Below are 55,708 nucleotides of genomic sequence, written 5' to 3'. Positions count from 1 at the left end.
ACTATCCATAGCTTTAACAACTTCAGGTCTTCCTAAATCTTCGATTGCAGTAATATTCATTTTTTTCGCAAATTGTTGTGAAACACAATAACCTTGATTTCCTTCATAAGGTTTGCTGCTTAATTTTAAAGTTCCTTTTGGAACTAAATCATTTGTATAAGCTTGTTGATTTGGCAACCAGATATCTGGATGAACTTCAATTTCACCTTTGCTTCTATCTATTGCACCATAAATTGCAGTGTTGTTACCAGGAACAAGTTCTGCTTCTCCACCCATTTTATCTGTGACAACTGCTGCTAATAAGTTTGCAATAGCTGTAGCACCTGTCCAACCTGGATCTCCAATTTTAACTTTCTCAGCAAAAGACGAGAAAGTAGCAAAAATTGAAATTAATCCAGCTACAAGTGTAGTTTTAATTATTTTCATTATTACCCCTTTGTTTATTTAGGTTTAATTAAACTAAATTAGCGAGGATGAGTCAAAGAAAATGAGTATTAATTTTCTGTGTTAACTAATGTTATTAGTATTAATCTGATGAGATTTAATTTTTATTTTAAGCCAAAAGTTCTATCTTCTTTTTTATTAGAAGATTGTTTTTTTTTTAATAATTTTTCATTTAATATTCTTGCAAAACTATGGTTCACATCTCTATGTCCAGCCTCATCATCTCTTACTACTCTAACAACATCTTTTAATGTTGAGTGAAGTGGTAAATTCCAATAATCGATTGCAATTTTAGGCGCAGGCTGATCATCTATTCTTCCAGATTCTAATTCTTTTAAATATTCTGTATAACTAAAAACTGCTTCTTCTTCAAAATAACCTACTATTCTGTGCGCTGTTCTTTGCGATACTAAATAAATTATTGAATACATAATTATAAATAAAAATTGTGCTATTATAATTATAAATCTCTCTAAAGATGTCGGTTTAGCAACTTGAATAAATGTCATTAGATGCATTCTTTCATTCTCAGCTTCTTCTAAAAGAATTTTTATCCAACCTCTGTCATCTTCCATTTTTCTTAAAGATCTTAAGTGTGTAAGCATACCAGCTACCATGCCAGGAACAGCTGCTACAGTTTCTAATACTACTGCTCTATGACCATACTTTTTTTTAAAAAAAGTGTCAGCTATATAGCGCAAAAATTTTGTAAAAGCTAAAGCTATACGATCAGATTTATTCTGAGGTTTATAGTGTTTTTCTAAATCAGACATAATTCTATAATTGGATACTAATTTTAAATAATCTATGTGATATTATGACCTCAAATAAACTAAGTTTTATGTAATTTTTTAACTACAAAAATGAATAATTCTCATCAAAAATATTATTTTAAATCTGAATTACAAAAATAATAAGAAATCTTAGATACTTTTAATAAATTTAATTAAATTTTTTGCAACTTCTTTTGGAGCTTCAATGAGAAATGAATGTTTGTATTTGGGAAGAATGACTAATTTTGAATTCAAAATCTCATTTGCCATTCTTTTGTTATGATCAGGGCTGCAACCTAAATCATTTTCACCAGTCATTAACAAACATGGTTTAGATATATTCTTTAACCAAGTAATCATTTCTGTATTTGCATAGATTTTAAAAACATTTAAAAAAACCTCAGGATCTGTATCAATAACTTGTTTTAATCTTATTTTGACTAAATCTGGATTTTCTTCGATAAACTCATCTGTAAACCAACGAGTAGTAAGTTTTTGCAATGTTTGTTCAACACTTGTTGTTTCCATTTCGCTAATTATTTTTAATACGTTGTTTTTATCAACATCAGATCGACCTGCTACAGTTGAAAGTAATCCAACTGACAAAACTCTATTTGGAAATTTTATTGAGTATGCGGGAGCTATCATTCCTCCTAATGAATGACCGGCAAAATGGGCTTTATCAATTTTTGTTTTTTCTCTTATCTTCTCTAAATCTAAAACTAAATCATCTAAAGTAAAATTTTTATTTGTAACTGGAGATTTTCCATGGCCTCTAAGATCATAAGTAACTACTGTAAAATGTTTTGACAATTCTGGTAAAAGAAAACGCCAGGCATTCTTTGCTGCTCCTATCCCGTGAGACAAAAATAAAGCTGGTCCAGAGCCTTGAATTGAATAATCACAATCTACTACTTCTGACATTAGATTTTAGGCAACTTGATTTTTTGAATTTTTAAAATATGGAATTATCTCTTCGCTAATTTTATGCATTGACTCTATAGTTTCATTTTGTTCTTGTCCAAAACTTGAGCTTATTATAAATTCGTCTACTCCAGCCTCTGCATAGATACTTAATTTATCAATCAATTCATTTATAGGACAAATAAGCAAATTATCTTTCATTTCTTCAAAACTTTGTTTTCTAGGTAATGGAATTATGTTTCCATTTTTAACTTTTCCGGGTCCTGTAAACATATTATCAAAACGTTTATAGTATTCATAAGCAAGCTTATTTTTTATCTCTGCATCTTTTTCATCTTTTGCAACAAACATCATTCTTTGCATAGAAAGTTTTAGTAATTTTCCTTTTTCACCTAATTCTTCACATCCATCTCTAAATGCATTAACCCTTTCCATCAAAAGTTCTCTTGTTCCAGAAAGCACCGTTGATTGAACATGAAACCCTCTCAATGCTGCATTTTTAATACTTTTAGGATCCATTGCGGCTATCATAATTGGGATAGGTTGTGTAATTGGTCTCGGCATAATTGTTAAAGCTTCAAAATTATAATATTTGCCACTAAAAGAAACTTCTTCCTCGCTAAGTAGCTTTTGAAGAACTTCTAAAGATTCGGTAAACTTTTCTTTTGAATGCTCAATGGGTGTACCTAATCTTTTCATTTCCCATGGAAATGCTCCTCTTGCAACACCTAAGATTAATCTTCCGTCAGTTAAAATATCTGCTGTTGCAACTTCACCAGCATATGTTCTCATATCATGCAAAGGTAAAACTGCTACACTAGTTGAAATTGAAATATTTTTTGTTAATGAAGCTATTTTTACTGCCATTTGTAATGGTGATGGCATCATTAGTAAGTTTATTAAATGATGTTCTGGTATAGATACTTTTTTATAACCAAGCTTTTCTGCCAAAATAGATTGTTCAATCATATTTTGAAAATGTACTTTTGATCCAACATTGGGATTTGGCATATAACTTGTTAAAAAATGGTTAAAGTCCATTAAGAAATTATATACTTATGAGTGACTAATCCAAATAGTTTTTGTTTGAAGAAAAGAATTAAGTGCTTCAGTTCCTTGATCTCTAGATAATGATCCAGATTGTTTATATCCTCCAAATGGAGTTTTAATGTCTCCTTCAGAAAACGTGTTAACTGATACTGTTCCACAAGGTAGACTTTTTGCTAGATGAAAAGCCCTATCTATATCTTGAGTAAATACGCTAGCATGTAGTCCATATTTCGAATTACTTGCAACCTTTAAGGCTTCTTCATCATTTTTAACTGTTAGAACGCCAAGAACAGGGCCAAAAATTTCTTCCTGCGCAATAGTCATATTTTCTTTTAACCCATCAAATAAAGTTGGTTTTGCATAAAATCCTTTTTGCTTATTATCTGAAACTCCACCAAATAAAAGTTTTGCACCCTCATCAATTCCTTTTTGAATATATCCATCAACAGTTTGTAAGTGTCCTTTTGAAATCATAGAGCCCATATTTGATTTTAAATTTAATGGATCGCCTACTTTTAATTTTTTTACTTTTTTAGAAACTTTATCTAAAAATTCATCTTTAACCTTTTTATGAACAATCTGTCTCATATTTGCAGAACAGTTTTGACCGCCATTCCAAAAAGCTGAATTTATTGCATTATCAATTAAGTCATCATTAATCTTAGCATCTTCTAAAACTATAAATGGACTTTTTCCTCCCATCTCAAGTGCAACTGGCTTTAAATTACTTTCACTTGAATATTTTAGAAAATAACCACCAACTTCAGTTGAGCCTGTAAAAGAAACCGCATCAACATCTTTATGTCGACCAAGAGCTTCGCCAACATCCCCATAACCAGGCAATATATTTAAAACTCCATCTGGTATACCAGCTTCTTGGGCAATTTTAGCAACTCTTATAGCCGTAAGTGGAGTATCTTCAGCTGGCTTAATAATTACTGAACAACCAGCTGCTAAGGCTGGAGCCATTTTCCAAACTGCCATCATTAAAGGAAAATTCCAAGGAACAATTCCAGCTACAACTCCAATAGGTTCTTTAACTATTAAACTTGTAATTGATGGCTCTGTTGGGCCAACTTTTCCAAATACTTTATCAATTAATTCTCCATACCACTGAAAATGCATTGGTGCATCGTTTGCTACTTCATTAATGCAGTCTGCTATTAATTTTCCTGTATCAACACATTCTAAAACAGAATTTTCATCTCCATGTTTTCTAAGCAACTCAGCAAATTTTAATAAAACTTCTTTTCTATGTTCAGGTGAACTTCTTGACCAAACTCCGCTATTAAAAGCTTTTCTTGAAACTTTTACTGCTAAATTGACATCTTTATGATTACATTTTGCAACAGCACAAAGTTTTTCTCCTGTAGCGGGATTTATAGTTTCAAATTTTTTTCCATCAATTGCATTTACATATTTTCCATTAATAAATGCTCTTCCTTCAAATTTTAGTTTTTTTGCAATGGCTTTATAATTTACTGGCATGATTTTTGTAGACTAATATTTATAATAAAAACTAGCAATATATAATTATTTAATCAATATAAATAAATATGTCTTTAAAAGAAAAATGAAAGCTAATCTTTAAATTCTAAAAGTTGATTAAGAGTATTGTGTTTTTTTAATGCTTTAAGAAATAGAGAGAGTTCATTTAATTCTTTAATTGCAAATGGTTTTATTGCTTCTTCAACTTTATCTGTAGGAAGTAAACCATCTTTTCTTGAATAATTAATGAGTTTTTTTTTTCTTAAAATTCCAATTTTTCTCCTTACTGTTTCCTTAGGTAATTGCATTATATTTGCTAATGCAAAAATAGTAAGTTTTTTTTCTGTATAAAGTTTATCAATTTTTTTTGATCTTGTTTGTTCCCACAAACTATCCCAATTACTTCCTTCTTTCGTGTTATGTTTTATATAATGAGACCCGACACAAGACATGATCATAAATGTTTCATAATCAATGCCAATCATTGATTGAGAGTCTATGAATTGTCTGTTACGAAAATGCATTAAGTGAAACAAAGTTTCACCATAAGCATCAATTTTTTTTTTCATTAAAATAATGAAAAGTTAGTCAGGATTATTCGTTAAAGTTTTAATTTCTAAGACATTTTCATTTGGATCTTTTACAAAAAATGTTTCCTGCTCATATTTTGTACCTTTAAATCTTAAATATGGCTCATCATAATATTTTGTGCCATTGTCTTTAAGTCTGTTTTTTAAAGTATCAAAATCTTTTCTCGATAAATGTACACCAAAGTGAGGTACTGAAACATTTCCCATATCAACGTCATGTCTTTCATTATCAAGTTTATGTTCACTTGCGTGAAGAGTTAATTCATTTCCCCAAAAATCTACATCAGCCCATTCTTGAGCAGAATTGTCCAATCTACATCCTAAGGTTTCACTATAAAATTTCTTTGCCGTTTCCAAATCACCACATGGGATTGCTAAATGAAAACAGTTTGTGTTTCTGTACATAATTACTCCTTTAATAAATAGATTTAGTTACTATATAACCCATTAATTAAATATCAAGATAGCAAATAAATATGAGTGAATTTTTACAATCTATAATTAATAGAGATCCTGCAGCAAAATCAAAAATAAGTTTAATTTTAACTTACCCGGGTGTAAAAGCAGTTTTTTTTCATAGAATTGCTAATTTTTTTTCTGTTGCAAAATTTGACTTAATTGCCAGAATAATTTCACAATTTTCAAGGTTTTTAACTGGAATTGAAATTCATCCAAAAGCAAATATTGGAAAAAACTTATTCATTGATCATGGTATGGGAGTTGTAATTGGTGAAACATCTAAAATTGCTGACAATGTAACTATTTATCATAATGTAACCTTAGGTGGAATTGCACCTAGTATTAATTCTGATTACCAAAGAGATATGAAAAGACATCCAACATTAGAAGACAACGTTGTTGTTGGTTCAGGAGCTCAAATATTAGGACCGATTACGATAGGTAAAAATTCTTTAATTGGATCTAATTCAGTAGTCACAAAAAACGTACCTGAAAAATCTGTAATGGCTGGAATTCCAGCAAAAAGAGTTGGGGATGCCTCAAAAGGATTTAAACCTTATGCTGTGACGGATGAAGAAAAAGATTAATGAAAAATATAAAAAATAATTTTATTGAATCAATTGGTAACACTCCTCTAATAAAACTTAAAGCAGCTTCTGAAATTACTGGATGTAATATTTATGGTAAAGCTGAATTTTTAAATCCTGGAGGATCAGTAAAAGATAGAGCAGCGCTTGCTTTAATAAAAGATGCTCAAGAAAAAAAATTAATTTCAAAAGGTGGTATTGTTGTTGAAGGTACTGCGGGAAATACAGGAATTGGATTGGGGCTATTAGGAAATTCACTGGGTTATAAAACAATTATTGTGATGAATGATAATCAAACTCAAGAGAAAAAAGATTTACTTAGAAATCTGGGTGCAGAGTTAAGATTAGTTCCAGCAAAACCTTATAAAGATGACAATAATTATATTAAAGTTGCATCAAGACTAGCAGATGAACTTAAATCATCAAATAATAACGGGGTAATATGGGCTAACCAATTTGATAATACTGCTAATGCTAAAGGTCATTATGAAGGTACAGGTCAAGAGATTTGGGAACAAACTGAAGGGAAGGTTGATGCGTTTGTGTGTTCTTCTGGAACTGGTGGCACTATTTCAGGTGTAAGCAATGCTCTTAAAGAAAAAAATAAAGATATCAAAATCTATCTATCAGACCCAAGTGGATCTTCACTTTATAATTATATTAAAAACGGTGAATTAAAATCTGAAGGTGGATCGATCACAGAGGGCATTGGTTCTAGTAGAATAACAAAAAATTTTGGAGAAGCTAAAATTGATGATGCATATTCTATAGATGATCACGAGTCTTTACCTATTCTTTATGATCTAATTCAAAATGAAGGTTTAAGTTTAGGTACAAGTTGTGGAGTAAACATTGCAGGGGCAATAAGACTTGGTAAAGAATTAGGTCCTGGAAAAACTATAGTTACGATCTTATGTGATCGAAGTGATAAATACTCAACAAAAATGTTTAATAAAGAGTTTCTTGAAGAAAAAGGTTTACCCTACCCTAGTTGGCTTTAGATATAAATTTTATCCGATAATCCGTAGATAAGGACTGCACTTAATATTGTAAAAACTAATGGTGCTATAACTCCTTCATTAGAGTCGTTCATAACACCAGTTTTATCAATCTTAATTGAATAAGTATTAACTATTAGAATACAAAGATTTTGCACGAAAACTAAATTAAAAAATGCCCAAGTTCCTTCAACTCCATTTGGTCTTACAAACAAAATATAAATTGCCATCAAAAATGAGCCAAGAAATAAAGCTCCAGCCATTCTCATAATCGTAGCTGCTGACGCATCTATTTCAAATTTTTCTCTAAATTTTTTGTTTCCTATTATCATTTGATAAGCATAAGCACCTACACCAATAAAATGTAGTAAAAAAATAATTAAATAAAAAATTCCATTAAAATTTTCAATCATAAATAATTCTTATCACAAATTTTTTTTAATGCGAATATTTAGAACAAAATAAACTATTTTAAGTTTTAAATCCCATTTGAGGTATTTTTCAATTTATAATTGAATGAATTTTTTGCATACATGTTATTCAAATATGACGCACGACCTTTTAACAAATATGTAACAAGATGCTAATAAGGATAACATCTAATATTAGCAGAGGAGGTCAATGAAAGTAATTTACACTAGAACAATGAGAGTAAAAGATGATAGCTTAGGAAAAGCTATGGAGATTGGAAGAGGTTTAGCGACAGTTAGAAAAAAACATTACCCTAACCATGAAGTTTATTTTTCATTTCAAATGGGTGGAGATCCAAGAACAATAAGAGAAACTTTAATTGGAACTATGTTCGAAGGTGATAATGAAGCTGATGCGAATATGTCAGCTGACCCTGAATATCAAAAACTTCAAGAACAATTAAAAGATGTTGCAATAGAAGGAACTATTGAAGATGAGATAAGACCTATCTTTAGTGAATAGATAAATTAAGGAGATAACATGGTAAAAATAGTTGGAAGCTTTGAGGTAAATGATTGGGTACATTGGAAAAAAACCTTCGATGCTCATTCAGAGGCTAGAGAAAAAGCTAATATCAAGTCAATTTATGTGGGTAACGAATTAGAAAATAATAATAAAGTTCACATTGTAATGGAAACACCTGAAGTGGATACAATGCAAAAATTTATGCAGGAACCACTAAATCAGGAATTAATCAAACAATCAGGTCACAAACAAGAGACAACCATAATGGTTGCTTGCTCAGACTAATAAAAGAAAGGAATAAAAATGAAAACAATAATATCTACAATAATTTTAAGTTTAATATCAACTCTATCTTTTGCTGATGGACATACATCAGGAAAATTTAATGCAAGTGGTATGGGTGCATGGAAAGTAAATGTAATGAATGCTGGTAAAGGTGATATGTCAGTTACATACGATGGTATTGCAGGTTTATCAGATGATACTGCTGATAGTATTTTTAATAAATCAACAATGCATTGTATTGGTGGATTAACTTTACAGGCTGGTAAATTTACAGATGAAACTGGTATGTGTAGGTTTGATTTATTTGATGGTGAAAGCGTTTACATGAAATATGAAGGTGAAGGAACTGGTGGAGTTGGTGGAACTGGTACTTTCGAAATTATAAAAGGAACTGGAAAATATGAAAATATTACTGGTTCTGGTTTTTCAAGTAGACAAAACTTAAAATCTAAAGCTCCAGGATTTTCTACTTCAATGAACCAAATGTCTGGTGAATACAAATATTAAGATTATGAAAAAAATATATTTAATTATAATTTCAGTAATACTTATCACAAACTCATATGCAGGTATGAATGACTCAGATAAAGAAAAAGCTTGGGACTGCAGCGGTATATACATGGCAAATTACTTTTTACCATCTGGTGAGACATTTGAATATAGTATGAAAGAAAAATCAATGGCTTCAGTTAAAGTTTTTAAAGCTTACGCTTTAGAAATTGGTATAGCTGAAACTAAATGGGATGAAGGAGTTAATAAAGCTGTTGATAAGCATTATGGCTCAAAATACGATAAACAAAAAACAGACGTTTGTCATACTTTTTTAGAAAACTTAATTCCTAATGGAAAAGAAAGAGTTAAAAAAGTTATACAAACGCTTTATTAATAAAGGAGAACAAATGGAAAAAGAAATGTTAGTAGTAGCTAAGTTTAAAGAAGGAGAAGGTAAATTCGAAAAGTTTATGGGATTTATGCAATCTCCTGAGGGTTTGGCTGAAAGAGCAAAAGTTGCGGTTGTAGAAAAAACAATTGGATCTGTAACTCCTGACAAAAGTGCAGTGATGTTTAAAATATTTTGTACTGACGAAGCAGCTTTGTATAAATTTATTGAAGGTACTGAAGTATCAAAACCTATTATGGATGATGTGCTTGGTAGCTACACAATCTATGATTTAACTAAAAAAAAGGAAGGATAAAAAATGAAAAACTACATGGTAACGCACACTTTTAAGTCTAAAGAAGCTAAAGCTAAAATGATAGAAGTTACTGGCTCAATGTCTATGGAAGATATGACCAAAGCAATGACAAGTGAAAATGCAAAATGTCAAATGAGCTGGAGCACACCGGGTGATAATTTAACTATGTATTGTTGGTGGAAAGGTACTGATCCAGATGCAATTAATAAACAATTAGAGTCTATGAATGATTTTTATGAACCTCATAAATTTGTTGAGTGTACAGATGATATTATAGATTTTAATGCTTAGTATAACTTTGGAGGAATAATGGCTGGTGTAGAAGTAAAAAATTTCGATAAGGCTGATGAAGTTAATAATAATTTTAAAAATGCCAAAATTGAAGCAGTAAAAGTTGGAAATCAAAGAGTAATGAAACTTACATTACAACCTGGTTGGCAGTGGTCTAAAGACATTAAACCAACAGTTGGTGGTGACAGTTGTCAAGCAACACATCTTGGTGTAATTGTTTCTGGAGCTGTTTGTGCTAAACATAATGATGGAACTGAATTAACTTATAAAGCTGGAGATGCATATTCAATTCAACCTGGACATGATGGATGGGTTGTTGGAAATGAAGAAGCAGTGGTCTATGAGTTCCATGGAATGTGGGGAGAATAAATATGTCAATATTAGCAAAGTATAATGCGGCTATGGAAGCAAAAGATGAAGCTGCAATGAATGAAATTTTACATGATGATTATAAGTTTACAATGCATGCATCAGGTAATGTTTTAGGAAAAGCAGATGTAATCAAATGGGCAATGAGTGGAGACATTAAGAGAGATAAAATTAGAGTTTTATTTGAAAATGATGAAATCGGTGTTGAACACGCATTTGTTACGTTTAATGATGGAAACACAGAAGCAGTGATGGCTGTATTTAAGTATCAAGATGGAAAAATGATTTCACTTGAAACAGGTGCTACAAAAATACCAAAATAAGTGAGTTGTATAGACTTCTATTTCTCGATAGGAAGTACTTATACCTATCTATCTGTCACAAGAATACTTGATGTTGAAAAAAAACATCAAGTTAAATTTAATTGGAAACCATTTTCAGTTAGAGCAATCATGCAGGAAATGAACAATATCCCATTTCCAAAAGATAAGATGAATAAAGTAAATTATATGTGGAGGGACATTGAAAGGCGTGCAGAAGGATATGGTTTTTTTGCAAAAACACCTGTTCCATACCCATTATCTGAATTTGATTTAGCTAATAAAATTGCAATTCTTGGTTTAAAAAAAGGTTGGGGAGAAAAATTTGTTATTTCAACTTATAAAAAATGGTTTCAAGAAGGTAAAGAACCAGCAATAGATCCAAGTATTTCAGAAGTTTGTGAAGAATTAAATCTTAATAAAGATGAAATAATTTCTGAATCAAAATCATCTGATATTGAAAACAAATATTCTGAAAATACTAATTCAGCAAGAGAAAATAAAATCTTTGGTAGTCCATCTTTTATTGTGAAAAATGAACTCTTTTGGGGAGATGATCGAATGGAAGATGCTATCAAGTGGTCATTTAAATAATTCTATATATTCCAACAAAATTCATTTAAAGTTAAGAATGAGTCTATTAAGTTCATATTTATTTTTAGTTTTAGCAGTTCTTTTAGGAGTAACCTCAAACAGTTTTGCTAAAAGTGCTGAAGGATTTACTCTCTTTTTTCCAAGTATTATTACAGGGATTACAATTGTTATGTGTATGTATGCCCTTTCAATGGTAATGAAAAATATTCCAATGGGGATTACTTATGCATCATTTGCAGGTTTAACAATTATTGCAACTGTAATCGTTGGAGTGTTTAGATTTAATCAGATACCAAATTTATATTCATTAATCGGTTTAGCATTAATCATTGCTGGTGTTTTGATGGTAAATTTATTGGGAGACAACTAAATATGATTTCAAAAAAATATGCACAACCTTTGTTTATGATTTTTATGTCTTTTGGAATGAGCGTTATAATGAGTGGAGTTGTTGTGGCAGTGAACACAAGTTTGTCAGATGGCTTTGTTGATAGATGGCTCTATTCTTGGATGTTTGCATTTCCAGTTGCTTTAATTGCAGCTTTTACAATGGCTCCCTTGATGAGACCCTTGGTAAATAAAATTGCATCAAAAGAATAGATTAATAGCTATCTGGTAATTTGTGACTTCCGTCATCTTGTAAAATAATTTCATATTCATGAGCTATATTAGCTAAATCAAGTGAAGAATATAAATGCGGAAAAAAATTACCGTCTGAAGCTTGCTCCCAAACTAAATGGTCTAAATTTAAAGTTTCTATTTTAAGCAATATTAGGTTTTGCTGTCCTTTGTAATATTTTTGAAGAGTGCTCTCAACCTGATCTTGACCTGAAAAATGAATATAGCCATCCTTAATATCTTTAGAGGATCCTGAATAAGTTCCAGATAATTTAGCTTTTTGCAATTCATCGTTATTAATGATTTTATAAACAAATTTTAAATTCATTTATTACCAAGATGAATTAGGTCTATTTAAGAATGCGATTTCTTCTTCAGTAGACTCTCTTCCAAGAATTTTATTTCTATGAGGGTATCTGTGGAATTGACGTATAGCTTTAGTGTGATCTTGCCAAAATTTTTTAATTTGTACATAACCTTCGTGCTCTCTTAAATATTTATTCAATAAATAATATGCCATATCATGATCTGTAATCTCTTCACTATGAATAAGAGGTAAAATCATAAAGAACCTTTGGCTTTCATTCATTGCTTCAAGATAACCAGCATAAACCGCATCATTCACAATTAGTCTTGTTTTGTGATCTTGTGCAAAAGCTTTTTTATCATCTCTAAACATATTTCTAGAGAATTGATCAAAAAGAATAACTAATGCTAGAGCGCTCATTGGTTGATCTTGCCAATCATCGTATTCATTTTGACTTGCAAGTTCATAATCATTTAAAAATCTATCTCTTATAGTTTGATCAAATGCATCATCTTTTTTAAATCTTTTCTCTGATGGTGTTTCCTTAAACCAAAAATCTAAAATTTCCTGAGCTTTAACTGGGATCATTTTGAAACCGGTTTTAACAATTTTAAAAATTTATTATGAATAATTTTATTTGAAGATACTAAAATGTTTCCAGCATTTATAGCATCTCTATTATCCCAAGTTGAAATATATCCTCCAGCAGCTTTAATTATTGGTATAAGTGGATGTATGTCCCAAATCTTATTAGAACATTGAATTACAATATCAACTCTACCTTCAGCAAGATGAGAATAGCTCAAAGCATCACTACAAGGAAATTGCATTAATTTTAAAATTTGAGGAATTTTTTTTTGTTTATTTAAGGGTAACCAACCATGGAATGCAGCTGAAACTTTTACATTTTTAAATGCAGCTTTCTTATTAACTGAAATTTTTTTTCTTATCCCATTATTAACCACATAAGCAATTTTATTCGAATAATTAAGGTAATATTTTTTGAGTACTGGAAAATTTGCTAATCCTAAAATTGGAATTCCTTTGTAATTTAGAGAAATCAAATTACTCCAAGTAGGGTTACCAATTACAAATGATCTAGTTCCATCGATTGGATCAATTATCCAAGTAAAATCACTTTTTGATTTTTTATGACCAAACTCCTCACCAATAACTTGATGGTCTGGAAATTTCTTTTTTATTTTAAGTCTTATAAATTTCTCAAAAGCCTTATCTGACGTTGTTACAGGATCGTACCCCTTTCCTTTCAGTTTATTTGAGATTTTGAATGGTTTGTTTAATTTAGAATAATAAAACCTTGTTAGTTCTTTTGCTAACTTGTTTAAAAAATTAGCATAAATAGGGTAATTTTTTGAATTAAACTGATCCACATCAAACTCTTACTATTTTATTTATGTTGAATAAAGTTAAATTTTAAATAATTCTTAGATTAATAGTATGAAAATCGAACTCAACGAAAACAAAATTTACTTTAACAACGGTTCATTAAAAAAAGAAATACATCCTTTCTGGCTAAGAGAAAGAGTTGATGGAGAGGAATTTTTAGATAAAGGAACTCAACAAAGATTATTTGATCCTACATCATTAGATAATGAAATAAGTATTAATAAAGCAAATATTAATGAAAATTTTTTAGAAATAGATTTTAATGATGGCGTAAGTTCAAAAATAGAGATTAATAAAATTGCTCAAGAATTTTCAAATGAAGATACTGTTATAAAGCCTATTACTAAAATAAAATGGGACTCAACTTTAAAAGATATAAAAAACTTTAGATATCAAGATAATTTTTTTGAGAGTAAAGAAATGCATGATTTGCTAGTGTCTTTTTATAAATATGGGTTTGTAGTAATTAAGAATATACCAACAGAAGATAATTTTATTGTAAAATTTGCAAATTCAATTGGAAGTGTGAGAAGAACTAATTTTGGAGAATATTTTGATGTAAAATCAAAACCAAATCCAAATGATTTAGCCTACACTTCACTCGCTTTAGCGCCTCATACTGATAATCCTTATCGTAATCCTGTTCCTTGTATTCAATTACTCCATTGTATAATAAGCAAAGTGTCTGGGGGGTTATCAACATTAGTAGATGGTTACACTGTTACTGAAGATTTAAAAACTGAAAATCCAGATTTTTATAAAATTTTATCCGAAGTAAAGGTTAAATTTAAATTTATTGATAAAGAAGTTGTTTTAGAAGATTGGTCTGAATTAATAAAACTAAATGATGATAAATCTTTAAAACAAATTAGGTTTAGTCCTAGATTAGATTTTGTACCAATATTAGAAAAAGAAAAACTAGATTTATATTATAGAGCACGTAAAAAATTATCTGAAATGTATAATTCAGACAAATATAGAATAGAATTTAAACTTGAGGAAAAAGATTTGATGATGATGGATAATTATAGATTACTTCATGGAAGAACCGCTTACAAAACTAGCGAAGGAGATAGATTTCTACAAGGTTGTTATATTGATTATGACAGCACTGAAGGAAAGCTGAGACATTTAAAGAGAAAATATAATTTATAACTCTATTTAGTTTTATTCTGATTTTCTATTTCTTTATATAAAGCGCTATGATCATCATTGTCATTGCCTCTTTCTACTAATGAATTAAACATCTCTTTGATTAAGCTTGAAATAGGTAGTTTTGTATCAAAATCACCTGCACACTCTAAAATATTATTCATATCTTTTAAGTGAGTTGACACTTTACCCTTAGGCGAAAAATCTTTATCTATCATTCTTTTTCCGTGATTTTGGAGAATTTTTCCATCTGCAAAACCGCCTGACAATGCTTTAATAAACTTATTTGCATCCACACCTGCTTTTTCACACAATGTAATGGCTTCTGCTACTGCTCCAATTGTAATTCCTACAATGATTTGATTAGCAAGTTTTGATACTTGGCCACTACCAATTGGACCTACTAAAGTAGGATTTCCCATGATTTTTAAAGTATCAAAAGCATAATCAAAAGTTTTTTGTTCACCACCAACCATTATGGCCAAACTTCCATCTTCTGCCCCTATGGTTCCACCAGAAACAGGTGCATCCAAAAAATTAATTCCTTTTTCTTCTAATATTTTGCCAAATTGAATTGCAATTTTTGGTTTGATTGATGACATATCAATCACTGTAGATGATGGTTTTAGATTATTTAAAAATTCTTTATCTCCTAATACTTTTTCAACAGCTTCATCATCTGTTAACATTGTGATAATAATATTGGTATCTTTGACAGCTTCACCTAAAGAACTAGATATATGTGCTCCAAGTTTTTCTAATGGTTTTGCTTTATCAAGGGTTCTGCTAAAAACTTTTAAATTTAATTTTTTTTTAAGAAGATTTGAAGCCATTGGGTAGCCCATAAGCCCCGTACCAATAAAAGCTATTTTCATTTTAGATTAGATGATTATCTTTTCATGCAATTATTAACTAGTATTGCCATTAAAATCCAAATTATAAAAGCTTCACCATTAGTGAATGTATAATCTGCTCCAGCAAATCCTGCTATAATGTTTAAAGCATAAATTATTATAGTAGATACTATTAGACTAATTGCTAAATCTCTAAGTGCACATAAATAATTCATTATTAAACCTTATACATTTTAATTAATTATGTAAACTTGAATAAGTTAGAAAAAAATTCTTAAAAAAAATTATTTGATAATGTAAAGATTAGAACAAATCAGATATCGAGAATCTACTAAAGCACTAGGTTGTATTCAAGAAATTTATTTGCTTAAAATGCAAATAAATTAATTGATAATTATAATTTAAATAATTAACTTATTTAAAGGAGGTTATTATGTTAAAACTTACACCACCTGACACTTAGCTGACAAAAAGCACATATTTCAAACAAACAAAAATAAAAATCCAAACGGATTTTAAGGCCAAAGAGGCAATTTAAGGGAGCTCTTTAGGCATTTGCTTAAAGAGCGACCCCTTCAAAAAATAAAATAATTATTATTAAACTTTTCTAATTTTTAAGATTAGCATTGGTAAAAAAGTTGCTACTAAAAAAGACCAAAATAACAATGATTGTGTTATTAAAGGTGTAAAAGTTTCTTTAGGCAACAATACCCCTACTAATAGACTTTTTGAAAAATCTGGAAATGGAAACATTAAAAATCCAGCAATTAATCCTACTACAATTGAAATATATGCAGTTTTTTCATTAATATTTTTGTTATAGAAGCTTAAGAAAACAGTTAAAACAAATGCACAACAGAACAAGTCTGCTAGTAAAAATAAATACAAAATATCATATCCTTTTGAGGCAACAATAAAAGTTATCACAGATAAAAAGATAATAAAATATTTAGATAATTTTAGATAATCAGTTTTTTTATTGAAATTAAATGTTGCCTTGCCATCTACAACAAATAAGCTTGAAATTGCATTTACTAAAGTATCAACAGTTGAAATAGTCAAAGCTAGGCCTAAAGTAACAATTATTAGCGATAATATTTCAGTTTGTTCTCTTAATAATAATGTAAAAAAACCAAGATCAGGTCTGGCACTAGAGTCAATTGAAAATGAAACCATTCCAGCAAAACCCATAAAAAAAACAATTGGTACAATAATTAAAAAAGCAATAATTAAACCTTTTTTTAGGGTTTGATAATCTTTTGCAGCATAAACTCTTTGCCAATTTCCTTGGTGAAACAAATTCGTGGCCGCAACCGCTATAAAGAAAGTTAGACCTGCAGTATAATTTGGGCTGTAAGATCTGCTTAATAATTGTGGATTTTTTTGTTCTATGTATGCAAAAGAAAACTCACTGCCGGTAAAAGAAATTATATACGTTACAGAAATTAGTAGAAGTATACCAATAACAATCATCTGAATATTATCTGTAAATATTGAGGCTCTTAATCCTCCATATAAAGTATAAGTTAAAGTAGCAAAGAGTACTATAATTGCTGTGATCCAAAGTTCAGTTCCAGAAATATAATTAATTAAAACGGCAACAGCGGTTACTTCTGCACATAAAAAAATGAACATATAAAAAATAGTCATTAGTAAAATCAATTTAAATAGACTTTTTCCAAATTTTTTTCTCATAAATTCAATTAAAGATGATCCTTTTGGAAATTCTTTTCTAATTTTTTTTCCTAAATAAATTAAAAAAATCATTGGAAAAGCTGTTCCAAGAGCATAACCGATAACTGCTCCTATCCCACCCCATGTCGCTGCAGAAGCTGGACCAAATAATATCCAAGCACCTAAAGCTGATGCAACTAAACTTGTGGTTAAAGAAAATAAACCTACGTTTCTATTTGCAGTTAGATAATTATTTATACCTTTGAACTTTTTAGTGTGATAAAGGCCTAATATGGCAAATAATAAACTAATAATTATTACTAATGATAATGATGTTGATTGACTTATAAAGTATGTTTTATCCATTATTCTCCCTTTCTGAATTACCGGACAGGTTCTTAGGGTTTAATCTCAGTCTGTTACGACACCCCTTTTTGAATTAGATATTATATTTTTAAGATTAAATAAAGCTTAATAAAATAATTTTTATTATTAATTATTTAAACTATTGAGTTTTTTGGTTCATTATTTCAATCATACATTGAGTAGCGTATTCTCGCCATTCTGACGAATTTTTATTTTTTAAACTATTCAAATGATCTCTATTACTCTGAATATCGTCTTTATATTTTAATTTATCAGCACCATTCAAATTTTTTTCCATATTAGATAAGTTTGTTTCCATTGCATTTATCCAATTTTTACCCAGCTCAAGACATTTAACATCATCTTTTTCATCACAAATTTCCTTAAAAAAATTAAAGATAACATCATCCGTCTTTATGGAGGTGTTCATTTATTGTTTATTACAAACACCAATAGAATTTGGACCACATGTTTCGCCATTAGTCCAGGTTGCTCCAATTAAATTTGCTCCTTCAAAATTGGCATTAGTAATATTTGAAGAAGTAAAATTTGCTTCCATTAAGTTTGAATTTTGAAAATTGGCCTCAATTAAAGTTGCACCCATAAAGTCAACTCTTGTTAAATTGGAGCCACTAAAATTAGTTTTTTCAAAATTTGCACCTATTGAAACGGTCTCATAAAGATTTGCTCTTACAAAAGTGGACTCCGGGAATGTCCCAAAAGATAAATTGGAATTCATCATTATACTTTTATCGAAATTTACTTGAATAAAACTTGCAAAAGATAAATTTGAATTAGGCAAATAACTTCCCTGTAAATCTTGTGCATCTGAAAATCTACAATTTGAATAATCTACTCCATCTGTCAATGGGTCGTCACATGCTGCATAGCTATTAGTGAAAAAGAATAAACTAAAAAGGATTAAAATAATTTTTTTCATGATTAATGATAGCAAATAAGAATAAATATAACAAATATAAGAATATTATAATTTTATTACTATGTTAATTTCTTTATTTGATCTTCTGCTTCTTTAATAGATTTTTTATAATTTAAAGCCATTTGATCAGCGCTTACTACATTTATTTTTTTTATACCAAAAAATTTTAAGATAAATTTTAACCAAGGTGTTAAAAAATCTTCTTTGCTATTAAGCTTTGTTCCTCCAGACGTAATAACTAAATATGCACGTTTATTTTTTAACAATCCTTCTCTTCGTCCGTTAGGTTTAAATCTAAAAGTTTCTCCCACTCTGGCAGCTAAATCTGACCATGCCTTTAAAGTTGCGGGTGGACCATAGTTATAAATTGGAGCAGATATAATGATGACATCACTTTCTTTAAGTTCTTTTACAAGTGTATCAGATAGTTTAAACATTTTTTTATGTTCTTTAGTTTGATCCTTTTTTGCAATCTTCATGCCTGACTCGGTTAATCCACTTACAAAAACCATTTCGTCATCTAAATCTCTATAAATAACTTTATCACCTGGTTTTTTAATTTTTTTTATTAATTTTTTTGCTAATGACCTAGAGGTTGAGCCTTTTTTTCTAGCACTTGAATCTATTTGATATATTTTCATAGTTTATCTTATCCAAATTTTTGTAAAAAAGGGAAAATATCTAATAAATAGTAACCCAAAATTTGCAATTGATTTGTTAAAATTAATATACCTGTAATTAAAAGAATAATTCCACCAATTTTTGAAACTAAATTTATATTCTTTTTAAAATTTTTAGAAAATATCAAGAACTTTTGTATTAAGTAGCCTGATAATATGAATGGTATTGCAAGTCCTAAAGAATAAAAGATTAAAAGCAAAACACCTTTGTTAATACTTTCCTCTGTAGCAGCTAATACTAAAATTGAACCTAAAATCGGTCCTATACAAGGTGTCCAGCCAAATGCAAAAGCCATACCAATTAAAATTGGACTATAAAAATTATTATTTGAATTAGTATGAATTCTTTTTTCAAAACTTAAAAATTTAATATTAATAATACCGATAATATGAAGTGATAGAACTATTATAACTATACCTGCAAAAATTCTAAGTTCGTTAGAATTTTGTAATAATACTTGCCCTAAAAAAGTAGAAGCCGCTCCAAAAATAACAAAAACAATTGAAAACCCAACTGTAAATAAAAAAGTTGGTATCAAATTTACATTTTTTTGATTTACTAACTCGTTCAAAGAACTACCTGAAATATAAGAAATATAACCTGGTATCAATGGAAGAACACATGGAGACAAGAAACTTATTAATCCTGCTGCAAATGCAATGAATAATTCTATCATCTATCCAGTATTCTTCATTGCTGCTGAAATACCTGCAATTGATGTTAATAAAGCATCATTTAAATATTTTTTATCAACTTTATTTTTAATTGTTTTAATCTTTTTTATCACAATTGGTTGAATAATATTTAGTACTTCAGTATAAATATTTCTGACTATTACAGATGTTCTAAATTGTTTTCTTAATTTGCTAATTTCATTAGGTGTTATTTCTTTATTAAGTTTTTTTATTACATCAAATTGAAACCTTAATCTTTTTCCTACTCTTTTTAATTTTTCATCTGCAAGATATTCTTCATAAATTTTTGATACATCAGGATCAACTTTTGAAATGACCATATCCAATATATCCAACATTGAATTGAAAAAAGGCCAATTTCTTTCCATATCATATAATGTTTTTCTAAATTCTTTTATGTTTGCATATCTTAAAGCTTCAGCGCTTCCTAACCATGCTGGTAGCATCAATCTAATTTGAGTCCATGCAAAAATCCAAGGTATAGCTCGTAGACTTTGAATATTGTCCACATTTTTTCTTTTAGATGGTCTTGAACCTATAGATAGTTTTCCTAAAGAAACATGTGGGGTTACTGTTTTAAAATATTTTATAAAATCAGAACTTTGATTGATATTTTTTCTATAAGAACTTTTTGAAATTTCTGCCATTTTTTCAATTAACGCTCTCCAAGAATCTTTCGGTTGTGGTGGTGGAATTAAAGTTGCTTCTGATACTGCTCCTATATAACTACAAAGATTATATTTTGCCAGAGGCTCATAGCCATATTTTTGTTGAATAACTTCTCCTTGATCAGTGATTCTTATTCTTCCATTAACAGAATTGGGTGGTAATGATCTCATTGTTGCCTGAATAGGTCCTCCTCCTCTTCCAGCTGAACCTCCTCTTCCATGGAAGAAAGTAATTTCAATATTAAATTTTTTTCCAAGTTTAACTATCTCTTCTTGCGCTTTATATTGGTGCCAGCTAGCACAAATCTTACCTGCATCTTTACTTGAGTCTGAATAACCAATCATTACTTCTTGTTTATGATTTATTAATTTTCTGTACCATTTATGAGAGAACAAGCTCTCCATAATAGATTTGGCATTTATTAAATCATCTAAAGTTTCAAATAAAGGAACAACTCTAAGCTTATTTTTAATTTTTGCCTCTTTTTGTAAAAAATACACTGATAAAATGTCAGATGCTGCAGATGTCATAGAAATAACATAGGCTCCAAGACATTCTGATGGCTCTTCAGCTAGAATATTAAAAGTTGACCAAACTTCACTATTTTCTCTATTTTTAAATTTGAATTTATTGATCACATTTTTGGATGAGTTTAATTTTGTTTTTAAAAAATTTATTTTTTCAATTTCAGAAAATTTTGAATAATCTTTATTATATTTCTTTTTCACAAATTCACTTATTAACTGAGAGTGTCTTGATGACTCTTGTCTAATATCTAATTTAGCTAAGTTAATACCAAAACATTTTGCTCTTCTCATTAAATCTAATAACTCTCCACTAGCTAAATTTTCATTATTATTTTGTTCTAAAGATTGTCTAACAACTCTTAAAGGTTTTAATATTTCTTCTTTAGAATTAAGTAATTTTTTTTGATCTAAAGGTTTTTTATTTACTAAATGTTGCTCAATCATTCTATGAGTTATTCTCATTTTATCTCTTAATGGTCTTAAGAAAACTCTATAAGGTTCATATGACTTACCAGTTTTCTTTAGAATTTGTTTTGAGCATTTTTCCATTGAATATGATCTAATTATTTTAGTTAAAGTTTTTTCATATAATTTTGCTGCCTCCCATCTTGAAAGTAAAATAACCTCTTTTGTTACTTTAGCAGTAACGTTAGGATTACCGTCTCTGTCTCCACCCATCCATGAACCAAACTCAATTGGATTAAAGTTTTTAGGCAATCCTTTATCCATATTTTGAACAAATATGGAGTTTAATCTTCGATAAACCTTTGGAATTGTATCCCACAAACTATCCTCAATAATTGCTAAGCCCCATCTAGCTTCATCAAATGGTGATGGTTTTACTCTTTTTAAATCATCTGTATTCCAAATAATTGTAAACTCATCGAAAAGTTTTTTATCTAATAATTTCAGTTTAGAGGGATAATTTTTTAAAAGATCTCTTTGCTCAAGTATTTCAGTAATTTTATGATATTTTTGAATTAAGGTTCTTCTTTTTACTTCAGTTGGATGTGCGGTTAATACAATACCGATATTTAGATTTTTTGCATGATTATATATTTTGCTGTCTGAAATATTCTTATTGTTAAAAAGATCTTCAAAAATTTCTTCGATAAATAAATTGCTTTTATTGATTTTTTTTTTATTATTTTCATATTCATTTAAACTTCTAGATGCATCAATCGACTCTGCTAAATTTATCAAATTCATAAAATGTGAAAAAGCTCTAGTTAATTTAAACGTATTTTTTGAATTTAAGCCTTTAATAGTACGAATAATTTTTCGGTAAGAATGTTTGCTATTTAAGTTTGTTTTATTCACCTTAGAAAGTTTTCTTATTTTTTCAACTAATTCGAAAAATTTATCACCCTCTTGATCTTTTAAAACTTTTCCAAGTATATTCCCTAAATACCTAACATTCTCTCTGAGGAGTTTTGTAGGTATTCTTTCATAGTAAAGGTCTCTTTTTTGCATTTTACTCACGATTTATTCTGAAATTACTGTTGATTTTTGTTCTCCTAAATAATCTACCTTTAAATGCATTTCATCTCCATTTTTCAAAAATTGAGGCGGATTCATTCCAAGCCCAACACCTGGTGGTGTACCTGTGGTAATAATGTCTCCAGGCATTAAAGTTATAAAATTACTTAAATGCGAAATTAAGTAATTAAAATTAAATATCATTAAACTGGTGTTGCCTGTTTGATGCCTTTTGCCATTTACATCCAATGAAAGATTTAGATTATCAATATCTTTAATATCATCTTTTGTTACTAAATAAGGTCCAAGAGGTCCAAATGTGTCTCCTGATTTACCTTTTACCCACTGACCACCTTTTTCTTTTTGCCATTCTCTTTCACTGATATCGTTACAAATACAATAGCCAAAAATAAATTCCTGAGCTTTATCTTCATTAACTCTTTTTGCTTTTTTTCCAATAATCATTGCTATTTCGACTTCATGATCTAATTTTTGTGAGTTTTTTGGAATGATCACTTCATCATTTGAACCTATAATTGAATGAACAGATTTATTAAACACAACTGGAAATTTAGGTGGCTTTGCACCAGTTTCCTCTGCGTGTTCTTTATAATTTAATCCTATAGCAAAAAAATTTCCAGGATTTGAAATACAAGCACCTATTCTTACATCAGGGTCTATTTCAGGTAATGTGTCAAGATCTAGTTCTTTAATTTGATTTATTGTATTAAAATTTAATGTGTTTGGATTGAAATCATCAAAATGCTTTGAAAGATCTCTAATTTTATTTTGATGATCTAAGATAGCTGTCGTCTCTTTATTTTTTTCACCTACTCTTAATAACTTCATTTTTGCAATAGAATAATTAACCCTTTATACCTAAATGAGTGTATTTAACATTTAGATAATCTTTTATTGCCATGGATCCACCTTCTCTTCCATATCCACTTTGTTTAATTCCTCCAAAAGGTGCTTCGGCAATTGCAACAAAGCCTGTATTAACAGCAACAGATCCTGTCTCTAGTTGTTCAGATGCTAAATGAGCTGTTTCCATTGAGTTTGTACAAACATAACTACACAATCCTAGCTCATGATTATTGGCTCTTTCAATTACTTCATCAAAAGATTTAAAAGATAACATAGGAACTAAAGGTCCAAAGGGTTCTTCTTTCATTATGGTGAAGTCATCTTTTACCTCATCGAAAATTGTTGGTTCATAAAAAAATCCTTTGTTAAAACCAGCTGGTCTTTTTCCGCCCAATAGAACTTTTGCTCCTTCTTGTTTAGTTTTTTCAACTAATGCTTCAACTTCATTTAATCTTTTTTGGGTTGTTAATGGACCTAATTGAGTATCAGGATCCATACCATTGCCAATTTTTAATTTTTTTGTTTTTTCTATAAATAAATCTATAAATTCATTTTTCTTATTTTCATGAATATAAAATCTATTAGGTGAAATACATACTTGTCCATTATTTCTAAATTTAGCAGCAATTGCCATATCAGTTGCTTTTTTTACATCAGCATCATCAAATACGATAAAAGGTGAATGGCCACTTAATTCCATTGTAACTCTTTGAACCTTATCTGCAGCTTGTTTTAGTATTAGTTTTCCAACTCTGACTGAGCCAGTGATTGAAATTTTTTTAATAATATCAGATTGAATTAATTGAGAGGCTATACTTGGTGGATCACCAGATAACAAATTAATTGCTCCTGGTGGAACGCCACATTCTCTACAAATATCTACTAATTCCATTACTATGCCAGGTGTAATAGTGTCAGGTTTAATTATTACTGAACAACCAGCTGCAAGAGCTGTAGAAATTTTTCTTGCAGCTAAAATAAGAGGAAAATTCCAAGGTGATAATGCAGCAACAACTCCAACCGGTTGGTAATACACATGAACTCTTGTATCTTCAAACCTACTTTCTATTGTTTGACCAAAAATTCTTTTTGTTTCTTCAGCATTCCATTCAAAAATATCTGCTGCTCCATTAGTTTCTCCAATACCTTCTGCTAAAGGCTTTCCATTTTCTAAAGTCATCCATTTTGCAAGAAGATCTTTTTTTTCTCTCATTTTGTCAGCGATCTTTCTCAAAACATATGACCTTTGCCAAGGTGGAATTTTTCTCCAAACTTTTAATCCTTGTTCGGCTGACTGTAATGCTCGTTGGACATCAGCAGAAGAAGCTTTTGAAGCATGACCTAAAACTTCCTCAGTTGCAGGATTGATTACTTCATAAGTTTCTCCATTTTCAGAGGGCGACCAATTGCCATCGATAAATTGTCCAAAGTTTTCGTACATAATTTGCTAACTCTTAAGTTGAAATAAATAAATAATTAATAAATTCTTAACAAATATGATTTAATCTTTCAAATTAATAAAGAAAGGAAAAAATTATGGCAAAATATTTTGTTATGGGAAATTATACCCCGAAAGCTTTTCAAGGTTTTATTAAAGATCCAACTCAAGATAGATCAGCTGCAGTAAAAGCATTAACTGAGTCTGCTGGTGGTAAATTAGAGTCGTTTGCTATAACAAGAGGTCAGTATGACTTTTGTGCAGTAACATCTGGTGATATGCCTTTTGAAAACTTTGCTGGTGTTAAATTAGCCGTAGAGGCAAGTGGCACAGTAGAAAATATGATTATCCTTGAAGAAATGGACATGAATAAAGCTGCTGAACAAGCTGCAAAATCAATGTCTGGTTACAAGCCAGCTGGTTAATTATTTAAATTAACTTCCAGTTTGTAGAAATTGGAAGTTAATTAACTTCATATAAAGTAGGAAACATTTTTCCCCCTAAACTATCACCTTCTTTATAACCGCCATCCTGCATAGCATTACGATAATTAAAACTTGTCCAATCACCAACATAATTAATCTTGGTGTCTTCTTTTGCAACTCTTAACGTATATCTACTTAAAGTCTTCTGTGGAATTGATGAGCTAAGTGTTCCATGAAGTGTTCTCATATCAAAAATTACAGCATCTCCTAATTGGCAATCCCACTGTAAAAATTCATACTTATCTTTATTGCCTAAAATATCTGGTGGAAGTTCATATTTTTTTCCATCAATTGTACATTCATTTCCCTCTACTTTATGTCCATCTTTAAAAAGTACTCTTAAAAAAAGTTTATTCCATAAATGAGAACCTTTTACCCATACCACACCTTCATTTTTACCAGTAGGTTGAAGAGGTAACCAAAGAACACACATAGTTCCATCCATATCAAAATAACTAATATCATGATGAAAGGGTGTTGAAGATTTAGAACCAGCTTCTCGCAAAAACCAATTATCCATAACCAAATTAATCTTTTTTGCTTCCATCAATTCAGAAGCTATTTTTGCATATGGAGAATTGAATACAAAATCCTTAAACTCTGGAACTAAATCCCATGTCCAATAATCCTCTAAATATTTAGGAACATTTTCTTCAATGGTGTGAGATTTAAATCTAGGGCTGGGGTTTTTTATGTCTCTTTCAATACCTTTTTTTAGTTTATTAATCCAATCGACATCAAACGCATTTTTTAAAAATATTGCACCATCGTTTTTAAATTGGGTAATTTGATCATTAGTTAAAATTTTGTCCATGATTTATCTTAAAATATAATATAAAAAAACATCAATGAAAACACTTACAGATAGTTTTGGAAGAAAATTTCCATATATAAGATTGTCTATTACTGATGTCTGCAATTATAAATGCACCTACTGTTTACCACAGGGGTACAAAAAAACACCAGGTGATACTAGAAGTTTTATGTCAGGTGAAGAAATATCAAGATTAACCAAAGCATTATCAGAATTGGGTGTTTGTAAGATTAGGCTTACAGGTGGAGAACCAACGGTTAGAAAAGATTTTTTTGATATTCTTAAAGATATGAAACAAAATTCGAATATTCCAAAGATAACAATGACCACAAATGGTTACCGATTAAATAAAATTGCTAAACAATTGTATGAGTTAGGACTGGATGGAATTAATATTAGTATAGATAGTTTAAATAGAGAGACTTTTAAAAAACTTACTAGTCATGACAGACTTCCTGAGATTTTAGAAGGGATTAAAATCCTACAAGATCTTAATTTCAAAAACATCAAAGTTAATGCAGTTTTACTGAAAGATATAAACGATACACGTGAAGATTTTGAAAAATTTGGAAATTTTATAAAAAATAATGAAATAGATTTTAGATTTATAGAATTGATGCAAACTGGAGATAATTTAGATTATTTTAAAAAAAATCATGTCTCCTCAAAAATATTTAGAGATTATTTAGAAAATAATAATTGGATTTATCAAACTTTTGGGAAAGATGCGGGCCCATCATTAAACTTTATTCACCCAGAATACAAAGGTAAATTTGGTTTAATTGCGCCTTATTCAAAAGATTTTTGTAAAACATGTAATAGATTAAGAATTACTTCAAGAGGCGACTTAAGATTATGTTTGTTTGGAAATACTGGAATTAGCATTCGACATTTATTACAAAAAGATGATCAAAAACATGAGCTTGTAGATCTTATTTTAAAACAATTACATCTTAAAAAAGAGTCTCATTATTTGGAGCTTGGTGACACAGGATTAACAAAAAATTTGTCAACAACAGGTGGTTAATATGAAAAACTTAAAAGTTATTAATAAAGATGAGTTAAAAGATTGGGCAGATGAAATTTTTAAAAAAAATTCATTTAATATGGTTAATGTCTCTTCAAAAAAAGAAACTTTTAGAAGAGCATTAGCCTCAGGTAAGATTTATGTTGGAAAACAAGTGTTTGATTTAATTAGCAATAAAAAAATGCCAAAAGGAGATCCAACTACTTTAGCTGAAATTTCTGCTGTGTTAGGTGTAAAAAAAACAAGTGAATTAATACCTTTGTGTCATCCTTTGCCAATTGACCATATTGCAACAAAAATAATGATGAATGATAAAGATAATTCTCTTGAAGTTTTTTGTGTTGTTTCAGCTGTTGCAAAAACTGGCGTTGAGATGGAAGCAATTATGGGTGTGAATGCCGCATTAATTACAATTTACGATTTAAGTAAAATAGTCAATCCACATCTTAAAATTGATAATATCAAATTACTAATTAAAGAAGGTGGAAAAAGTGGTTTATGGACAAACCCTGATGGTCTTCCAGAATTTTTAAAAGATATATTTTAAATCATAAAAGTTAATGAAAGTACAAATAGAACTATTCGGTGCTAGCAGAGACTTCAGTAATCAAAATTTTTTACATTTTGATTTAGATCAAAATTCGACCATTAAGGATGTAAGAAAAAAATTAATTGATTATTTGGATAATAATTTTAATGGAAATGAAAATTATAAAAAAATCGTAATTTCATCAGCATTTTGTTCCGAAGACAATAATATTGTGAGCGACAATTATAAAATAACAAAAAATGAAAAAATTGCTATTATACCCCCTATTGGAGGAGGTTAATGCTTCACACTAAAATAGTTGATGTAAAAGATAGTAAGTTATCAATTCAAAAAGCAGAAAATTTTATTTCATCACAGGACTACGGTGCTTCAATTTTTTTTACTGGCACAGTCCGTAATCAAAATAATGATCAAATTGTAACTGGAATTACTTATGATAGTCATGATGAGCTTGTTCTCAAGAGTTTTGAGGAAATTTATGATGAAGCTAATGAAAAATTAAATATCAAAAATAAATCAGTATTTATTGAACATGCCAAAGGTTATTTAACACTTGGAGAAATAAGCATTGTTATTGCTGTTGCCTGCAAACATCGCGATGAAGCATATGTTTTATCAAGATATATTATTGAAGAAATTAAGAAAAGATCACCTATATGGAAAAAAGAACATTACGTTAATGATAAAAGTTCTTGGTTAAAAGGAAACCCTATACTTCATGAAAAAAATTAAATATTCAGAAATTACTCCAGAAAAAATTTATAATAATAGAAGATCTTTTGTGAAATCTATAGGTTTTGGTGCTGGCTCTTTAGCTATAAGCTCACTACCTTTTTTAAATAACGCTATTGGAAACGAACAAAATAATCTTACAAGTTATAAAGATATTACGACTTATAATAATTATTATGAATTTGGTACCTCTAAAGGTGACCCATACAAAAATTCAAAAAACTTTAAAACAAAACCTTGGGAAATAAGTATCGAAGGTGAAGTTGAAAAACCAATAAAAATATCAATGGACGAAATTTCGAAATCATTCACTTCAGAAGAAAGAATATATCGATTAAGATGTGTTGAGGGTTGGTCAATGGTTATTCCATGGATGGGCTTTTCATTAAGTAAATTGCTTTCTAAAGTTAATCCAACCAGTAAAGCAAAATTTGTTGCATTTGAAAGCGTTTATGATCCTGAGCAAATGAAAGGTCAAAGATATCCGGTCCTAAATTGGCCTTATAAAGAAGGATTAAGAATTGATGAAGCTATGCACCCATTGACTACTGTGGTTACAGGTTTATACAATAAAGAACTTCCCAATCAAAATGGTGCACCTCTTAGAATTTTTATTCCTTGGAAATACGGTTTTAAGAGTGCAAAGGCTATTGTTAAAATCAAGCTTATAGAAAAAATGCCAACTTCATCATGGATGTGGGCATCACCAAGAGAATATGGTTTTTATTCTAATGTTAATCCAAATGTTGATCATCCAAGATGGTCACAAGCGACTGAAAGAATAATTGGTGAAGGTATTTGGGCTCCAAGAGTTAAAACTTTAATGTTTAACGGTTATGGAGATGAAGTTGCTAACTTATATACAGGTATGGATTTAAAAAAATACTTTTAATGAAAAAGTATTACAAGCCATCAATTTTTTTTTTAAGTTTAATTCCCTTTGTTTTAATTTTTTATAAAATTATATTTAATAAATTAGGACCTGAACCTGTAAAAGAAATAACTCATTTTACTGGAGAATGGACACTCTTATTTATTATTTTTACTTTATCCATGTCTCCATTAAAAAAAATTACAAAATTAAATATTTGGATTTCTTTTAGACGTATGCTTGGTTTATTTATTTTTTTTTATGCAACATTGCATATGCTAACTTATGTGGTTATTGATTATCGCTTAGATTTTCAAAGTATTTCAAAAGATATTTTAACTAAAAAATTTATTTTTGTAGGATTTGCTGCATGGGTTTTATTGCTGCCACTTGCACTTACTTCTTCAAGAAAAGCATTGTTTTATTTAAAAGATAAGTGGAAGAAACTCCACAGACTTATTTATGTGATTGCGATACTTGGTGTAACACATTTTATTTGGCTTGTTAAAAAAGACCTTACTGAACCATTAATTTATGCAGTAATTATACTAATTCTTTTACTGTTTAGATTTAAATTTAGGAGAATAAAAAATTAATTTAAACTAGCACCTTCTGGTACACAAATTTCAGATCTAGTTAAAAATCTTCTGCCAGTCCCATTATCTAGTGAAAACATTCCACCCATACCTTTAATACAATCAATTATAAGATCTGTATTTTTCCAAGCTTCGTGTTGTGTTTTGCTAATATAGAAAGGTATGCCACCTATTTCCCCTACTAAAACATCTTGGTCACCAACTAGATATTCTTTAGCAGGATAACACATTGGTGCACTTCCATCACAACATCCACCTGATTGGTGAAAGAGTAAATCTTTTCCGTGAGCCTTTTTTAAATCTTCAATTAATTCAAGTGCTGTGGGTGTTGCTGAAACTTTCATTTTAATATGGCCCGTATTTTATTACGGGCCATTATAATATATCTGTTAAAAGAAACCTAATTTATTTTCTGCATAAGACACATGTAGATTTTTATTTTGTCTATAGTGATTTAGCATCATTTTGTGAGTTTCTCTTCCAACGCCTGATTGTTTGTAACCGCCAAATGGTGAGTGAGCTGGATAAGCATGATAACAGTTTGTCCAAACTATACCTGCTTGAATTCCTCTCCCCATTCTATACGCGATATTACCATTTCTAGTCCAAACACCAGCACCAAGTCCATAAAGTGTATCATTAGCAATTTCTAATGCATGCGCTTCATCTTTAAACTTAGTAACAGAAACTACAGGACCAAAAATTTCTTCTTGGAAGATTCTCATACTATTATCACCTTCAAAAATAGTTGGCTGAATATAATTTCCATTTTCTAACCCACTATTTAATTTAGCAACATCTCCACCACATAGAACTTTGGCACCTTCTTTCTTACCTAAATCTAGATAAGATTTTATCTTTTCCATTTGTTCTACCGATGCTTGAGCACCAATCATAGTTTCCATCTTTAAAGGATTGTCTTGAACTACAGCTTTAGTTCTAGCAATAACTTTTTCCATGAATTTATCATAAATAGATTCTTGGACTAGAGCTCTGCTTGGACAAGTACATACTTCACCTTGGTTCAAGTTGAACATTACAAAACCTTCAACACACTTATCTAAAAAGGCATCATCTTTATCCATAATGTCTTCAAAGAAAACGTTTGGAGATTTTCCACCTAATTCTAAAGTTATTGGAATTAAGTTTTGTGCAGCATACTGCATAATTAAACGTCCAGTTGTTGTTTCACCTGTGAAAGCAATTTTAGCTATTCTATCAGATGAAGCTAAAGGTTTTCCTGCTTCAAGACCAAAACCACTAACAATGTTAACTACTCCTGGAGGTAATAGATCACCAATTAATTCCATCATAAGCATGATAGATGCTGGAGTTTGTTCAGCTGGTTTTAAAACTGAGCAATTACCTGCAGCTAAAGCTGGCGCTAACTTCCATGTAGCCATTAACAATGGAAAGTTCCATGGAACTATCTGACCAACTACACCTAAAGGTTCTGGTATATTGTAAGAGTATTGTGAGTTACTTATTTCAGCAACTGAACCTTCCTCGGCTCTTATAACTCCTGCAAAATATCTCCAATGATCAATAACTAAAGGTAAATCAGCAGCCATACATTCTCTAATTGGTTTTCCATTATCCAAACATTCTGCTGTTGCTAGAAGGTTTAAATTTTTTTCTAAAACATCTGCAATCTTATTCATTATGTTAGATCTTGTGGTAATATCAGTTTTACCCCATTCTTTAAATGCCTCGTGAGCAGCATCTAAAGCTGCATCAACATCTTTTGCATCCGATCTAGCCATTTGACATATAACTTCATTATTAATTGGACTTACGTTGTCAAAATATTTTCCTGATTTTGGTTCAACAAACTTGCCTCCAATATAGTTTCCATATTTTGCTTTGAATGGAAACGGTACTTTAAGATGAGATGTGTCTAATGAAGATGACACGCCACCTTTTACTGTTTCTGTACTCATTTTTTTCCCTCTCTTTTTTGTTGTATCTAAGTGTATAATTTTAGATCGTTTCTTTGTTTTTATTTTTGTCGCAACCTTGATTTTCTTTGTCACAACTTTTTTTTTCTTTTTTATACTTTTGATTTTTTTCTTAGATTTAGTATTAGATTTTCTGGCTACTTTTTTCTTTTTATTAGCCATTTTCTTTTTAATAGCCATCACTTATCTAAACAAATTTACGTAATAACATCTATTGCTAAATGATTATGATTCTACTTATGATTGAATCTGTACCTATATCTTGTGCTTAAATGAAATGTGTCTAATATTTTAATTATGGATGAGGTTAAAAAAAAAGAATTACAATCTGCTACATTTGAAAGGTTACTTCAACACTTGGATCAAAGAAAAGATGTTCAAAATATTGATCTAATGAATTTAGCAGGATTTTGCAGAAATTGTTTATCAAGATGGTACCGAGAAGAAGCTGAAAAAAAAGGAATATCAATCTCTGATATGGATGCAAGAGCACATGTTTATGGAATGCCTTATCCTGAATGGAAAGAAAAATATCAAAAATAATTATTTTTCTTTAAGTCTTGGAAATAGTTCTACAAAGTTACAAGGCTTATGATTAATATCTAACTGATGCTTTAAAATTCCATCCCATGCATCTGTTACTCCTCCAGATGAACCTGGTAATGCAAAAACATATTTGCCGTTTGCCAATACGGCACAAGCTCTAGATTGTATTGCGGATGTACCAACTGTCTTTAAGCTAATATTTCTAAAAACTTCACCAAAACCTGGTATTTGTTTATCTGCAATTTCATCAATTGCTTCAGGAGTTATGTCTCTTCCTGTTAAGCCAGTTCCACCTGTAGTAATCACTACATCTATATCTTTTTTAGTTATCCAATCTTTTAAGATTAAAATAATATCCTCTTTATTATCTTTACAAATTTTTCTATCAATTAAATTATGATTAGCCTCTTTGATTTTTTCAACAAGAATTGCACCAGATTTATCATTATCAAAAGTTCTAGTATCTGTTACAGTTAGTAAAGCTATATTTACAATCATAATAAATTTTAGATGATTATATTATCAATATTTTTTTTTATAACAGCAATATTATATTCTAGTGTTGGATTTGGTGGTGGATCTACTTATCTAGCCTTGATGTTAATTTGGGATATTCCATATTACATTTTTCCAATAATTGCATTGTTTTGTAACATTATTGTCGTGTCAGGTAACTCTATAAACTATATTAAATCAGGTAATCTTAATGTAAAATTATTAACACCCTATCTTTTTGGATCTATACCTTTTGCTTTCATAGGTGCATCAATTTCAATAGAAAAAGAATTATTTGAAATTTTACTTTTTTTTGTTTTATTTATTGCAGGAATATTTTTATTAATTGAGAGCAAATCATTCAATGAGAATCAAATTAAATTAAAACAAATACCAAAAATTTTATCTATTTTTGTTGGATCTATAATTGGATTTGTATCTGGCATTGTTGGAATTGGAGGTGGCATATTCTTAAGCCCATTTTTATTTTTAATGAAAGCTGGATATCCAAAACATATAGTAACATCAGCATCCTTATTTATTTTAATAAATTCAATATTTGGTGTGACAGGACAATTAACAAAAGATACTGTATTTAATGAATTTTTAAATTATTGGCCTCTTTTCCTGTCTGTGTTCATTGGTGGTCAAATTGGAAACTTCCTAAATATAAAATTTTTATCTAATAAAACTCTTACTTTAATAACATCTTTGTTAGTTATTTTTGTTGCAATAAGAATGGGATTTAAAATATTACCATAATGTTGATTTAATTTACTTTTAATATATTTAATATTTATGAAAAATATTAAACCATTTGGACCATCAATAGGAAAAACAAAGATTTCAAACAAATTTTTAAATAAATTAAATAAAGAATTTGACTCAAAATCAAAATCAAAAAAAATTGATTATAGTTCAAAACTGGCTAGCCAAATTAAAAATGAATTAAAAATTTCTGACAAATTCATAAAACAAAATTTAGAAAAAGAATTAAAATTTAGTGTTAAAAAATTTTTACTAAATGAAAACATTAAAAATATTAAAGAAATTAAGATCTTAAATCTCTGGGTAGTACGCCAATTTAAAGGAGAATATAATCCAATTCATTATCATGAAGGAGATTTATCAGGTGTCGGATACTTAAAATTACCAAAAGGAATGACTAGTAATAAATTAGTTAAAAATAAGAAATTAAAAACTAATGGTACGATAGATTTTATAAATGGACAAAAAGGTTTTTTAAGCAAAAGTATATACAACGTAATCCCAAAGATTAAAGAAATGTTAATTTTTCCAAACTATTTAATGCACACTGCATATCCGTTTAACATTGATGGAGAAAGAAGATCTTTTTCATTCAATATAAAAATAATATTTAAATAATAACCTAAAAATAAATGAATAAAGATTTCTTTAAACAAGTAAGGATTCTAGATGGAGGAATGGGCCAAGAACTTCATGCTAAAGGATTAATTTCTATGGGTACCTTATGGTCCGCAAGTGCTAATTTAGAAAAAAAATTCCATAATTTAGTTGTAGATCTTCATCTCTCATACATTCATTCAGGTGCTGATGTAATTATTACTAATACTTTTTCTGCAAGAAGAATTAGATTAATTCAAAATAAAGTTAACGAACACTTTAAGTATATTAATGAACAAGCTTGTTTGCTTGCAATAAAAGCAAAAGATCTATCAAAAAAAAATGTACTAATTGCAGGAAGTTTACCTAGTCAAAGTGATACTTATGTAGAAGATCAGCGTAACTCTAATGAAATTGAAAAAGATTTTTTAGATCAAGCAACCATAATTAATCCTTACATAGATTTTTTTTATTTAGATGTTTTATCTAGCGGTAAAGAATTAGATATTGCATCTAATGTAGCTGCTAAACTTAAAAAACCTATTTTAGCAGGTGTTCATTTAAAAAAAAATTGCCTTCTTCCTTCAGGTGAAGCTATTACAGAAGTTGTTCAAAAATATAAAAATGAAAATTGGCTTGGTTTAATAGGTGCTTGTGTGTCACCTGAAATAGTTGAGAAATCTATTGAAGAACTAAAAGAAATTAATTTACCTTTTGGATTTAAAGCTAATTTATGGGAAATTGAAGAACCCGGGCCTCAAAGGACTTTCAATACGGCTAAATATGATGAGATTGGAACAAATCCAAATATAGCATTTGGAAAAAGAGACAAATATGACCCAAAATTATTTTATGAATTTTCTGAAAAAATCAAAGAAAAAGGTGCAACTATTCTTGGTGGTTGTTGTGAAACTACACCTTCGCATATTGAGGCAATAGCAAAACTTAAATAGTTTTTTTATTATCAGCTTTTTTTACAAAATAGATACCAATACAAACTGCTATTAAAGATATTAATACTTTAATTGTTATTAGTTCTTGCAAGAATATATAACCCAAAATAATTCCAAATATTGGTATTAGGTAAGAAACTTGAGATTGAAAGATTAAACCATTATTTTTTAAAATCCTAAATCTTAATAACCAAGCAACACCTGTTGGCACAATACCAAGATAAATTACAGATATGAGTGAGTCAGTTCTTGGAATTGTTTGCCAAGGTTGCTCTATAAAACTTACTAATGGAATTAAAATTATAATTGCCCAGATTAAAATTGAACCAGTTACATTTTCATTTTTCTTTTTGCTAATTTTTAATGTTAAAACACCACCTATTACATAACATGTTGATCCAAGTAATATTAACAATGCTGAAATAAAATTATTTTCATCAATTAAAATATTGTCTGAAAATAAAAATATTATTCCTGAAAAACCAATTAAAATTCCAAATGTTTTAACTAAATTAAATTTTTCATTTTTAGTATAAAAATGACCTAAAACTGTAGAGCTCAAAGGTGTTGTTGACATTAAAATAGCTGCAAGATTACTCTGAACAGATTTTACTCCATAAGCTATTAAAAAAAATGGAGCTACCAAGTTAATAAATCCAATCATTGCAAACCAATGCCAGTCTTTTGAAAAAGCCTCAATTTTAATATTTTTATAATAACAAAGAAGCAAAACTGGAATAGCTCCAAAAAAAACTCTTAAAAAAGCAATGGTTACTGGTCCAAAAGAATAAGTTGCAATCTTTATGTTAAAAAATGCTGAGGCCCAAATTAGAGCTAATACAGTTAATAATATATAATCAATTAATTTTGGTTGTCTCATTCAGTAATTTCTTTTATTTCGCCAGAGGTTAGTTTGGTTAATTGATTAAATTCTATTTTGAAAACACAATTTGGGTGACCCGCAGCTGCAAAAACTGTTTTAAATCTTTCTAGATTAGTATCAATATAGATTTTTACTTTATTTATGTGCCCTACTGGAGAAACGCCTCCAATCGTGTACCCAGTTATTTTTTTTACATCATCTGGTTTTGCCATCGAGACATCTTTTTCATCTAAAATTTTTTTAAGTTTATTTAATGAACACCTTTTGTCTCCTGAAACTAAACAAAGAACAAAACTATTACCCGTGCTAAAAAGCAAACTTTTAACAATTGCTCCAACATTACAACCTAAAGCTGTAGCTGCATCTTCTGCTGTCCTTGCTGTTTTTTCTAGACATATAACTTCTAGATTTTGATCAAATTCTTTGATTGATTTTTCAGCTCTTTTAACAGGTTCTTTCTCTAAAATAGGATTCACTGGTTTTAAATTATTTGTTTAATAATATTGCATAAATACACCACTTATGTGAAAATTGCATAGGTGTTATTTATTAAATAAGCAATATCTTTTGCGATTTTTTTGTTATTTACCACTCATAAAATTATATAGGAGACAAAATGAGCGCAGCAAATGTTTTAAAATTTATTAAAGAAAAAGAAGCAGAATTTGTAGATTTAAGATTTACTGATCCAAGAGGAAAACTGCAACATTTAACAATGGATACTTCAGTTGTTGATGAAGATATGCTTAATCAAGGTGTGTTCTTTGATGGCTCATCTATTGCTGGTTGGAAAGCTATTAACGAGTCTGACATGATTTTAAAACCTGACACTGCTAGAATGTTTATGGATCCATTTACTTCTCATAATACTGTGGTGTTATTTTGTGATATTTTAGATGCTGTGAAAAAATCTCCTTATGAAAGAGATCCTAGAGGTGTTGCAAAAAAAGCTGAAGAGTATTTAAAATCATCTGGTATTGGTGATAAAGCGTTCTTTGGTCCTGAGCCAGAGTTTTTTGTATTTGACGATGTAAGAATAAACAATGATCCAAATAATACTGGGTTTGTTTTAGATAGTAAGGAAGGTCCTTATAATTCTGGAAAAGTTTATGAAAATGGAAACATGGGACACAGACCTCCTGTAAAAGGTGGTTATTTCCCTGTACCACCAGTTGATAGTGAACAAGACATGCGTGGTGAATATTTAAAAAATTTAAAAGAAGTTGGAATTAAAGTTGAAAAACATCACCATGAAGTAGCTCCAAGTCAGCATGAGCTTGGTATGTACTTTGGTACTTTAGTTGATCAAGCAGATAATGTTCAATTATATAAATATATTGTTCAAATGGTTACTCATTCTTTTGGAAAGACAGCAACGTTTATGCCTAAACCAGTTGCAGGTGATAATGGTTCAGGTATGCACATTCACCAATCTATTTGGAAAGGAGATACTCCAGTATTTTCTGGTGATGCTTATGCAGGATTATCAGAAACAGCTTTACATTATATAGGTGGAATTTTAAAACATGCTAAAGCAATCAATGCTTTTGCAAACTCTACCACAAATAGTTACAAAAGATTAGTTCCAGGTTTTGAAGCTCCTGTGCTTCTTGCTTATTCAGCAAGAAATAGATCTGCTTCTTGTAGAATACCTATTACGCTAAGCAAAAAAGGTGCAAGATGTGAAATTAGATTCCCCGATGCATCAGGAAACCCTTATTTAACTTTTGCAGCTATGCTTATGGCTGGACTTGATGGAATAAAAAATAAAATTCATCCAGGCGAGTCTTTTGATAAAGATTTGTATGAATTACCGCCAGAAGAAGTAAAAGCTATACCAACTGTTTGTGGTTCTCTAAGAGAAGCCATGGAAAGTTTAGATAAAGATAGAGAGTTTTTAACTCAAGGTGGAGTATTTACAGATGATCAAATTGATGCTTACATTGCACTTAAATTTGAGGAGATTCACAAGTTTGAACACGCGCCTCATCCAGTTGAGTTTGAGATGTATTACAGTAGTTAGTAATTAATTACTGTCTAGTTGTTGCAATTGTATCTTTGTTAATACCTTTTTTTACGACGTAGTCCTGTGTTCCATTTGCACCTGTTTCGACTTCTTTACGTAAATCTTTAAAAAAAGTTTTTTGCTTTAAAGAATTTTTAAGGTTTTTAACTAAGTTTTTAAATTCAAAAGTGTTCATTAGTAATAATTACACTAGATATGCATATAATGCAATACTGATATGCAATTATTAGGATAATACAATCTACTCAATTTTAAACGACTCTCCACAACCACAACGCTCTGTTTCATTGGGATTATTGAATACAAAAGATGAGGAAAGTTCTTCTTTTTTATAATCCATTTCCGTACCGAGCAAATACATCACAGCAGCAGAATCAACAAATACTTTTACACCTTTGTCTTCAATAACTTCATCATTTGGATTTGCTTCTTTAGTGTATTCCATAACATAAGACATACCTGCACATCCGCCAGTTTTAACAGATACTCTAACTCCAAGTGAATCTTTTTCAGCATTAGACATTATTTCTTTAATTCTTAATGCTGCATTGTCACTTAATTTAATTATAGGGTTCATTATAAATTTAACTCCAATTTAGCTGCTTCTGACATCATATCTTTGTTCCATGGAGGGTCCCATACTAATTCAAGATCAACATCCTCAATTCCTTCGACTTGCATAGCTCCCTCTTTAACTTCTTTTGGTAAGCTCTCAGCAACAGGGCAATTGGGTGTTGTTAATGTCATCTTTATTTTTGCAAAATTGTCATTCTCAACAGTAACATCGTAAATTAAACCTAGCTCATAAATATTAACTGGTAATTCAGGGTCATAAATTTTTCTAATTTCTTCAATGATTTGATCTTTTTTATTCATAAATTTAATTTTCAGTTTTAACTGGTTCTTTTTTATTTTCAAACGCAGAAACTAATGTGTGCCATGATAAAGTTGCACATTTAACTCTCATTGGATACTGTTTTACTCCCGATAAACACATAAGTTTTGTTTTTTCATCCTCTGCTAAATTTTCAGATTTTAATTCAGGATTCTCTTTTATCATTCCTAAAAAATCTTCAACAATTTCTTTTGCTTCGTGTTCATTTTTTCCCTTAATCAAATCAGTCATAATAGATGCTGATGCCATTGAAATAGCACAGCCACTACCCTCAAATGAAATATCTTCAACAATTTTTTGTCCATTAAGTTTTAAATAAACATGAACATTGTCACCACATAAAGGGTTGTGGCCTTTGGCATCTTTATTAAAATCATCTGTCTTGCCAAGATTTCTTGGATTTTTACCATGTTCTAAAATTATTTCTTGGTATAATTCTTTAAGGTTCATTTTAAATTAAATATTTTTTTACAATTATTTATAGCGCTATTTAGTTTATCAAGATCATCTTTAGTATTATAAATTCCTACTGATGCTCTTGAACTTGCAGGTATATTCAATTTATCATGAAGTATTTGACAACAATGATGACCAGCTCTGATTGCAACACCATCCTCATCTAATATTGTTGCAACATCATGAGGATGAATACCTTCAATAGTAAATGATAAAACTCCACCCTTATTTTTAGGATTACCGATTAATTTTACAGAATTATTTTTTTGTAATAGTTCTTGTCCATATTCAACTAACTCAGCTTCATGCTTCATTATATTTTCTATTCCAACACTCTCTAAAAATTTAATAGACTGATCAAATGCAATTACTTGAGCTGTGGCCATAGTTCCTGCCTCATATTTATTAGGTAAATCACCATAGGAAATTCTATCTTTTTTAACCTCATTAATCATTCCTCCACCTCCTTGATAAGGTGGTAATTCCTCTAACCATTTTTTTTTACCATACAAAACACCAAGACCTGTAGGCCCATACATTTTGTGACAAGAGATAGCATAAAAATCACAGTCTAAGTCCTGCATATCTAATTTTAAATGAGGAGCACCCTGACAACCATCAACAACAACAATTATACCTTTAGCATGAGCTAACTCTGTTATTTCTTTAATAGGTAATATTGCACCTGTTACATTCGATAAATGCGTAACTGAGATAATCTTTGTTTTCGGGGTTATTTTTTTTTCAATTTCTTCTAATGTAATTTCACCCTCTTCATTAATTTCAGCAAAATTAATTTTTATGTTTTTTGATTTTCTTAAAAAGTGCCATGGAACATAATTAGAATGATGCTCTAACTCAGTGATAAGAATTTCGTCTTCTTCTTGTAAATAATTTTGGCCCAATGTATTTGCAACTAAGTTAAGTGCTTCTGTTGCACCTTTGGTAAATACAATTTCATTTTTATCTTTAGCATTTATATATCTTTGAACTGAAGTTCTTGTGTTTTCATATAAGTTTGTCGCTGCGACAGCTAAATAATGTACGCTTCTTCCAACATTTGAAAATTGTTTTGTATAAAATTCATTAATTTTATCAATTACAACTTTTGGTTTTTGAGATGAGTTTGCGCTATCTAAGTAAACTAAATCATTATTGTGAATTTTTTCATCAAAAATTGGAAATTCTTGTTTTACTTTATCTATATTCATTCTTTTATTCCTATTAAATTTTTAATTAAATTTTTAATTTCCGGGTCAGTAATTTTTTCTACTACATCAAGCAAAAAACCATTGATAAGTAGTTCTCTTGATTGTTGATAGTTTAATCCTCTAGACATTAAATAAAATATAGAGTCTTCATTTAAGCTACCTGAGGCTGAGCCGTGAGAACATTTAACATCATCAGCATAGATTTCTAGTTCTGGTTTTGCATTAAATTCTGACTCTTTGTTTAATAAAATTGCTTTACTTAACTGATATCCATCAGTTTTTTGTGCATCAGAATTAACAAATATTTTGCCTTGATATGCTGCTTTAGCGCTATCTTCTAAAACACTTTTTATTAATTGATAACTTTTAGTGTTTTCGGTTAGATGATTTATTATTGTTCTTATTTCATGATGTTTATTATCATTTAAAGAAAAAATACCATTTACAAAAGCAGAAGAATATTTCCCATTTAAATTACAATTAATCTCATTTTTAAAAAAATTTGATCCTGCAGATAAAATAAATGTTTCCGAGATACTATCTTTATCTTGTTCAATATTATTAAACGAGTATTTGATATTTTTATTATCAAATCTATCTACTTTATAGTTTTTTAAGATAGCATTTTCTTTTAAATAAAAATTATAGAATATATTTAAAAAATTTTTTTCAGAAGTATCATTGAATAAGTCAATCAATCGTAAGGAGCTATTTTTATCTAGCTCAAATTCTAGTCTTAGATTAATGTTTTTAGACCATATTTTTGAGTTAGTTGTGTGATAAATAATAAGTGGTTTTGCTAATTGATAACCATTTTTAACCAATATTTTGAATGATTTATTTGTAAATGCATGATTTAGATCAGATAAAGAATTATTATTTAATTTATTTATAGTTTCAGATTGATCAATTATTTCTATTTTATCTTTTTGCTCATAATCAAAATCAATTTTTTCAATTCTGCCATTTATAAAAACTATTTTATTATGCTCTAAACCATCAACAAATACTGAGGTATCAACTTTATTAGTGTGTGTAAAATCACTATAAAAACTTAGTTCTCCAATATCTTTTTTTATTATTTGATTAAGATCTGAAAATTTCCAATCTTCTTCTCTTCTATTTGGAAACCCTCTATTAATAAAATTATCTAAATAAAATTTTTTTATTTCAATATCTTTTTGAGATAAATTTAAATTTTTTACAATATTATCAAAATCTTTTTGTAATTGTTCTTTCATTTAATTAAAATTTTCGTATCCTTTTTTTTCTAATTCTAGAGCAAGATCTGCTCCTCCAGATTTAATTATTTTTCCATCCATTAAAACATGAACATAATCAGGTTTGATGTAATCAAGTAATCTTTGATAGTGTGTAATTATTAGAAATGAATTTTTATCATTTCTTAAAGTGTTAACTCCATCTGCTACAATTTTTAATGCATCAATATCTAGACCTGAGTCTGTTTCGTCTAAAATGGATAGCTTAGGAGACAACATTGACATTTGTAAAATTTCATTTTTCTTCTTTTCTCCTCCAGAAAAACCAACATTTAATTGTCGGTTCAATTTTTCTTCATCAAATTTAAGTTCTTTTGATTTTTCCTTTACCAATTTAAGAAATTCAATAGCATCAAGTTCTTTTTCACCTCTTGCTTTTCTCACTGCATTTAATGAGGTTTTTAAAAATATATTTGTATTTACTCCTGGAATTTCTAAAGGATATTGAAAGGCTAAAAAAATTCCTTTGTGAGCTCTTTCTTCAGTTTCAAGTTCAAATAAATCCTTATCTTCGAAAAGAATTTCTCCAGAAACTTCGTATCCTTTTTTTCCTGATAAAATATTTGATAATGTGCTTTTACCCGATCCATTTGGACCCATTATAGCATGAACTTCTCCTGGATTTATATTAAGTGAAAGATCTTTTAATATATCTTTGTTATCTATTTTTGCTTTTAAATGATTTATTTTTAACATTATCCCACACTTCCTTCTAAGCTTATTCCTACAAGTTTTTGAGCTTCAACTGCAAATTCCATAGGCAACTGTTGTAAAACTTCTTTACAAAATCCATTCACTATTAACCCTACAGCCTCCTCTGCATTCAACCCTCTCTGTTGACAATAATGTAACTGCTCTTCACTTATTTTTGATGTTGTTGCCTCATGAGCAATATTAGATTCTGAATTCTTATTTTTTATATATGGGACTGTGTGTGCTCCACATTTGTTACCCATTAATAGTGAGTCACATTGAGTATAATTGTTAGAATTTGCAGCTTTAGGTGAAATATCCACAAGCCCTCTATAAGTCATATCAGAAAATCCTGCACTTATTCCTTTTGATATAATTTTACTTTTAGTATTTTTTCCTAAATGGATCATTTTAGTTCCAGTATCAGCTTTTTGATGATTATTAGTGATTGCAATAGAATAAAATTCTCCAACTGAGTTATCACCTTTTAATATACAGCTTGGATATTTCCATGTGATAGCTGATCCAGTTTCAACTTGAGTCCACGAAATTTTAGAATTTCTACCTTTACATAAACCTCGCTTAGTTACAAAATTATATATTCCGCCCTTTCCATCTTTATCTCCTGGGTACCAATTTTGAACTGTTGAATATTTTATTTCAGCATCATCAAGTGCGATTAATTCTACGTTAGCGGCATGTAATTGATTTTCATCTCTCATTGGTGCCGTACAACCTTCTAAATAACTTACGTAACTTCCTTTATCCGCAACAATCAAAGTTCTTTCAAACTGACCTGTGTTTGATGCATTTATTCTAAAATAAGTAGACAGTTCCATTGGACATTTTACACCCTCTGGTATGTAAGCAAATGATCCATCTGTAAAGACAGCAGAATTAAGAGTGGCAAAAAAATGATCAGTTGTAGGAATTACAGATCCTAGATACTTTTTAACTAATTCTGGATGGTTTTGAATTGCTTCAGATATAGGGCAAAAGATAATTCCTAATTTAGATAGCTCTTCTCTAAAAGTTGTGGCAACTGATACCGAGTCGAATACTGCATCAACTGCTATACCATTTAATCTTGCTTGTTCTTGAAGAGGGATACCAAGTTTTTTATATGTTTCTAAAAGTTTTGGATCTAGTTCATCTAGACTTTTTGGTTTATCATCCATACTTTTTGGTGCTGAATAATAATATAAATCTTGATAATCAATTTTTGGGTATTTGGGTTTTTGCCAATCTGGCTCTTTAAGTTGTTTAAATCTTTCAAAAGCTTTTAATCTAAATTCAAGCATCCATGAAGGTTCCTTCTTGATATTTGAGATAAATTTTATTACATCCTCATTTAATCCTTTTGGAGCTCTAGTGTTTTCAATATCAGTTGAAAAACCGTATTTGTAATCTTTTAAATTTTCTATTTCTTTTTGTCTATTATCCATTTTATATTCTGTTCTCAGTGCTAGATTTTAACAAATCTTCTAAACTTTTTTTGTCGAAAAAACTGTTAATATGATTTTCTAATTCATCCCAAAGATTGTGTGTTACACACTTGGTTGCCTTACCATTACATCCTTTTTTAGACTCTTTTTTGCATTGTACAGTTTTAACTTTTTCATCAACTGCATGAAATATATTAGTAAGTTTTATTTCATTTGGTTTTTTAGATAAAACATAACCCCCTTGTGTTCCTCTAATACTTTTAACAATTTGATCTTTTTTTAATTTAGAAAAAATTTGCTCAAGATAATCAAGCGAGATACCTTGTCTTAAAGATATATCTCTTAGAGATACTGGATTGATGTTATCAAACCTAGCTAAGTCAACTAATGCCATTACAGCATATCTACCTTTTGAAGTCAGTTTCATATTACCCTTTAAATTTGTGGTTTTTTATACATACCTGACTAAATTGGTCAAGTATAGTTTTAAAAAAAAAGTTAACATATTGTCGCTCAGTTATGATAAACGTAACTTTTTTTTGAGAATAATAATCAATATCGCACATGGATAATAAAATATTAGAAATATTCATTCCAGGACCAGCTGGAAGACTTGAAGCTAAATATTACAAGAGTAAAAAAAATACATCTCCAATTGCATTAGTCTTACAACCTCATCCTCAATATGGTGGAACGATGAATAATAAAGTGGTTGTAGATACTTTTCACACATTTATGGATAATGACTTTTCAGTTTGTAGAGTTAATTTTAGAGGTGTTGGAAAAAGTGATGGAGAATTTGATAATGGTCAAGGTGAATTAGCAGACGCAGCAGCTGCATTAGACTGGTTAGAAAGAGAAAACTTTGATAATTCACAATGTTGGGTATCTGGATTTTCTTTTGGTTCTTTAATTGCAATGCAATTGTTAATGAGAAGACCTGAAATAAATAGATTTATTGCAATCTCTCCTCAACCTAATGTTTATGATTTTTCTTTTTTATCACCATGTCCAACATCAGGCTTAATGATATATGGAAAAAAAGATGAGCTTGTTCCTTTGGAATATATTACAGAACTAGATAAAAGATTAAGTGCACAAAAAGGTATTAAAGTAGAGTTTCAAGCAGTTGGTGATGCAAATCATTTTTTTTCAAAAACAGAAAATGAATTGGTAAAAAATTTAGACAAATATATAAAAAAAGAAACAGCTTTATATTAATTAAAAATTTTCAACTATCTTTCCTCCAACCGTTGGCTTATCACAACCTGTAGTTTTTGGAAATGATATTGGCAAATTTAAAAAAGATCTAATTGCAAGATAACCAAATGCTTGTGACTCAATATAATCTCCATCGTATTTATAATTATCAATTATATCTAAACTTATATTTGTTTGGTTTGAAGAATAATCTTTAATACAATTAATTAGAAAATTATTTTTCCTTCCCCCGCCACATATTAAATATTTGATATTTTTACTTTTATCTTTATTTGAGTATTCAATTCCTTTTGCAATTAAATATGCTGTAAAACTTGTGATAGTTGCACATCCAACTTCAAATGACAATCCACGAGCAAAAGATGTATCAAAATTTTTAATGTCTAACGATTTGTCATACGATTGAATTTCAAAATTATCTATTGCCTGATTTAGTATTAATTGATCAATTTTTCCAGATTGAGCTATAAGACCGTCTTTATCAAATTTTTTTTTTGAATTTACTCTTATCCATTCATCAATTAAACAATTACCAGGACCTGAGTCAAAAGCTTCAAGATTTTCCTCTATTTTTCCGTTTCCTCTTAATACTTTTGTAATATTTGAAATTCCACCAATATTGATAAAACCAATTGGGAATTGAATTTGATTTTGCTTATTTATATACTTTGATACAAGATTATGAAAAATAGGTGTTAAAGGTGCACCTTGACCATTATTTTTAATATCTTCTTGTCTAAAATCAAAAATAACTTTCTTTTTAATTAACTGAGATAGTAATTTACCATCACCAAGTTGCTTGGTAATTTTTTTTCCAGGGTTGTGGTAAATTGTTTGTCCATGAAATCCAATTAAGTCAATTTTATCATCATATTTTAGTGATATTTGGTTGATAATTTTGCCATGAAATATTGTAATTTCTCTCTCTATTTCATTAATTTTTGACGAATATTTCTCTAAATCTTCAAAATTTAAAATGAGATTTCTTAAGTCAATTAACCGTTGATGAAGGCTGTTATCATATTCATGATATTCATTTAAAATTTTAGTAAATTTATCAATTCCATTTGATCTTATCAAAGATGCATCAACACCGTCCATAGAAGTACCGCTCATTAATCCAATAGCAGTATATAATTTATTATTCATTGATATTCTTTTTAAAAAAAATTTGTATATTGTAACTATAATCTTATGAATAAATTTTTAAAAGAATTTAAAGATAGAGGTTTTTTCTATCAATGTACTAATGAAACTGAGTTATCTGATTTAATGGATAAAGAGAAGATTAAGGGTTACATTGGTTTTGATTGTACCGCTGAAAGTTTGCATGTGGGTAGTTTATTACAAATAATGTGTCTTAGATTACTTCAAAAAAATGGCCATAGACCAATTGTATTACTTGGTGGAGGTACAACAAGAATAGGTGATCCATCAGGAAAAGATAAAACCAGAAAAATTTTAGATGAAGATGAGATTGAAAAAAATATTGAAAATATTCAAAATATTTTAAAAAAATTTTTAGATAATGATAATTCGGATACAAAACCAATTTTTGTAAATAACTATACTTGGCTCAAAGATTTAAATTATATTTCCTTTTTACGTGATATCGGAAAACATTTTACAATAAATAAAATGTTAACTTTTGATAGTGTAAAAACAAGATTAGAAAGAGAGCAATCATTAAGTTATATGGAATTTAACTACATGATATTACAAGCTTACGATTTTTTAGAATTAAATAAAAATGAAAATTGTGCTTTACAAATTGGTGGATCTGATCAATGGGGTAATATTGTTAATGGTGTAGACCTTATAAAAAAGTATTCTAACAAACAAGGATTTGGATTAACAACACCTTTAATTACATTAGCATCAGGTGCTAAAATGGGTAAAACAGAAAATGGAGCAATTTGGTTAGATGAAAAATATTTGCCCGCATATGACTACTGGCAATTTTGGAGAAATACAGATGATAGAGATGTAGTAAAATTTTTAAAATTTTTTACAGATTTAGAGATTGCAGAAATTAATAAAGTTAAAGAAAAAGATATTAATGAATTGAAAACTTTATTAGCAAATGAAGCAACTACAATGTTGCATGGTCAAAAAGCTGCAAAAGAGTCAGAACAAGCTGCTAGAGAAGCATTTTCAGGAAATTCACTTGGATCAAATTCACCATCAATTAAAATTAGTAAAGAGGATTTTGAAAAAAAACTTGGTATTATAGATTTAGTAATTTTATCTAAATTAGAAAATTCTAAGAGTGAAATTCGAAGATTAATTAAAGGCAATGCAATTAAAATTAATGATGAAATCATTTCAGATGAAAAATTAATTATTAATCATGATTTTTTTAAGGAAGACTATCTTAAATTATCAATTGGAAAAAAAAGACACTTAAAAATTTTGATTAGTTAATTCTTTTTAATCTTTTCTAATGTTCTTGTAATAAATCTTGGTGTTAATGTTTTAATCGGATTTACTGTTGTTTTAAGATCTTTTGGTTTTCCTTTAATTTTAAAACTAACTCCAAATACTCCTTCACCTGTTTTATCACCAACTAAAATTTTACCTAAAACCGGTATTGAACTAACAGTTTTATTAATCGTCGTTGCGGGTACTAATGTTCCTCTCAAACTAACAAGTTTTTCTTCCTCTATATAACCGCTCATCAATATTGAAATAGCAGGACCAATTGCATAAAGCTCATCTATAGTCATTAAATTAGAACTATTTTTGAAATTCATTTCCATTTCATCAAATCTTATGCCTTCTCCTGTTAATAAATCTGCAATTCCTTGTAATGATGCAAGGGTTAAAAGTTTAGTTAGAACTGGAAGCTCCATGAGTTTAAAGTCATAAATCTTAAGTTTTGATTTTGAAATATTATTTATTTTTGAAGAATAAAAATCTAAATATCCATCTTCATAGCCTTTGATAAATTTATATCTCTTTACAAGAGGTTTTGCCTTTGAAGAAAATAGAGTTGTAATTTTTTCATCATTGTTTGTATTAATAGTAAATGTTAATTTTTCATTATTATCAAAAAAAGCTGAAATGTTTGCCTGATGAATTTTATTGTTTTCAATGTAGAAATTTCCTTTTAAATCACTAATTATATTCTCATTATCTAAATACACATCTTTTAAATTGAGAGTGAAATTAATATTGTTTTTAAAAATCCTAGCATGTTTATCATCTTTACTTTTCAGTAAATCTGAAATTAAGCTATTAGCATTAAACAATGTTCCATTTAATTCATAATTATTTTTTTGTTTTCTTTTAATTAAAATATGATTTTTTTTATCTTCATTATCGAAATAATTAAGAGATATTTCATCAAATTTTACAATTCTATGATATTTGTCAACTAAGAGGTTATTCATTCCAAGTTTATCATTTTTTGTTGTGATTAATAATTTATCAATAGATAAATCATTTTTTCTTATATGATTTCCAGAAACTTCTAATTGTAATTTTGACTTTCCATCATTGCTAAAATTTATTCGTTCAACTTCAAATTGAGTTTTGCTTATGATAAATTTTGTATCAAAATTTACTTTGTCTCCAGATTGAGAAATAGAATAATCAATGTCATCATACTCTTTTTCTAGTTGAATTTTTCCTGATCCAATCAGTGATAAACTATTGTCTTTAAATTTAATATTAATTTGATGATCTTTTAAATTTAAAACTTCATTAATTTTTGGGAAAAATGTTTTTAAATTTTTTTGACTTTTTATATTTAATCCACTTAATTTAATATTTGAGTCTATATTTACTTTGTCTCCAGATTGAGAAATAGAATAATCAATGTCATCATACTCTTTTTCTAGTTGAATTTTTCCTGATCCAATCAGTGATAAACTATTGTCTTTAAATTTAATATTAATTTGATGATCTTTTAAATTTAAAACTTCATTAATTTTTGGGAAAAATGTTTTTAAATTTTTTTGACTTTTTATATTTAATCCACTTAATTTAATATTTGAGTCTATATTTACTTTGTCTCCAGATTGAGAAATAGAATAATCAATGTCATCATACTCTTTTTCTAGTTGAATTTTTCCTGATCCAATCAGTGATAAACTATTGTCTTTGAATGTAGCTTTTATCTTATGTTTTCTTAAATTTATTACATTTTTTACTTCAGTTAAATATTTACTTAGCAGTTTTGGTTTTTCATACTCTGCTTTATCAAGTGATATTTCTGAATTTACAAATAAATTTTCATAATTAAATTTATTATCAATAATAAAAGAAAATTTATTTTTTGAGGAAATCTCTGCATTGTTAAAATTGATATCATGATTACTTAATCTCAGTAGATTAAGAAATTTATTATTCAGCTTAGAATTATTATTTTCAATATCACCGCTTATAAAAAATTTATCCTGTTTTCTTTTTATTTTTAGATTATTAGAAAATAAATCAATCTTATTTGTTGTAAAACTTATATCGCTCAAATCAAAATTATCATTTTCAATATTAAGTAAAAAATTTATATTCTTAATATTAAAATCATTTAACAAATTTATTTTTCCATCTTTTAACAATCCTTTAACTTTATAATCTTTTTTTATTTTTCCATTTTCATCAAAATTTACCTCTAAATCTATAATAGCAAATCCTTTATCAATCGCTTTTTCTAAAAAAAACAATTCTGTTTTATTTGTTGTCGCCCTTAAAAATCCAACAAGATCCTTCAATAATATTGATTTAGTTGAAATAATTAAATTAGAAGAAACAATTTTATTTTTTATTAATGAGTTTATTGAGATTTGTGTTTTAATAGACTCAAGTTCTATATTTCTTTTTTTATATATTACTTTTGCGCCTATTGTTTTTGCATTAAACTTAAAATTTAAAGGATCGAGTGTTAATTTAATTTTTTTTAAATTAACGTCTAAATTGCTATTATATTTAGATAGTCTTTCTTTTATCTGGTTGTTAAATCTATCAGTTTGTATGCCGATAAAACTAAAGTAAATGATAAGTACAATAATTAGACCTAATGAAATTGAAAGATATTTTATAATATTTTTTTTCATTTAATTTGATAAAGAGATTGTTCTAAGAAACCATCAATTTCACCATCTAAAATTTTGTCGGGATTTGTACTTTCAAAATTTGTTCTATTATCCTTTACGAGTCTATATGGTTGTAAAACATATGATCTTATTTGGTGCCCCCATCCAATTTCAGATTTAGAATTTTCTGTATTTTGATTCTTTTGTTCTTTTTTTTTAATCTCATAATCATACAATCTAGCTTTTAACATATTAATACATGTTTCTTTATTTTTATGTTGAGATCTTTCATTTTGACATTGGACTACAATTTTTGAGGGAATATGAGTAATTCTCACTGCGCTATCTGTAGTGTTTACGTGTTGACCTCCTGCTCCACTAGAACGGTATGTGTCGATTCTTAAATCTTTTTCGATTATCTCAATATTTATGTTTTCATCTACTACAGGATATACCCAAATACTTGCAAAACTTGTGTGTCTTCTTGCGCCTGAGTCAAATGGAGAGATTCTAACTAATCTGTGAATACCTGACTCTTTTTTAAGCCATCCAAATACGTAATCTCCCTCTATTTTTATAGTTGATGATTTTATTCCTGCTTCATCTCCTTTATGTTCACTAATTAAATTTGATTTGAAATTTTTTTGATCAGCCCATTTTAAATACATTCTTCTTAACATTTCAGCCCAATCTTGGCTTTCTGTACCTCCGGCACCTGCGTGAATTTCTATGTAACAATCAAGAGAGTCTGTCTCATTAGATAAAAAGCATTTAATTTCATTCGTTTTAACTAAATCTCTAAGATCTTTTATATTTTGTAATATTTCTTTTTGAACAGCCTGATTTTCTTCTTCTGCAGCTAATTCACTTATATCATTTAAATCAATTAGTTTTTCAATAGAAGCTTTGTGTATATTCAACAAATCCTCATATAATTTTTTTTCTTTAATAATATTTTTAGAATTATTTTTGTCTTGCCAAAAATTGGCCTCTAACATTTTATTGTTTAATTTTTCAAGCTTTATATTAATATCATTTTGCTCAAAGATACTCCTTAACTCTTTGATTTATCTTTTCTATTTCTTTTTTATAATCTTGATATTTAATATCCATTAATAAAACTTTAATATATTATTTGTATCTAATCTATTATTATTTGAATATAGCACTTTTCCATCAACTACATTTTGTTTCTTATAAACTTCAATTATAGTATTTTTTGATGTAAATTTTGCTTTTTGTCCTGTATTTGGATCGACAACCATCATAATGGTACCATCCGCAGCTTTAAATGGTCTTGCATCAGATTTTTTTACTGACTTTTCGATAAACTCTTTAAAGATTGGTAATGCTGTTTTTGAACCTGTTTCATATTTTCCTAAAGATGTGGGATTGTCTGATCCAACATAAACTCCAATTAATAAATTAGATGTAAATCCAATAAACCAAGTATCTGTATTTTTATTTGTTGTTCCAGTTTTGCCAGCAATATTTAAATTAAGATCTCTTATTTTTTTTGCAGTTCCTCTTTGAACAACTCCTTCAAGTATAGAAGTCATTTGATAAGCTGTTTGAGGAGAAAATATCTCTTTATAACTATCTTCAATAATTGGAAAATCTTTTCCTAAGTAGGAAATTTTATCACAATTGATACATTTTCTTTTTTCATTATTAAAAATAGTTATTCCTTCACTGTCTTGAATTCTGTCTATAAGTATTGGATTAACAAGTTTACCTCCGTTAACAAAAACAGAATAAGCAGAAGTTAATTTTAATAAAGTTGTTTCAGCTGACCCAAGAGAAATTGATAAAAGTTTTTCTGGATTGTCATAAATACCCAAATCTTTTGATAAATCTATAATTTTTGAAAGACCTAAGTTCTGAGCAATTCTAACTGTCATTAAATTTCTAGATTTTTCCAAACCAACTCTTAATGTCGAAGGACCATAAAATTTTTTACCATAATTTTCAGGTTTCCACATTTTTAGATCATCTCCCTGATCAAGAACAATTGGAGCATCTAAAATTAGTGATGTTGGTGTATAATTGTTTTCTAAAGCAAGCGCGTAAACAAATGGCTTAAATGCTGATCCTGGCTGTCTTAAAGCTTGTGAAGCTCTATTAAATTCACTTTTTTTAAAACTAAAACCACCGCTTAAAGCTAAAACTCTACCTGTATAAGGATCCATAACAACAATACCTCCGTTAATTTTTGGTAGTTGTTTTAAACTATAAGTATTTTCATTAATTCTTTTTACATAAACTATATCACCTTTTTTTAATAATTTTTTAAATTCTTTTTTGGTCCAAGAAATATCTTTAAATTTTATTTTTCCATCTAGTTTATCTTCTGTTTCAATTTCGGCAGAAAATTTATTTAATTTTTTTATAATTGCCAGTTTCCAATTTAAAGATCTTTCTAAAGTAAATTTTTCTAAATCTGCATTCCAATTATTTGAATATTTTTTATTTGTTAATGGTCCTCTCCAACCTTTTCGTTTGTCAAAAGTAATAAGTCCATTCCGTAATGATTCTGTTGCAATTTTTTGAAATTCTAAATTAATAGGTGTGTTTATGTTAAAGCCTTGATTGTAAACTTTATCATAAGTAAGAGTATTAATAACTTTTTTTCTTACATCTTCAATGTAGTATTGTGCATCCTCTAAAAAAACTTTTTTTGATTTATTTAGTTTAATTTTTTTATTTTTAAGATCTTTGTAAAGTTTTTGGTTTATATATTTATTTTCTAATAAATTTTTTAAAACCAAATCCCTTCTAAATTTAGCTAACTCAATATTTCGATAAGGGTTATATTTACTAGGAGCTTTTGGAAGAGCTGCTAGTAAAGCTGCCTCAGCATAATCTAAATTTTTAATAGATTTGTCAAAATATCTCAAACTTGCAGCAGCAACTCCATAGGCTCCACTACCAAGATAAATTTGATTTAGATATAATTCTAAAATTCTTTCTTTTGATAAGGCTCTTTCTATTCTAAATGCCAAGATTGCCTCTTTAATTTTTCTATTAAGACTTACTTCATTAGTTAACAAGAAGTTCTTTGCCACTTGTTGAGTTATTGTTGAGGCGCCCTCAAGTCTTTGAGATGAAATAATATTTGATATATTGTTTATCACAGCCCTTAATACTCCTTTTGCATCCACACCAGGATGTGAAAAAAAATTTTTATCTTCAGCTGACAAAAATGCATGAACAACATTTTTTGGAATTGAATTATATGGAATAAAAATTCTTTTTTCTTTTGAAAAATCGGCAACTAACTCTCCATTACCAGAGTATACTTTGCTTGAAACAGGTGGTTTGTAATTTTTAAGGAATTTGTAGTCAGGTATATTGTTAGAAAAATTCCATAAAACGCTAAAAAGTAAAATTCCAAGTAACAGAAGAAAAGATAGTGAAATTAACAGTATATTCTTAAATAATTTATTCATTTTGATATCATTATATCCTGGAATTTGTTAAAGATAAGGCACGTAAATTATACAAAATTTTATAAACAACAAATTATCTAATGAAACAATCAATCAAATTATTATGGAAAAAAATTTATATATCGATGCATCGCATCCAAATGAAACTAGAGTTGTTCTTAAATCCGATGACAATATTGAAGATTACGAATACGAAGGTTTAAAAAATAACCTAATAAAAAATAATATTTATTTAGGAAAAGTTAGTAGAATAGAACCATCACTACAAGCTGCGTTTATTGATTTTGGTAGAGAAAGACATGGTTTTTTATCATTTAATGATATTCAGTCAGATTATTATCAAATACCAAAAGCTGACTTAGAAAAAATCAAGGAAGAGGAGGAAAAAGCAAGAGAAGAGCTTTCTAGAGAAGTTCAAGCAAAAGAAGAAGAAAATATTGCTGAAGGAAAACTTGAAGAAAATGATCCTATAGATGTAGAAAAAGAAATTTCTGAGGAAAAAGATGATGAAATAGACCAAAAAAATAATGCCATTGAAGAAAAAGAACAAAAGAAAGAAAATAAATTTAGATTTAAAAGATATAAGATACAAGAAGTCATAAAACCTAATCAGGTTATTCTTGTTCAGGTAATTAAAGATGAAAGAGGACAAAAAGGTGCTGCATTAAGCACATTCATATCAATTGCTGGAAAATATATTGTCTTAATGCCCAATACTCCAAAAGGTGGAGGAATATCTAGAAAAATATTTAATCCATCAGACAGAAAAAAAATTCGAACTATTTTAAATGAAATTGAGATACCAAAAGAGATGGGTCTAATTGTAAGAACTGCAGGTAGCAATAAAACTAAAAATGAAATTAATAATGATCTAGACACACTTATAAAGACATGGAGCCAGATAAAAGATAATGCAATAAATTCTATAGCTCCGTCACTTATACATCAAGAAAGTGAAATTATTAAAAGAACATTAAGAGATATGTATGATGACAATACACAAAATATTATTGTTGAAGGAAATGAAGGATATAAAAAAGCTCAGGCTTTCATGAAAATGATTATGCCATCTCATGTTAAAAAAGTTAAGAAATATAGAGGTAAAGTTCCATTGTTTATAAATCAGAATATAGAACAAAAATTAAATCAAATATTTGACTCAGAAATAAAACTTAAATCAGGAGGATATTTAGTAATTAATCCAACTGAAGCTTTAGTTTCAATTGATATCAATTCAGGTAGCTCAATCAAAGGAAAAAATGTTGAAAGTACGGCTTTGGATACAAATATTGAAGCAGCAAAAGAAATTGCTAGGCAAATAAAAATAAGAGATTTATCAGGATTAATCATTATCGATTTTATTGACATGTTAAGCTACGCAAACAGAAGATTGGTTGAAAGAAAACTTAAAGAAAAATGTAGAACTGATAGAGCAAGAATTCAGATTGGAAGAATAAGTAATTTTGGACTACTAGAAATGTCCAGACAGAGACTTAGAGAAAGTGCAATTAAATGGAAAGTAACTTTAACAGATGAATCATTTGCTCAAAAATTGCTCAAAACTGTTGAATTAAAAGCAGTAATTAACAAAGCAAAATTTGTTGAACTAAGAGTTTGTGAAAAAATTTCTGACTTTTTAAAAGAAAACTTTGTTGATGACTTAACGTATTTTGAGAAGAAAAATAAAATGACTATTGATATTGTCAGTGATTCATCTCTTATTATTCCTGAATACATCATTAA

The 55,708-nt window shown here is 28.8% G+C and carries 69 protein-coding genes (2 of these 69 running past the window's edge); 29 read left to right on the top strand and 40 right to left on the bottom strand.

What is annotated here, in order from left to right; all coding sequences use genetic code 11:
* The 7 genes from PB7211_RS03640 to PB7211_RS03610 form a co-directional block, all read right to left on the bottom strand.
* Positions 1-426, bottom strand: the 5' portion of a protein-coding gene (locus PB7211_RS03640; RefSeq protein ID WP_008545035.1) for an ABC transporter substrate-binding protein. The gene continues 537 nt to the left of window position 1, outside the view; 426 of the gene's 963 nt are visible here — the first part of the coding sequence; it begins with the start codon at positions 424-426; its stop codon lies beyond the left edge, outside the window.
* A gap of 122 nt (positions 427-548) precedes the next feature.
* A complete protein-coding gene (locus PB7211_RS03635) occupies positions 549-1,217 on the bottom strand; it encodes an alternative oxidase (RefSeq protein ID WP_008544640.1) in 669 nt (222 codons plus the stop codon).
* A 150-nt stretch (positions 1,218-1,367) separates the two neighbouring features.
* On the bottom strand, positions 1,368-2,141 hold the full coding sequence (locus PB7211_RS03630; protein WP_008545587.1) for an alpha/beta fold hydrolase: 774 nt from the start codon (positions 2,139-2,141) through the stop codon (positions 1,368-1,370).
* A 6-nt stretch (positions 2,142-2,147) separates the two neighbouring features.
* Positions 2,148-3,182, bottom strand: coding sequence for an LLM class flavin-dependent oxidoreductase (locus tag PB7211_RS03625; RefSeq protein ID WP_008545569.1), 1,035 nt, complete (start codon positions 3,180-3,182; stop codon positions 2,148-2,150).
* Positions 3,183-3,197: 15 nt separating this feature from the next.
* Positions 3,198-4,679, bottom strand: a complete 1,482-nt coding sequence (locus PB7211_RS03620; protein ID WP_008545637.1) for an aldehyde dehydrogenase — start codon at positions 4,677-4,679, stop codon at positions 3,198-3,200.
* 92 nt (positions 4,680-4,771) lie between these two features.
* Positions 4,772-5,248 carry a hypothetical protein gene (locus PB7211_RS03615; RefSeq protein ID WP_008544110.1) on the bottom strand — a complete coding sequence of 159 codons (477 nt, stop codon included), beginning with the start codon at positions 5,246-5,248 and terminating at the stop codon, positions 4,772-4,774.
* Between the two features lie 15 nt (positions 5,249-5,263).
* Entirely contained in the window at positions 5,264-5,674 is a 411-nt protein-coding gene (locus PB7211_RS03610; protein ID WP_008545436.1) for a VOC family protein, read from the bottom strand.
* A gap of 71 nt (positions 5,675-5,745) precedes the next feature.
* Here PB7211_RS03610 and epsC point away from each other — a divergent pair, with 71 nt between their 5' ends.
* Entirely contained in the window at positions 5,746-6,315 is a 570-nt protein-coding gene (gene epsC, locus PB7211_RS03605) for a serine O-acetyltransferase EpsC (protein WP_008546122.1), read from the top strand.
* Positions 6,315-7,316, top strand: a complete 1,002-nt coding sequence (locus PB7211_RS03600; protein WP_008545995.1) for a cysteine synthase A — start codon at positions 6,315-6,317, stop codon at positions 7,314-7,316. Before epsC ends, PB7211_RS03600 begins: the two co-directional genes overlap by 1 nt.
* Here the strand turns inward: PB7211_RS03600 and PB7211_RS03595 are convergent.
* Positions 7,313-7,726: a hypothetical protein gene (locus tag PB7211_RS03595; protein ID WP_008544723.1), complete on the bottom strand. Its 414-nt coding sequence runs from the start codon at positions 7,724-7,726 to the stop codon at positions 7,313-7,315. The genes PB7211_RS03600 and PB7211_RS03595 overlap by 4 nt on opposite strands.
* Before the next feature lie 208 nt (positions 7,727-7,934).
* Here PB7211_RS03595 and PB7211_RS03590 point away from each other — a divergent pair, with 208 nt between their 5' ends.
* The 11 genes from PB7211_RS03590 to PB7211_RS03540 are packed head-to-tail and all read left to right on the top strand — an operon-like array spanning position 7,935 to position 11,904.
* Positions 7,935-8,246, top strand: a complete 312-nt coding sequence (locus tag PB7211_RS03590) for a hypothetical protein (RefSeq protein WP_008544585.1) — start codon at positions 7,935-7,937, stop codon at positions 8,244-8,246.
* Positions 8,247-8,264: 18 nt separating this feature from the next.
* On the top strand, positions 8,265-8,534 hold the full coding sequence (locus PB7211_RS03585) for a DUF3764 family protein (RefSeq protein ID WP_008545783.1): 270 nt from the start codon (positions 8,265-8,267) through the stop codon (positions 8,532-8,534).
* Between the two features lie 18 nt (positions 8,535-8,552).
* The gene (locus PB7211_RS03580; RefSeq protein ID WP_008545418.1) at positions 8,553-9,041 is read left to right on the top strand and encodes a hypothetical protein; all 489 of its coding nucleotides are present in this window, start codon (positions 8,553-8,555) and stop codon (positions 9,039-9,041) included.
* A 4-nt stretch (positions 9,042-9,045) separates the two neighbouring features.
* Complete coding sequence (locus PB7211_RS03575; protein WP_008545287.1) at positions 9,046-9,420, top strand: hypothetical protein; 375 nt, start codon at positions 9,046-9,048, stop codon at positions 9,418-9,420.
* A 13-nt stretch (positions 9,421-9,433) separates the two neighbouring features.
* Positions 9,434-9,730, top strand: a complete 297-nt coding sequence (locus PB7211_RS03570) for a hypothetical protein (RefSeq protein WP_008545604.1) — start codon at positions 9,434-9,436, stop codon at positions 9,728-9,730.
* 3 nt (positions 9,731-9,733) lie between these two features.
* Positions 9,734-10,021, top strand: a complete 288-nt coding sequence (locus PB7211_RS03565) for a hypothetical protein (RefSeq protein ID WP_008544872.1) — start codon at positions 9,734-9,736, stop codon at positions 10,019-10,021.
* 18 nt (positions 10,022-10,039) lie between these two features.
* Entirely contained in the window at positions 10,040-10,390 is a 351-nt protein-coding gene (locus PB7211_RS03560; RefSeq protein ID WP_008546009.1) for a cupin domain-containing protein, read from the top strand.
* A 2-nt stretch (positions 10,391-10,392) separates the two neighbouring features.
* Positions 10,393-10,713 (top strand): nuclear transport factor 2 family protein, encoded by a 321-nt coding sequence (locus PB7211_RS03555; protein WP_008545511.1) that lies wholly within the window; start codon positions 10,393-10,395, stop codon positions 10,711-10,713.
* Positions 10,714-11,304, top strand: coding sequence for a 2-hydroxychromene-2-carboxylate isomerase (locus PB7211_RS03550; protein WP_034398950.1), 591 nt, complete (start codon positions 10,714-10,716; stop codon positions 11,302-11,304).
* 37 nt (positions 11,305-11,341) lie between these two features.
* On the top strand, positions 11,342-11,674 hold the full coding sequence (locus tag PB7211_RS03545; protein ID WP_008544316.1) for a DMT family transporter: 333 nt from the start codon (positions 11,342-11,344) through the stop codon (positions 11,672-11,674).
* A 2-nt stretch (positions 11,675-11,676) separates the two neighbouring features.
* Positions 11,677-11,904 (top strand): DUF2798 domain-containing protein, encoded by a 228-nt coding sequence (locus PB7211_RS03540; protein ID WP_008544328.1) that lies wholly within the window; start codon positions 11,677-11,679, stop codon positions 11,902-11,904.
* A 1-nt stretch (position 11,905) separates the two neighbouring features.
* On the opposite strand, the gene PB7211_RS03535 is transcribed toward PB7211_RS03540, so the two are convergent.
* The 3 genes from PB7211_RS03535 to PB7211_RS03525 are packed head-to-tail and all read right to left on the bottom strand — an operon-like array spanning position 11,906 to position 13,620.
* Complete coding sequence (locus tag PB7211_RS03535; RefSeq protein WP_008544181.1) at positions 11,906-12,250, bottom strand: DUF952 domain-containing protein; 345 nt, start codon at positions 12,248-12,250, stop codon at positions 11,906-11,908.
* A gap of 3 nt (positions 12,251-12,253) precedes the next feature.
* Positions 12,254-12,817 (bottom strand): DUF924 family protein, encoded by a 564-nt coding sequence (locus PB7211_RS03530; RefSeq protein WP_008544388.1) that lies wholly within the window; start codon positions 12,815-12,817, stop codon positions 12,254-12,256.
* Positions 12,814-13,620, bottom strand: coding sequence for an inositol monophosphatase family protein (locus PB7211_RS03525; RefSeq protein WP_008545855.1), 807 nt, complete (start codon positions 13,618-13,620; stop codon positions 12,814-12,816). Before PB7211_RS03525 ends, PB7211_RS03530 begins: the two co-directional genes overlap by 4 nt.
* Positions 13,621-13,687: 67 nt before the next feature.
* Here PB7211_RS03525 and PB7211_RS03520 point away from each other — a divergent pair, with 67 nt between their 5' ends.
* Positions 13,688-14,791 (top strand): TauD/TfdA family dioxygenase, encoded by a 1,104-nt coding sequence (locus tag PB7211_RS03520; protein WP_008544627.1) that lies wholly within the window; start codon positions 13,688-13,690, stop codon positions 14,789-14,791.
* 2 nt (positions 14,792-14,793) lie between these two features.
* On the opposite strand, the gene PB7211_RS03515 is transcribed toward PB7211_RS03520, so the two are convergent.
* The 10 genes from PB7211_RS03515 to PB7211_RS03470 all read right to left on the bottom strand — a co-directional run bounded on the left by PB7211_RS03515 (position 14,794) and on the right by PB7211_RS03470 (position 24,981).
* Positions 14,794-15,663 carry an NAD(P)-dependent oxidoreductase gene (locus PB7211_RS03515; RefSeq protein ID WP_008545022.1) on the bottom strand — a complete coding sequence of 290 codons (870 nt, stop codon included), beginning with the start codon at positions 15,661-15,663 and terminating at the stop codon, positions 14,794-14,796.
* A 14-nt stretch (positions 15,664-15,677) separates the two neighbouring features.
* Positions 15,678-15,857 carry a hypothetical protein gene (locus PB7211_RS03510; RefSeq protein WP_008544623.1) on the bottom strand — a complete coding sequence of 60 codons (180 nt, stop codon included), beginning with the start codon at positions 15,855-15,857 and terminating at the stop codon, positions 15,678-15,680.
* A 382-nt stretch (positions 15,858-16,239) separates the two neighbouring features.
* Entirely contained in the window at positions 16,240-17,682 is a 1,443-nt protein-coding gene (locus PB7211_RS03505) for a sodium:solute symporter family transporter (RefSeq protein ID WP_008544569.1), read from the bottom strand.
* Positions 17,683-17,821: 139 nt separating this feature from the next.
* Positions 17,822-18,112 (bottom strand): hypothetical protein, encoded by a 291-nt coding sequence (locus PB7211_RS03500; RefSeq protein WP_029454877.1) that lies wholly within the window; start codon positions 18,110-18,112, stop codon positions 17,822-17,824.
* Entirely contained in the window at positions 18,113-18,622 is a 510-nt protein-coding gene (locus PB7211_RS03495; protein WP_008545742.1) for a pentapeptide repeat-containing protein, read from the bottom strand. It lies immediately after the preceding gene.
* A 59-nt stretch (positions 18,623-18,681) separates the two neighbouring features.
* Positions 18,682-19,263 carry an FMN-dependent NADH-azoreductase gene (locus tag PB7211_RS03490; protein WP_008545594.1) on the bottom strand — a complete coding sequence of 194 codons (582 nt, stop codon included), beginning with the start codon at positions 19,261-19,263 and terminating at the stop codon, positions 18,682-18,684.
* Positions 19,264-19,271: 8 nt separating this feature from the next.
* On the bottom strand, positions 19,272-19,979 hold the full coding sequence (locus tag PB7211_RS03485; RefSeq protein ID WP_029454943.1) for a cytochrome c biogenesis CcdA family protein: 708 nt from the start codon (positions 19,977-19,979) through the stop codon (positions 19,272-19,274).
* A complete protein-coding gene (gene ppc, locus PB7211_RS03480; protein WP_008544758.1) occupies positions 19,980-22,667 on the bottom strand; it encodes a phosphoenolpyruvate carboxylase in 2,688 nt (895 codons plus the stop codon). It lies immediately after the preceding gene.
* Between the two features lie 12 nt (positions 22,668-22,679).
* Entirely contained in the window at positions 22,680-23,522 is an 843-nt protein-coding gene (locus PB7211_RS03475) for a fumarylacetoacetate hydrolase family protein (protein WP_008545653.1), read from the bottom strand.
* A gap of 16 nt (positions 23,523-23,538) precedes the next feature.
* A complete protein-coding gene (locus PB7211_RS03470) occupies positions 23,539-24,981 on the bottom strand; it encodes an NAD-dependent succinate-semialdehyde dehydrogenase (protein ID WP_008544964.1) in 1,443 nt (480 codons plus the stop codon).
* 95 nt (positions 24,982-25,076) lie between these two features.
* Between PB7211_RS03470 and PB7211_RS03465 the strand changes: the two genes are divergently transcribed.
* Positions 25,077-25,403: a GYD domain-containing protein gene (locus PB7211_RS03465; protein ID WP_008545041.1), complete on the top strand. Its 327-nt coding sequence runs from the start codon at positions 25,077-25,079 to the stop codon at positions 25,401-25,403.
* A gap of 37 nt (positions 25,404-25,440) precedes the next feature.
* Here PB7211_RS03465 and PB7211_RS03460 read toward each other — a convergent pair whose 3' ends face one another.
* Positions 25,441-26,277, bottom strand: a complete 837-nt coding sequence (locus tag PB7211_RS03460; protein ID WP_008544694.1) for a phytanoyl-CoA dioxygenase family protein — start codon at positions 26,275-26,277, stop codon at positions 25,441-25,443.
* A 34-nt stretch (positions 26,278-26,311) separates the two neighbouring features.
* On the opposite strand from PB7211_RS03460, the gene moaA reads away from it, so the two are divergent.
* From moaA to PB7211_RS03430, 6 genes are read left to right on the top strand one after another with little or no spacing between them, the layout of a single operon-like run.
* Positions 26,312-27,304, top strand: coding sequence for a GTP 3',8-cyclase MoaA (gene moaA / locus PB7211_RS03455; protein WP_034398946.1), 993 nt, complete (start codon positions 26,312-26,314; stop codon positions 27,302-27,304).
* Position 27,305: 1 nt separating this feature from the next.
* Positions 27,306-27,851 carry a cyclic pyranopterin monophosphate synthase MoaC gene (gene moaC / locus PB7211_RS03450; protein ID WP_008544070.1) on the top strand — a complete coding sequence of 182 codons (546 nt, stop codon included), beginning with the start codon at positions 27,306-27,308 and terminating at the stop codon, positions 27,849-27,851.
* 13 nt (positions 27,852-27,864) lie between these two features.
* Positions 27,865-28,134, top strand: a complete 270-nt coding sequence (locus PB7211_RS03445) for a MoaD/ThiS family protein (protein ID WP_034398943.1) — start codon at positions 27,865-27,867, stop codon at positions 28,132-28,134.
* Entirely contained in the window at positions 28,134-28,586 is a 453-nt protein-coding gene (locus PB7211_RS03440) for a molybdopterin synthase catalytic subunit (protein ID WP_008544571.1), read from the top strand. Before PB7211_RS03445 ends, PB7211_RS03440 begins: the two co-directional genes overlap by 1 nt.
* On the top strand, positions 28,573-29,478 hold the full coding sequence (msrP, locus tag PB7211_RS03435; RefSeq protein WP_008544096.1) for a protein-methionine-sulfoxide reductase catalytic subunit MsrP: 906 nt from the start codon (positions 28,573-28,575) through the stop codon (positions 29,476-29,478). The genes PB7211_RS03440 and msrP overlap by 14 nt, the downstream gene beginning before the upstream one ends.
* Entirely contained in the window at positions 29,478-30,053 is a 576-nt protein-coding gene (locus tag PB7211_RS03430; RefSeq protein WP_008544601.1) for a sulfite oxidase heme-binding subunit YedZ, read from the top strand. Before msrP ends, PB7211_RS03430 begins: the two co-directional genes overlap by 1 nt.
* Here the strand turns inward: PB7211_RS03430 and PB7211_RS03425 are convergent.
* Positions 30,050-30,397 (bottom strand): DUF779 domain-containing protein, encoded by a 348-nt coding sequence (locus PB7211_RS03425; protein ID WP_008544683.1) that lies wholly within the window; start codon positions 30,395-30,397, stop codon positions 30,050-30,052. The two genes, PB7211_RS03430 and PB7211_RS03425, sit on opposite strands and share 4 nt — an antisense overlap.
* A 45-nt stretch (positions 30,398-30,442) precedes the next feature.
* Positions 30,443-31,993, bottom strand: coding sequence for an aldehyde dehydrogenase family protein (locus PB7211_RS03420; protein WP_050754622.1), 1,551 nt, complete (start codon positions 31,991-31,993; stop codon positions 30,443-30,445).
* A 315-nt stretch (positions 31,994-32,308) separates the two neighbouring features.
* Between PB7211_RS03420 and PB7211_RS03415 the strand changes: the two genes are divergently transcribed.
* On the top strand, positions 32,309-32,554 hold the full coding sequence (locus tag PB7211_RS03415; RefSeq protein WP_034398941.1) for a DUF1244 domain-containing protein: 246 nt from the start codon (positions 32,309-32,311) through the stop codon (positions 32,552-32,554).
* Here PB7211_RS03415 and PB7211_RS03410 read toward each other — a convergent pair whose 3' ends face one another.
* A complete protein-coding gene (locus PB7211_RS03410) occupies positions 32,555-33,055 on the bottom strand; it encodes a molybdenum cofactor synthesis domain-containing protein (RefSeq protein WP_008545016.1) in 501 nt (166 codons plus the stop codon).
* A gap of 12 nt (positions 33,056-33,067) precedes the next feature.
* Here PB7211_RS03410 and PB7211_RS03405 point away from each other — a divergent pair, with 12 nt between their 5' ends.
* Genes PB7211_RS03405 through PB7211_RS03395 form a run of 3 tightly spaced genes read left to right on the top strand, consistent with a single transcriptional unit; the run spans position 33,068 to position 35,370 of the window.
* Entirely contained in the window at positions 33,068-33,814 is a 747-nt protein-coding gene (locus PB7211_RS03405; protein WP_008544135.1) for a sulfite exporter TauE/SafE family protein, read from the top strand.
* A 36-nt stretch (positions 33,815-33,850) separates the two neighbouring features.
* A complete protein-coding gene (locus tag PB7211_RS03400) occupies positions 33,851-34,438 on the top strand; it encodes a putative 2OG-Fe(II) oxygenase (protein ID WP_008544272.1) in 588 nt (195 codons plus the stop codon).
* A 14-nt stretch (positions 34,439-34,452) separates the two neighbouring features.
* On the top strand, positions 34,453-35,370 hold the full coding sequence (locus tag PB7211_RS03395; RefSeq protein ID WP_008544884.1) for a homocysteine S-methyltransferase family protein: 918 nt from the start codon (positions 34,453-34,455) through the stop codon (positions 35,368-35,370).
* Here PB7211_RS03395 and PB7211_RS03390 read toward each other — a convergent pair.
* A complete protein-coding gene (locus tag PB7211_RS03390; protein WP_008544203.1) occupies positions 35,363-36,250 on the bottom strand; it encodes a DMT family transporter in 888 nt (295 codons plus the stop codon). The two genes, PB7211_RS03395 and PB7211_RS03390, sit on opposite strands and share 8 nt — an antisense overlap.
* On the bottom strand, positions 36,247-36,729 hold the full coding sequence (locus PB7211_RS03385; protein ID WP_008544258.1) for a YbaK/EbsC family protein: 483 nt from the start codon (positions 36,727-36,729) through the stop codon (positions 36,247-36,249). The genes PB7211_RS03390 and PB7211_RS03385 overlap by 4 nt, the downstream gene beginning before the upstream one ends.
* 140 nt (positions 36,730-36,869) lie before the next feature.
* On the opposite strand from PB7211_RS03385, the gene glnA reads away from it, so the two are divergent.
* Entirely contained in the window at positions 36,870-38,276 is a 1,407-nt protein-coding gene (glnA, locus tag PB7211_RS03380; RefSeq protein ID WP_008544267.1) for a type I glutamate--ammonia ligase, read from the top strand.
* A gap of 7 nt (positions 38,277-38,283) precedes the next feature.
* On the opposite strand, the gene PB7211_RS08010 is transcribed toward glnA, so the two are convergent.
* The 9 genes from PB7211_RS08010 to PB7211_RS03340 form a co-directional block, all read right to left on the bottom strand.
* Positions 38,284-38,454 (bottom strand): hypothetical protein, encoded by a 171-nt coding sequence (locus tag PB7211_RS08010; protein ID WP_008545258.1) that lies wholly within the window; start codon positions 38,452-38,454, stop codon positions 38,284-38,286.
* 66 nt (positions 38,455-38,520) lie between these two features.
* Complete coding sequence (locus tag PB7211_RS03375) at positions 38,521-38,856, bottom strand: HesB/IscA family protein (RefSeq protein ID WP_008545769.1); 336 nt, start codon at positions 38,854-38,856, stop codon at positions 38,521-38,523.
* Positions 38,856-39,155: an SUF system Fe-S cluster assembly protein gene (locus tag PB7211_RS03370; protein ID WP_008544735.1), complete on the bottom strand. Its 300-nt coding sequence runs from the start codon at positions 39,153-39,155 to the stop codon at positions 38,856-38,858. Before PB7211_RS03370 ends, PB7211_RS03375 begins: the two co-directional genes overlap by 1 nt.
* A gap of 4 nt (positions 39,156-39,159) precedes the next feature.
* Positions 39,160-39,624 carry a Fe-S cluster assembly sulfur transfer protein SufU gene (sufU, locus tag PB7211_RS03365; protein ID WP_008544503.1) on the bottom strand — a complete coding sequence of 155 codons (465 nt, stop codon included), beginning with the start codon at positions 39,622-39,624 and terminating at the stop codon, positions 39,160-39,162.
* The gene (locus PB7211_RS03360; protein WP_008544780.1) at positions 39,621-40,841 is read right to left on the bottom strand and encodes an aminotransferase class V-fold PLP-dependent enzyme; all 1,221 of its coding nucleotides are present in this window, start codon (positions 40,839-40,841) and stop codon (positions 39,621-39,623) included. The genes sufU and PB7211_RS03360 overlap by 4 nt, the downstream gene beginning before the upstream one ends.
* Positions 40,838-42,082 (bottom strand): Fe-S cluster assembly protein SufD, encoded by a 1,245-nt coding sequence (gene sufD, locus PB7211_RS03355; protein WP_008544242.1) that lies wholly within the window; start codon positions 42,080-42,082, stop codon positions 40,838-40,840. The genes PB7211_RS03360 and sufD overlap by 4 nt, the downstream gene beginning before the upstream one ends.
* Entirely contained in the window at positions 42,083-42,817 is a 735-nt protein-coding gene (gene sufC, locus PB7211_RS03350; RefSeq protein WP_034398937.1) for a Fe-S cluster assembly ATPase SufC, read from the bottom strand.
* Positions 42,817-44,259 (bottom strand): Fe-S cluster assembly protein SufB, encoded by a 1,443-nt coding sequence (gene sufB / locus PB7211_RS03345; RefSeq protein WP_008545762.1) that lies wholly within the window; start codon positions 44,257-44,259, stop codon positions 42,817-42,819. The genes sufC and sufB overlap by 1 nt, the downstream gene beginning before the upstream one ends.
* Position 44,260: 1 nt before the next feature.
* Positions 44,261-44,686 (bottom strand): Rrf2 family transcriptional regulator, encoded by a 426-nt coding sequence (locus PB7211_RS03340; protein ID WP_034398935.1) that lies wholly within the window; start codon positions 44,684-44,686, stop codon positions 44,261-44,263.
* 149 nt (positions 44,687-44,835) lie between these two features.
* Between PB7211_RS03340 and PB7211_RS03335 the strand changes: the two genes are divergently transcribed.
* Positions 44,836-45,480, top strand: coding sequence for an alpha/beta hydrolase (locus PB7211_RS03335; RefSeq protein WP_034399225.1), 645 nt, complete (start codon positions 44,836-44,838; stop codon positions 45,478-45,480).
* On the opposite strand, the gene PB7211_RS03330 is transcribed toward PB7211_RS03335, so the two are convergent.
* Positions 45,481-46,629 (bottom strand): anhydro-N-acetylmuramic acid kinase, encoded by a 1,149-nt coding sequence (locus PB7211_RS03330; RefSeq protein ID WP_008544728.1) that lies wholly within the window; start codon positions 46,627-46,629, stop codon positions 45,481-45,483.
* A gap of 45 nt (positions 46,630-46,674) precedes the next feature.
* Here PB7211_RS03330 and tyrS point away from each other — a divergent pair, with 45 nt between their 5' ends.
* Complete coding sequence (tyrS, locus tag PB7211_RS03325; protein WP_008545808.1) at positions 46,675-47,904, top strand: tyrosine--tRNA ligase; 1,230 nt, start codon at positions 46,675-46,677, stop codon at positions 47,902-47,904.
* Here the strand turns inward: tyrS and PB7211_RS03320 are convergent.
* Genes PB7211_RS03320 through PB7211_RS03310 form a run of 3 tightly spaced genes read right to left on the bottom strand, consistent with a single transcriptional unit; the run spans position 47,901 to position 53,965 of the window.
* A complete protein-coding gene (locus PB7211_RS03320; RefSeq protein ID WP_008544283.1) occupies positions 47,901-50,537 on the bottom strand; it encodes a hypothetical protein in 2,637 nt (878 codons plus the stop codon). The genes tyrS and PB7211_RS03320 overlap by 4 nt on opposite strands.
* Positions 50,534-51,583, bottom strand: coding sequence for a peptide chain release factor 2 (prfB, locus tag PB7211_RS03315; protein ID WP_083780104.1), 1,050 nt, complete (start codon positions 51,581-51,583; stop codon positions 50,534-50,536). The genes PB7211_RS03320 and prfB overlap by 4 nt, the downstream gene beginning before the upstream one ends.
* 45 nt (positions 51,584-51,628) lie before the next feature.
* Positions 51,629-53,965 carry a penicillin-binding protein 1A gene (locus tag PB7211_RS03310; RefSeq protein WP_008545609.1) on the bottom strand — a complete coding sequence of 779 codons (2,337 nt, stop codon included), beginning with the start codon at positions 53,963-53,965 and terminating at the stop codon, positions 51,629-51,631.
* Between the two features lie 103 nt (positions 53,966-54,068).
* Between PB7211_RS03310 and PB7211_RS03305 the strand changes: the two genes are divergently transcribed.
* A protein-coding gene (locus PB7211_RS03305; RefSeq protein WP_008544579.1) for an Rne/Rng family ribonuclease crosses the window boundary here: on the top strand, positions 54,069-55,708 show its 5' portion. Its footprint extends 187 nt past the window's final position; 1,640 of the gene's 1,827 nt are visible here — the first part of the coding sequence; it begins with the start codon at positions 54,069-54,071; the stop codon falls past the right edge of the window.

The organism is Candidatus Pelagibacter sp. HTCC7211, assembly GCF_000155895.1.
Lineage (GTDB): Bacteria > Pseudomonadota > Alphaproteobacteria > Pelagibacterales > Pelagibacteraceae > Pelagibacter.
This window is presented reverse-complemented; position numbering and strand designations above follow the sequence as displayed.

What these genes read in the sequence shown, in the direction of transcription:
- PB7211_RS03510 (WP_008544623.1), bottom strand. Translation starts at nt 15,857, where the DNA reads ATGAATTATTTATGTGCACTTAGAGATTTAGCAATTAGTCTAATAGTA.
- PB7211_RS03370 (WP_008544735.1), bottom strand. Translation starts at nt 39,155, where the DNA reads ATGAATAAAAAAGATCAAATCATTGAAGAAATTAGAAAAATTTATGAC.
- PB7211_RS03635 (WP_008544640.1), bottom strand. Translation starts at nt 1,217, where the DNA reads ATGTCTGATTTAGAAAAACACTATAAACCTCAGAATAAATCTGATCGT.
- PB7211_RS03535 (WP_008544181.1), bottom strand. Translation starts at nt 12,250, where the DNA reads ATGAATTTAAAATTTGTTTATAAAATCATTAATAACGATGAATTGCAA.
- PB7211_RS03575 (WP_008545287.1), top strand. Translation starts at nt 9,046, where the DNA reads ATGAAAAAAATATATTTAATTATAATTTCAGTAATACTTATCACAAAC.
- PB7211_RS03610 (WP_008545436.1), bottom strand. Translation starts at nt 5,674, where the DNA reads ATGTACAGAAACACAAACTGTTTTCATTTAGCAATCCCATGTGGTGAT.
- PB7211_RS03340 (WP_034398935.1), bottom strand. Translation starts at nt 44,686, where the DNA reads ATGAAACTGACTTCAAAAGGTAGATATGCTGTAATGGCATTAGTTGAC.
- PB7211_RS03595 (WP_008544723.1), bottom strand. Translation starts at nt 7,726, where the DNA reads ATGATTGAAAATTTTAATGGAATTTTTTATTTAATTATTTTTTTACTA.
- PB7211_RS03490 (WP_008545594.1), bottom strand. Translation starts at nt 19,263, where the DNA reads ATGAAAATATATCAAATAGATTCAAGTGCTAGAAAAAAAGGCTCAACC.
- PB7211_RS03400 (WP_008544272.1), top strand. Translation starts at nt 33,851, where the DNA reads ATGAAAAATATTAAACCATTTGGACCATCAATAGGAAAAACAAAGATT.
- PB7211_RS03430 (WP_008544601.1), top strand. Translation starts at nt 29,478, where the DNA reads ATGAAAAAGTATTACAAGCCATCAATTTTTTTTTTAAGTTTAATTCCC.
- PB7211_RS03505 (WP_008544569.1), bottom strand. Translation starts at nt 17,682, where the DNA reads ATGGATAAAACATACTTTATAAGTCAATCAACATCATTATCATTAGTA.
- PB7211_RS03570 (WP_008545604.1), top strand. Translation starts at nt 9,434, where the DNA reads ATGGAAAAAGAAATGTTAGTAGTAGCTAAGTTTAAAGAAGGAGAAGGT.
- sufD (WP_008544242.1), bottom strand. Translation starts at nt 42,082, where the DNA reads ATGAAAGAACAATTACAAAAAGATTTTGATAATATTGTAAAAAATTTA.
- PB7211_RS03330 (WP_008544728.1), bottom strand. Translation starts at nt 46,629, where the DNA reads ATGAATAATAAATTATATACTGCTATTGGATTAATGAGCGGTACTTCT.
- PB7211_RS03390 (WP_008544203.1), bottom strand. Translation starts at nt 36,250, where the DNA reads ATGAGACAACCAAAATTAATTGATTATATATTATTAACTGTATTAGCT.
- tyrS (WP_008545808.1), top strand. Translation starts at nt 46,675, where the DNA reads ATGAATAAATTTTTAAAAGAATTTAAAGATAGAGGTTTTTTCTATCAA.
- PB7211_RS03445 (WP_034398943.1), top strand. Translation starts at nt 27,865, where the DNA reads ATGAAAGTACAAATAGAACTATTCGGTGCTAGCAGAGACTTCAGTAAT.
- PB7211_RS08010 (WP_008545258.1), bottom strand. Translation starts at nt 38,454, where the DNA reads ATGAACACTTTTGAATTTAAAAACTTAGTTAAAAACCTTAAAAATTCT.
- PB7211_RS03495 (WP_008545742.1), bottom strand. Translation starts at nt 18,622, where the DNA reads ATGAAAAAAATTATTTTAATCCTTTTTAGTTTATTCTTTTTCACTAAT.
- PB7211_RS03520 (WP_008544627.1), top strand. Translation starts at nt 13,688, where the DNA reads ATGAAAATCGAACTCAACGAAAACAAAATTTACTTTAACAACGGTTCA.
- PB7211_RS03615 (WP_008544110.1), bottom strand. Translation starts at nt 5,248, where the DNA reads ATGAAAAAAAAAATTGATGCTTATGGTGAAACTTTGTTTCACTTAATG.
- PB7211_RS03625 (WP_008545569.1), bottom strand. Translation starts at nt 3,182, where the DNA reads ATGGACTTTAACCATTTTTTAACAAGTTATATGCCAAATCCCAATGTT.
- moaA (WP_034398946.1), top strand. Translation starts at nt 26,312, where the DNA reads ATGAAAACACTTACAGATAGTTTTGGAAGAAAATTTCCATATATAAGA.
- PB7211_RS03475 (WP_008545653.1), bottom strand. Translation starts at nt 23,522, where the DNA reads ATGAAGTTATTAAGAGTAGGTGAAAAAAATAAAGAGACGACAGCTATC.
- moaC (WP_008544070.1), top strand. Translation starts at nt 27,306, where the DNA reads ATGAAAAACTTAAAAGTTATTAATAAAGATGAGTTAAAAGATTGGGCA.
- PB7211_RS03310 (WP_008545609.1), bottom strand. Translation starts at nt 53,965, where the DNA reads ATGAATAAATTATTTAAGAATATACTGTTAATTTCACTATCTTTTCTT.
- PB7211_RS03530 (WP_008544388.1), bottom strand. Translation starts at nt 12,817, where the DNA reads ATGATCCCAGTTAAAGCTCAGGAAATTTTAGATTTTTGGTTTAAGGAA.
- ppc (WP_008544758.1), bottom strand. Translation starts at nt 22,667, where the DNA reads ATGCAAAAAAGAGACCTTTACTATGAAAGAATACCTACAAAACTCCTC.
- PB7211_RS03555 (WP_008545511.1), top strand. Translation starts at nt 10,393, where the DNA reads ATGTCAATATTAGCAAAGTATAATGCGGCTATGGAAGCAAAAGATGAA.
- PB7211_RS03500 (WP_029454877.1), bottom strand. Translation starts at nt 18,112, where the DNA reads ATGAACACCTCCATAAAGACGGATGATGTTATCTTTAATTTTTTTAAG.
- PB7211_RS03460 (WP_008544694.1), bottom strand. Translation starts at nt 26,277, where the DNA reads ATGGACAAAATTTTAACTAATGATCAAATTACCCAATTTAAAAACGAT.
- sufU (WP_008544503.1), bottom strand. Translation starts at nt 39,624, where the DNA reads ATGAACCTTAAAGAATTATACCAAGAAATAATTTTAGAACATGGTAAA.
- PB7211_RS03405 (WP_008544135.1), top strand. Translation starts at nt 33,068, where the DNA reads ATGATTATATTATCAATATTTTTTTTTATAACAGCAATATTATATTCT.
- PB7211_RS03320 (WP_008544283.1), bottom strand. Translation starts at nt 50,537, where the DNA reads ATGAAAAAAAATATTATAAAATATCTTTCAATTTCATTAGGTCTAATT.
- msrP (WP_008544096.1), top strand. Translation starts at nt 28,573, where the DNA reads ATGAAAAAAATTAAATATTCAGAAATTACTCCAGAAAAAATTTATAAT.
- epsC (WP_008546122.1), top strand. Translation starts at nt 5,746, where the DNA reads ATGAGTGAATTTTTACAATCTATAATTAATAGAGATCCTGCAGCAAAA.
- PB7211_RS03545 (WP_008544316.1), top strand. Translation starts at nt 11,342, where the DNA reads ATGAGTCTATTAAGTTCATATTTATTTTTAGTTTTAGCAGTTCTTTTA.
- PB7211_RS03410 (WP_008545016.1), bottom strand. Translation starts at nt 33,055, where the DNA reads ATGATTGTAAATATAGCTTTACTAACTGTAACAGATACTAGAACTTTT.
- PB7211_RS03585 (WP_008545783.1), top strand. Translation starts at nt 8,265, where the DNA reads ATGGTAAAAATAGTTGGAAGCTTTGAGGTAAATGATTGGGTACATTGG.
- PB7211_RS03560 (WP_008546009.1), top strand. Translation starts at nt 10,040, where the DNA reads ATGGCTGGTGTAGAAGTAAAAAATTTCGATAAGGCTGATGAAGTTAAT.
- PB7211_RS03425 (WP_008544683.1), bottom strand. Translation starts at nt 30,397, where the DNA reads ATGAAAGTTTCAGCAACACCCACAGCACTTGAATTAATTGAAGATTTA.
- PB7211_RS03360 (WP_008544780.1), bottom strand. Translation starts at nt 40,841, where the DNA reads ATGAATATAGATAAAGTAAAACAAGAATTTCCAATTTTTGATGAAAAA.
- PB7211_RS03465 (WP_008545041.1), top strand. Translation starts at nt 25,077, where the DNA reads ATGGCAAAATATTTTGTTATGGGAAATTATACCCCGAAAGCTTTTCAA.
- PB7211_RS03540 (WP_008544328.1), top strand. Translation starts at nt 11,677, where the DNA reads ATGATTTCAAAAAAATATGCACAACCTTTGTTTATGATTTTTATGTCT.
- PB7211_RS03395 (WP_008544884.1), top strand. Translation starts at nt 34,453, where the DNA reads ATGAATAAAGATTTCTTTAAACAAGTAAGGATTCTAGATGGAGGAATG.
- PB7211_RS03485 (WP_029454943.1), bottom strand. Translation starts at nt 19,979, where the DNA reads ATGATAGAATTATTCATTGCATTTGCAGCAGGATTAATAAGTTTCTTG.
- PB7211_RS03565 (WP_008544872.1), top strand. Translation starts at nt 9,734, where the DNA reads ATGAAAAACTACATGGTAACGCACACTTTTAAGTCTAAAGAAGCTAAA.
- PB7211_RS03580 (WP_008545418.1), top strand. Translation starts at nt 8,553, where the DNA reads ATGAAAACAATAATATCTACAATAATTTTAAGTTTAATATCAACTCTA.
- PB7211_RS03470 (WP_008544964.1), bottom strand. Translation starts at nt 24,981, where the DNA reads ATGTACGAAAACTTTGGACAATTTATCGATGGCAATTGGTCGCCCTCT.
- PB7211_RS03440 (WP_008544571.1), top strand. Translation starts at nt 28,134, where the DNA reads ATGCTTCACACTAAAATAGTTGATGTAAAAGATAGTAAGTTATCAATT.
- PB7211_RS03415 (WP_034398941.1), top strand. Translation starts at nt 32,309, where the DNA reads ATGGATGAGGTTAAAAAAAAAGAATTACAATCTGCTACATTTGAAAGG.
- glnA (WP_008544267.1), top strand. Translation starts at nt 36,870, where the DNA reads ATGAGCGCAGCAAATGTTTTAAAATTTATTAAAGAAAAAGAAGCAGAA.
- PB7211_RS03600 (WP_008545995.1), top strand. Translation starts at nt 6,315, where the DNA reads ATGAAAAATATAAAAAATAATTTTATTGAATCAATTGGTAACACTCCT.
- PB7211_RS03590 (WP_008544585.1), top strand. Translation starts at nt 7,935, where the DNA reads ATGAAAGTAATTTACACTAGAACAATGAGAGTAAAAGATGATAGCTTA.
- sufB (WP_008545762.1), bottom strand. Translation starts at nt 44,259, where the DNA reads ATGGATAATAGACAAAAAGAAATAGAAAATTTAAAAGATTACAAATAC.
- PB7211_RS03375 (WP_008545769.1), bottom strand. Translation starts at nt 38,856, where the DNA reads ATGAACCCTATAATTAAATTAAGTGACAATGCAGCATTAAGAATTAAA.
- PB7211_RS03420 (WP_050754622.1), bottom strand. Translation starts at nt 31,993, where the DNA reads ATGAGTACAGAAACAGTAAAAGGTGGCGTGTCATCTTCATTAGACACA.
- PB7211_RS03620 (WP_008545637.1), bottom strand. Translation starts at nt 4,679, where the DNA reads ATGCCAGTAAATTATAAAGCCATTGCAAAAAAACTAAAATTTGAAGGA.
- PB7211_RS03515 (WP_008545022.1), bottom strand. Translation starts at nt 15,663, where the DNA reads ATGAAAATAGCTTTTATTGGTACGGGGCTTATGGGCTACCCAATGGCT.
- sufC (WP_034398937.1), bottom strand. Translation starts at nt 42,817, where the DNA reads ATGTTAAAAATAAATCATTTAAAAGCAAAAATAGATAACAAAGATATA.
- PB7211_RS03630 (WP_008545587.1), bottom strand. Translation starts at nt 2,141, where the DNA reads ATGTCAGAAGTAGTAGATTGTGATTATTCAATTCAAGGCTCTGGACCA.